Raw genomic sequence first — 57,671 nt, forward strand, 5'->3', positions numbered from 1 at the left:
TGTTTAACAAAAACGCTCAAATTATTTAACACCTTATCTTTCACAATACAGGTTAAAGTTTGCTGTCTATTTTTATCCTTTGCAAACATTAAAATATTCGTATCAACAGTAGCTGTATCAAAAATTTGTGACCCTCCAAAATCAATTAATATTAAAGGATTTGTTTTTTCTGCAAAAAACTTACGTAAGCTCTCTCCGTATCCCGCCCGCATCCACTTGTTTGAAGTTATAAAAGTTAATAATCCTTTTTCTTTCAAAATTCTATGCCCCAACTCGTAAAATAAGCTATAGATATCACCTGTTCGAGCAAAGGTTTCGTATCCTATCTTCTCTAAAGCATCACTAATTGCTCCCATTTTTTGTAGTTGAATATATGGTGGGTTACCAATTATAGCATCAAAGCCTACGAAATCTCCTTCGTCATTTAACACTTCTGGAAATTCAAAACGCCATTCAAAAGCATTTTCATAAATTTTATTGCTCTTAATTTCATGTATAAAATCTTCTGCTTTTTTGATTTTGGCTTCGAGCTCTTTTTTGTCTTTCTGTTGGGCTTTTGTTAAAGCTGTTTCAAATAATTGGTTAGTTCCGTATTTGGTAAAGTGTTCTGCTTTCCATTTTTGCAGAGATTGACTTTCTTTACTGTTTTTATTAATTTCCGTTTTAAAGTCGGTTTTAATCTCATTGATGAGGTTTTCTAACTCCCTTTTTTCTTCTTTGCTTTTTGCATTTCTATAGTTGGAAACAGCATTTTTATAATCATCGATAGAGATTTGCTTCCCTTTTAATGCAACTTTTAAATCACTATCTAAAGCAAACCTACTGATTAACGAGTTCCCGTTTTTAATGTTAATATCAATATTCGGTAGCGTTTCTAATTCTGTTGCATTTTTATAATATGCATTTTTCAATAATTCTATCCATAAACGTAAACGGCATATTTTTACAGAATTTGGATTAATATCTACGCCAAATAAACAGTTCTCAATGATGTGTTGCTTCTCATTAAATAATGTTTCCTGAATGCGCTGGCTTTCTTTATTTTTTGGATTGTATTCAAAAAGATGTCCCTCTTCGTCAGTTACAATCATTTCATCATTTTCAACCTCTACATCATAATATTTTAGCAATTTACCATCCTTATCTTGAAGAATTTTCAAATCACTTTTAATAGCAATTAACTCGTTTAAAGCTGATACCAAAAAATGACCAGAACCAACAGCAGGGTCGCATATTTTTACGCTATTTACAATCTGGTTAGCTTCTTTTTTATCCTCAATTTTATTATATAGTTCATCAAATTCTACACAAGTCCAGCCTTTTATATCATTAAATTTTTGCACTACCGTTTTGCGTAGTGTTTCACGGCACATATACATAGTTATCATTCCTGGGGTAAAGAATGAACCATCTTTGTAGCCATTAATTTTTTCGAAGATTAAGCCGAGAACAGATGCATTAATTAAAGTTTTGTTTTCTTCTTGTATGGCTTCCGAACCCTCACTACTAAAATCGTAAGCATTTAAAAATTCAAAAAGATAGGCTAAAGTGGTTAAACTACCTGTCCGCTTTTTACCTTGCTCATCTTTTAATACAGTAGTTGATAGAACTGGAATGGTTTTATCATCCTTTAAATTACTGATGAAAAGTGTCTGATGTTCGATTTCAGTTGGTTCAAAAAGAGAACTGTTCAAATAAGGAATTTTTTCAAATAACTTTTTTACATCTTCATTTCTGTTTTCATGTTTAACCGCTAATACTTGAAAAAATAAACTATTTAAATCATCATATTCTTTTATCCTATCTAAGTTTAGGAAAGCATAAGATTTATCGCCTTTATGATAAGTTATCAATTGAGCTTCTAGAAGTTTTAAAAACAGAATTCGATTTATCCAAGTAATGTTTAATCCGAGTGCTACATTAAACAAGCGTTCTTGATGGGTTTCGCCATAAATAAATGCCTTACTTAATCTGCTAATTTTATCTAAACTGTCTAGATGAATAATGGTATCTTCTAAAATAGTCCCAGAATGTCGTTGCCCATCTTTATTTCGCTCTATTAAGCGTTTACCACCATCTTTAGTTTCAACTAAGCCGATGATATGCAATAGCTCACTGTAGAAACGTTTATCTAATGTATTACTATCGTTTGTAAACGGCAGTTTAAGTAAATGCTCAGGAGAAAGTAACTTGAATAACGCAATAAGTTTGTTATCATCTTCACTATTATTATTGGTTACAATTTTTTTGTAATCTCTAATATCAAAGTGAGTAAACTCAATTTCGTCTGTTAATCCATCTATAAAAGGCTTTGCTATATTCGAATAAAATAAATCAGTTGTACTTCCAGAAAGCCGATTGTTTTCAAAATCTTCAAACTGCTTAACCAAACTTTTGTTTTCTGCAAATAAGCGTTCGAATGTTTTAGCATTGAAAATGTACCACTCGTTAATATTAGTAATTACAAGGTTCTTAACTTCTAAGTTTTTATGCGTTATCCGCTCTCTTAAATAGTACAGTACTAATTCTTGAAATGCTTTAGTGTTTAACTTAGTTACACTAACCATTTCCGATTTATTGACAGGACTTTTTGCTTCGATAATTACACCTACAGAACTCTTTGCTGCGTTACCATTATGAATTACTAAATCATTTCTGCCTTTAGTATTTATGAAGTTATTTGGCTCATAATATGTTTTCTTCAAAAAATCACTTACGATGTTTTTATGAAACTCCTCGCTTTCCTTATCGTTAATCCTATCTAAAAGCTGAATTAGATTTGCTTTGAAAAGTTCTATATCAGTTCTGTTTGGTTTTACTTTTAAGAATGCTTTGTTAATCGCTTTACGAGGGGTCAGTTCCTTTAATTGCATCTAAGTTTTTTTGAGAGGGTTAAATTACCGTTTTTTGGTTAATATCCTAAACTATTACTTATAGCTTAGCTTTACTAAAGTTTTTTAAATTATGATATTACAAGCTATTTAAAATACGGTTTCCCGTAAAGATGGTAAATTGATTATGATTAATTTAAAACGTTTAAAATTATCTGATATAAAGAATAGCTTTGTAGGCAAGTAATAAGTATTAGAGCTAATAAAAATCAAGACTTTAATGTTGCATTATTTGCTAAACTTTGAGATGCGACATATATTAAAATTATAAGATGGGAGCTAAAGCAACAACTGTAGATGAGCAAATAGCATTATTAAAAGGGCGAGGTATGGTCATAGCTGATGAACCAAAAGCAAAAGAAATTCTGCTCGATATTGGTTATTACAGATTAGGCTTTTATTGGAATTGTTTTGAATGTGATGATAAGCATACATTAACTGCAGGAACAAAGTTTGAAGATGTTGTTTCTTTATATTATTTAGATGTTGATTTAAGGGAGTTGCTTTTAAAATACATTTATCGAATAGAAGTACATTTCCGTACCCAAATAGTTTATTATGTTTCAAATAAATATCAAGATTCTCCAACATGGTTTGTTAATAGCAAAGTAGTAGGAGCAGACTACATCACGAGTTTTGAGAAATTTTATGACGAAAATTTCAAAAAAAATAACAAACCTATTCTAAAACATCACCAAAAATATATAAATGATAAATTTGCTCCTGCTTGGAAGACAATCGAATTTATTCCTTTTGGAGGAAGTTTAAAATTATTTAAAGCTATAAAGGACGAAAGTATAAAGCAAACAATTTGCTCAAGTTATAATTTAAAGAAACTTTATATTTTCCAGAACTTCATGCAAACCTTAATTTATGTTAGAAATATGTGCTCTCATGGGGGCGTACTTTATGACCTGATGCAACCAAAAGGAATATCAAACATACCTGGGAACAAATACAATTTTAGAAATCAGCACTCATTGGATGCTTCAATTAAAGTGATAAGATATCTTCTAGCTCAAATATCTACGAATAGAGAAATTGAAATGGAGTTAAAATTAGATACACTTTTTAAATCTTTTGAAAACAATCCTATGATTAAAAAAGTTATAAATGAAAAGATTGATTACGCGTTATAAAAATATTACTTTGACTTGTTTGTATTAGTCAAATTTGTTTATACTTTTGTAATCAATTAGTGCCCCGCTAGACATTGGCTTTAGTGATGCACTCAAAAAAAAGAATAATAAACCTGGCCATTTGCGTCAGGTTTTTTTATGCTTAATTATAAAAAGAATTTGATTATTCCGTACAAGCACTTACTTTTGACTAAGAAAAAGAAAGGGCAACCGTGCATGGTTACCCTATTCTCAAGTTAGGGGAATTTACAAATAAGTTTAATGAAACAAACTGTATTTCCTACTCTAATGTGATATGTGCCATAAACTTAACACAACCCAACCTCCTTTAAAAGCCCTAATAGGGCTTTTTTTTATTATTACTTTATTTTTCTTTCTGGCTTTGGCTTCATGTACAAAAAATAGTTTGCTTCCCCGTTCAATATCTGCTCCTTTAAAATTTTATTTTTCAATAATATTTGTATTCCATCTTCAACAAGCTCAAACAGTTCTCCGCCAGTTCTCACTTCCCCTAAAATCGAAAGAAATTTCATTATTACTTCGATGTTTGACTTACCTAGGCGAGAGATAGCGAAATGAACCTTTTCTTCACTTGCCTTACATAATCGAAAATCATATACGCCTAAAGTCTCTTGATTAGAGATATAATCAAGAGCATTAACGTTTTTTAATAAAATATCGTTTATAACTAAATCTAAATCAGTAATATCTTTCTGAAGTGAAGCTTTTATCTCCTTTAATTTGACCAAATATTTAATCTCAAAATTCACATGACAATAATACAACAATAATGTTACAATATCAATGTTTGTGTAACAAATTTTAAAAAAATATTAATATTTAATTTTTAGTTACATCTTCGTTACTTTCAGTTTATTAATTTTTCTTGAAATTCTCTTAATTTTTCAGTTCGCTCAGAGCCTATATAGCTTTGCGTTGATTTAATATCCTCATGCCCTATGACATCTCTAATCGTATTGATTGATGCCCCTAAATCATGCATCATTGTGGCGAATGTATGGCGTGCAAAATAAGTACTTATATCAGAGGTAATCCCTAAACTCGTTGCTATCTTTTTTAATTTCATATTTACGGTACTAATGCTAGAACGTATTTTTCTTTGTTCAACATCTTTAGTAGCACCCCATGGTACGACATTAAAAATATAGTTGTTGCCAAGTTTTCTACTCCCGTGAGCATCAATAACAGATTGAATTTTGGGATTTAGAAAAACTCTTATTTGTTTATCTGGAAGTTTTGTAGAAGTCTTTTGACGAATAAAATAAAAAGCATCTCCTTTTATATCCGACCATTTTAATTTAAAGATATCATAGAAATTCATACCATTAGCAACATAAGAGAAAATGAACATATCTCTAGCAAAAATTTCATTAGCATCTGCACATTGGTAATTTACGATAGACATTATTTCTGCATGCTCTAGAGGGCGCTTAGCACTTCTCGATTTAGGAATGATATATTTCCCTTTACCAAATGGATTTTTTGAAATGTGGAGCTCACCTCTTTCTACTAAAGAATTTACTACAGCCTTAATTCTGGTTAAATACATGTTAAGGGTTGTAACAGAATATGTTTTAATCAGCTTATCTTTATTTTTATCGATAATGTAGTTTGTCCCAGTTGCCCATTTCTGAAAAGCTTTCAGATAATCTGGTGTAAGATCTCTTACAAAAAGGCTTTTCGATTTTTTCTGTTCAACATTAAAACGCTCAATCAAATCAGCTGATTGGAAATATAATCTAGAATTTGCAAAATTCTCTTCTTCTTTAAGTGAAGTCGCTTTTTCTCTTATTATATCCAACAGGTTGTTTCTGTCTCCAGTATTTTTAAATCTAGTGGTAAAGGTCTCAAAGTTGAAGACTTCTAAATCTTCAATAATATCATTTGCTTTTTTTAGCAACTCATTCAGTTTACTTTTAGTTTTTTTCTGCTCAGCATCCAATCTAAGACCACTTAAAATTTTTGCATATTCTGGTTCATCAGCACTAAATACTGTTTCAAAAAATTTGCTTTTGCGTTCGTGAGTTATCCTAATTTTGATAGGATATAAATCATTCTTTTTTGAACGTCTTTTGTCGTGGTAGAGGTTACAATTTGCCATAAAATAAACTTACGATTTTAGAATGAAAATGTTTGCAAATTTTAAAAGTGCGCAAACAATTTGCAAACATTTAAGAAATTAGATAAAATTTTGTGAGTTAATAATTATTTTAACTAATTGATAATCAATGTAAAATTGATTTTGTGTGATTTTATGAAATGCCGTAAAAACGAAGATTACGTCTCTACTGATGACATAATTTATTGTTTTTAAATGTGATACAAAGTTACACCATAGCTTTGTGAAACCCAAATAAATGACAGTGCAAGCTGGTTTGTGAATTGTAAAATAGCTGATAAATTAACAACATTATGGAGTAATTTCTTCCTTTATATTTTTAGAAAAGCAATACCTGTGCTGCTTATGTTATTCCAGTCCTGCTGTCCCTACAAGCACCAATAGAAAAAATTGGTGGCTTTTCGTACCATCAGGTTTAAATAACTCCCGATTGAATTTCTATTTCAGCTCATTATGCCAAAATAAAATATTGATTTACAGAAAATTATTTCATAAATTGTTGTAACCAAATAAATAAAATATGAAATCAGTTAAACACCTGCTGGATACCAAACAAGTCCGCATTATTTCCGTTAGTAAAAATATTTCAGTTTTAGATGCATTAAAAGTTATGACGGATAAGAACATTAGTGCTGTTCTTGTTATGGACGAGGCGAAACTTTCGGGAATTTTTACTGAACGGGATTATGCTAGAAAAATCATCCTTCAAGGTAAATCATCTAAAGATACGATGATTGAAGAAGTCATGACACCTAATCCTATTTCCATTACATTAAGCGATACCATCGATAAATGCATGGAAATAATGACTGAAAAGCACATTCGTCACTTACCAATTGTAGAAAATGATGAAGTAAAAGGAATGATTTCTATTGGCGATTTAGTAAAATATATCATTGCCGATCAGAAACAAACCATCTCACAACTAGAGAGCTATATTAGTGGGTAATTAGGCTTTAGGCTTTAGGCTTTAGGCTTTAGGCTTTAGGGAAAACAGATCCAATGCAATACCGTTTCGAAATATTGCAAAATATCAGTGCAATCCCTAAATCTGTGGAATCAACCCGAAGGAAAAGTCAATAAATCTTTCAAGATCTATTTCCAACGCCATTCTCCAGCAATCGTCAATGGTTCTTTTAAATTTTGAGCTTCTAAAAAGGTTCTTAATTCCTCCTCACCTTGTACGCCTACTGGTATTTTGGGTGTATTGGCCAATGCATAAGTTAACATGGCACTATAACGAACAGTATTTTTTAGGCCTTGTTCATCAACAAGTTTAAAGCTGTCGCCATCTGAATGGTAAAACGGACCAGAATTGTTTGGCAATTTTCCACCTGCTCCACCACCTGTAGGTATTCCGGCTAACATAAATGGCTGGTGGTCGCTGTGCAAACCTGCACCTGCGTTAAATAAGTTTTTAAATCCGGTATCAATTTTAACAATATCTGCGCCCCATGCCGTAAATAGCTCCTTCATCTCCGCTCTTGAGGTTGAAAATCCTTTTGGGTCGTTAGTCATATCGTAGTTTAACATAAACTTAACCTGACTAATATTTCCGGCTTTCTTTGCCTGTTCTACATACGCTTTAGAACCTAACAAACCTTGCTCCTCACCCATAAACAAAACAAACTCTACTGTCCGCCTGGTTTTTAAATTTAGTTTTTTAAATGTACGGGCCATATCCATAATTGCGAAAGAACCAATGCCATTGTCTATTGCGCCAGTAGCTAAATCCCAACTATCTAAATGTCCGCCAACAACAATTCTATCGTTTGGTGATTCTGCCCCTTTAAAAGTTGCAACTACGTTTCTGGCTTTAATTAAACCCGAAAAATTAGTCATGCTGATATGCGCAACCCGAGCTTGTGTTTTCAGCCTTTCTTTTAAAGCCATCCCATCTTCTAAGCCAATGCAAACTGCAGGAATTGGTATGAGCTTACCAGTAACCGAAGCCGTACCAGTTAACAAAACACCATCTTTTACTGTATTGATTATAATTACACCAGTAGCCCCATATTTTGTTGCAATGGCTGTTTTCTCTGAGCGATGCAGCGATTTTGTGCCCGCAGCCGAGCCAGGTAAAACACCTAAATAAATCAATGCAATTTTTCCCTTAAACTTATCAGGATTTGATTGGTAATCTGCTTCTAAACCATTGCCAGCATCCACAATACTACCAGTTATATCTGCCTTTACAGGTGAATGCGCTAAAGTAACCGCCTTCATTTTATTAAGTGTGTTTTTATCGGCACCGATTTCTACATTAATGGTTTTCCTTGCCCAACTTTCAACTTCAAAAGGTTGGAATTTAACATCGCAACCATACGATTTTAACAAATCAAAAGCATACTGTTCTGCCTTTGCGCCATTTGCCGAACCCGTTAAACGGTGGCCAATGTTTTCAGTTTCATATTTTAGTGTTTCATAAGCTTTAGAATTTTGTTGTACATCGGTATTTATTTTATTGAAAACATCACCGAAGTTATCTTGAGCTTGAACAAAAAAAGATGTGCAAAGTAATGCAGATGCGAAAAGGTATTTCATGAATAGAAGTTTGGTAATTGATTTAATTGTTGAAAATACGAAATATTAAGCGAGCGCAAGTGCTGTAACGTATATTTTGCTTTGGCATTTTGCAACCGTTAAAAAAATCGAAGGAAAAAATTGGTTTAAACCTGATTGCAGTGAACACGAAATGAAATGGAGTAAAACGGAAAGCAGGACGAGCGATAAAATGAAACACAGGTTTTGCTTTCCAAAAAAACCTTAGAAAATCAGTCGCCTGATACAATTATATTGCTTTATGGACTTTTTTCTTTGGAAAGATTAATGATGCAACCACACTAATTACCAAAATGCTTAAAATAACAATTAATGAATGTTCTGTAGTAAAACCCCATTTCTCTAGGTAAACGTGGGCTAGCATTTTTATACCGATGAAGGTTAATAGAAAAGCTAAACCAGTTTTTAGATAATGAAATTTATGAATGATGTTTACCAACAAGAAAAACATAGAACGCAAACCCATTATGGCAAATATGTTGGAGAAAAATACAATGTATGGGTCTTTAGTTACGGCAAAAATTGCTGGTATAGAATCGACTGCAAATAACAAATCTGTAAATTCCACAATTAGTAAAACTAGAAATAATGGCGTAACCATTCGCTTCGCATTAATTTTTACGAAAAAGTTTTTACCCTCGTATTTTGGATGGATGGCGAAAATTTTCGATGCCCACTTAACAACAGGATGGTTTTCAGGATCGATTTTTTCATCTTCATCTTTACTTAAAAACATTTTTACACCAGTAAACACAAGGAATGCACCGAACACATACAAAATCCAGGCAAATTTGGTTATTAAGGCTGCACCAACAAATATGAAGATGAAACGCATAATAATTGCACCTAATATCCCCCAAAACAACACTCTATGGTAATATTTCTCTTCTACCGCAAAAGCAGAAAATATCAATACTATAACAAATATATTATCAACTGATAGGGCGTATTCGATAACATAACCGGTTAAAAACTCTAACCCTAGGTTTTGCTTGTAAATGGATAAACTTTGTTCAAAGCTGCCGGGAATTAGGCTTATGTGATGCTGGTGTTTTACAACAATTTCTTTGAGGTGTGCGAAATCTTTAATACCATGCAATAAATGACCTTCGGTAATTAGAATAAAATAAAAACCTATGGCAAAGCCAACCATTATCAAGCTCATTACACCAGCTTGTTTCAAACTAACAACATGCTCCTTTTTACTAAAAAGACCTAAATCTAAGGCCAAAATAAGCACAATAAATAACAGAAAACCTATGCTAAAAAGTAACTCGTTGCTCATTATTTTTTACGTTCGGTGGTATATAAAACCAGTTGTTCTAAACCGGTTCTTGCTTCACCTGCTTCAAATTGGTGTAAAATATCAAATGCTTCATTCTGGTATTCCTGCATTTTTTGATTTGCATAAAAAACACCTTCCTTTGCGTTAACAAAATCTATAATTTGCTGAATTTTAGCGGGTTCATCCTGATGGTTTTTAACCAAATTGATAATCCTTTTTCGTTCAGATTTTTCTGCCTTATTTAGCGCATAAATTAATGGTAGCGTTACTTTCTTTTCCTTAATATCAATACCCAATGGCTTTCCAACATCATCTGTCCCGAAATCAAAAGTATCATCCTTTATCTGGAAAGCAATACCAACTTTTTCACCAAATAAGCGCATTTTTTCAATTGTCGCATCATCAGCACCTGCCGATGCAGCACCCGCTGCACAACAAGAGGCGATTAAGGAAGCTGTTTTCTGACGGATAACATCGAAGTATAGATCTTCAGAAATATCCATTTTTCTAACCTTTTCTATTTGCAACAGCTCGCCTTCGCTCATTTGCTTTACTGCTTCAGACACAATTTGTAACAAACGATGTTCATTATTGTTTACCGATAATAATAAACCTTTTGCGAGCAGATAATCGCCAACCAAAACGGCTATTTTATTTTTCCATAAAGCATTGATAGAAAAAAAGCCTCGACGTTCGTAAGCATTATCCACAACATCATCATGCACCAAAGTAGCCGTATGCAGAAGTTCAACCAAAGCTGCACCACGATGTGTTGATTCCGTGATTCCGCCGCAAAGTTTGGCAGCAAAAAACACGAACATAGGCCGCATTTGCTTTCCTTTTTGCTTTACAATATAATGGGTAATCCTATCTAGCAGCGGAGCATCACTGTGCATAGAATCTTTAAAGGTTTTTTCAAACGCTTTAATGTCTGCTGCTATAGGTTTTTTTATCTGTTCGATTCCCGGCATTAAGTCGAAAAATTTTGATTGCAAACTTAGGTTAATTTCCTATAAAAGTTTACATTTAATAAAAACATTGCATTGAAAAAACGGTATAAAATTCTGCTCGGCTTGTCAGTTATAATAATTGGAACATATTTGGCTGGTCCGAAGCCTAAAAAGCCTGTTTATAATGAAGAGCCAATCAAAGTACCGGATATTAAAGAGTTAGATGGTTATGTTAAAACCATAGAAAGCAAATTTAATATAAAACCAGGTAATCAATCGGAAATAGTATGGGCAGATTCAGCTCATAACCAAACAGAATATGCGGTGGTTTATTTGCATGGTTTTCCTGCTTCAAGAATGGAAGGAAACCCCGTTCATATTAATTTAGCTAGAAAGTTGAAGGCAAATTTATACCTGCCACGGCTTGCCGACCATGGTATTGACACCATTGCGCCAATGCAGTATTTTACAGCTGAGCGGCTATGGGAAACCAGTAAGGAAGCACTTGCTATTGGAAAAAAACTAGGTAGAAAAGTGATATTAGTTGGCACATCTACAGGTGGAACGGTTGCCTTAAAACTTGCTTCGGTTTATCCTGAGATTAATGGTTTGATTTTGTTATCGCCAAATGTTGCCATAAATGATAAAAATGCTTGGTTATTAAATGACCCATGGGGATTGCAAATTGCCAGAAGAGTAGTTGGTGGCGACGAACGAAGGGTTTTGGATGCCAGAAGCGACGAATACAAGAAATATTGGTACACCAATTACCGGTTAGAATCTTTAGTACAATTACAAGAATTTATTGAAAGCACCATGTTTAAAACCGTGTTTGAGAAAGTTAAGCAACCCGTTTTAATGCTATACTTTTATAAAAATGAGTTGGAGCAAGATCCTGTGGTGCGTGTAGATGCTATGCTGAAAATGTTTAACGAACTTGGAACCGACCCTGAATTGAAGAAAAAAATGGCCATACCAAATGCTGGGAACCATGTTTTAGGTTCGTATATTACATCTAAAGATTTACCAAGCGTAGAAAAGGCGATTGAAAGTTTTGTTGGAAATACACTTAAAATACCGATGGAGTAGTTAATATTGCATCCATAATTGCATTTTAAATTCCCTATCAATAATGAAATTTTATTTTAAACTCTTTTGCCTTTTATCTTTTATACATCTTAATTCTTCTGCTCAAAAGAAACAAATACCACAACCTTTTAAATTTGCTGAAGTTCAAACCATTAAATCATCAATTCTAAAAGAAAACAGAATACTTAACGTTTACCTGCCAGATGGTTATTCTTCAGATTCATCCAAAACGTATCCCGTTATTTATCTGTTAGATGGTTCTGCGAATGAAGATTTTATTCATGTGGCAGGTTTAGTGCAATTCCTCACCATGATTGATGCCATGCCAAAGTCTATCGTAATAGGCATTGCAAATGTTGATAGAAAAAGAGATTTTACTTTTCCAACAACTGTTGAAGCTGATTTAAAAGACTTCCCGACAACAGGAAAGTCAGCGCAATTTATTTCATTCATTGAGGAAGAGTTACAGCCTTTTATACAGCGTAAATATAAAACCAACTCATCAAAAACAATTATAGGACAATCGTTAGGTGGGTTGCTGGCGACCGAAATATTGCTTAAAAAACCTCAGCTATTTACTAACTATATGATTGTTAGTCCGAGTTTATGGTGGAATAATGAATCGCTTTTAAATGATGCACCTAAGTATTTGGAGAATATTTTAGCAAAAGAGACGAAAGTTTATATAACTGTTGGTACAGAGGGAAAGCGAATGGAAGACGATGCTAAAAAGCTTGCTGAAATTCTATACAATAACCAAAACCTTAACATTAATTTCAACCCAATGCCCGATGAAAATCATTTAACAATTTTACATAATGGCTTGTATAAAGGATTTGGGGTTTTATATCCTAAGAAGACTAAATAAAGCTTATCGTTATTTCTAGGGAAATGGAGAAATTTAATTAGTAAACAATTCTAATCTATTTTTAAAGATCTCTCCATTTCGCTGCGCTTCAGTCGAGATGACGGCGAGTATAGTCATTGCGTCATTTCGAGCGAAGCTGAGAAATTTAAGCAGTAATTAATTCTAATCCATTTCGAAGATCTCTCCATTTCGCTGCGCTTCAGTCGAGATAACGACAAGTATAGCCACCGCGTCATTTCGAGCGAAGCTGAGACATCCTTTAACCTAGAAATATCAAAAATTATTTCAGTTCGCTTGAGTGGAATTGATTGATTTCTAATAACCTAAGTTCGATTATTAATTTTCCTTCACATTATTAATAAGCTGCTTTTTCTAGTTTACGTCACCCTGAATTTATTTCAGGGTCTTATTTGCAGGAAAGATGCTGAAATAAATTCAGCAAGACGTGTCGTATAAGCAATATGGCGATAAAACAACAAAACATTAAGTTTAACAATCGAATTCAAGTTTATAAGTTGCTTTTTCTAGTTTACGTCACCCTGAATTTATTTCAGGGTCTTATTTGCAGGAAAGACGCTGAGATAAATTCAGAAAGACGTGTGGTGTAAGCAATACGGCGATAAAAGAGCAAAATGTTAAGTTTAACAATCGACTTCAGGTTTATAAGCTGCTTTTTTTAGTTTACATCACCCTGAATTTATTTCAGGGTCTTATATGCAAAAAAGATGCTGAATAGATTCAGCAAGACGTGTCGTCCAACTCAGGTTAATAAACGCTAAAAAAAATTTAAAGAATCCTTTGAAAGAAAGAGCATCAAATAAGCTTGATACAACATCCTAAAAATCAAAAATCCTAGCCGACTATATTCTTCACAATTATTTCTGCATGAACACGTGAATTTTCGATGAAAAGTTTGTGTGTATCTAAGCCGCCACAAACAACACCAGCTAAATACAAACCTTTAACATTGGTTTCCATGGTTTCTTCGTTGTAAACCGGGCACAAACTTTCAGGCAGTTCAATACCAAATTTTCGTAGCATAGCAAAATCAGGCTGATAACCAGTCATTGCAATTACAAAATCATTTGGAATTGTAATCAAACCTTCTGGCGTTTTCACATCAACTTCACCTTCTCGGATGGCTACCAATTCAGATTCGAACAATGCTTTAACATCTCTTTCTTTGATTCGATTCTGGATGTCAGGACGAACCCAATATTTAACATGTGGACCAAGTTCTCTACTTCTAATAATCATGGTAACATTTGCACCTTTTCGGTAAGTTTCTAATGCAGCATCAACTCCAGAATTGTTTGCTCCAACCACCACAACATTTTGAAACGCATACAAATGAGGATCCTTGTAGTAATGTGTAACTTTTGGCAAATCTTCACCAGGTACATTCATCAATAAAGGCACATCATAAAACCCGGTTGCTACAATTACACTGTATGCCGTATAATTTGTTTTGGATGTAGTGATTTCGAAAACTTCCTGCTCATTTTTTACTACTTGCTTTACACTTTCAAAAAGATGTATGTTTAAAGCAAATGTCTCTGCAACACGGCGATAATATTCCACCGCTTCATTTCTGTTAGGCTTAGGATTAATAGTTACGAAAGGCAGTCCACCAATTTCTAACTTTTGCGAAGTGGAAAAGAATGTCATAAACACCGGGTAATTAAAAAGGCTGTTTACCAAAGCACCTTTCTCTACGATTACATAGCTTAGGTTAGCCTTTTTGGCTTCGATGGCGCAAGCCATACCTATCGGACCAGCACCAATTATTAATACATCGTAATGATTTTGATTTTCTGACATCATAAATATTTACCACTTTAGCGATCTAAGATCATCTAAGTTTGTTGTATAAAAATCTTTATTCTAATTATAAGTAACAGCCTCTTTATTGAGTGGCAAGAGCAATTTTTCTAATATTAGTTTGCAACCGCCTTAAGATTGCATCGCACCTAGAAATGACGAGAACTAAACCTTCATTGCTTTACTTGGGCAAGCAAAATCGGTGGTTTTTAAACTGGTATTTTTAATTGCAGCGTAACCACCCGCAACGTCGATTACATGCTCTGCACCTCTCGATTTTAAAATTGAAGCGGCAATCATCGAACGATAACCACCTGCACAATGAATGTAATAAGTTTTTTCGGGATCAATTTCACTCGTCCAGTCATTAATAAAATCCAATGGGCGGCTTAATGTAAAATCCAAATGTTCAGATTCATACTCTCCAGGTTTGCGAACATCTAAGGCAATAATATCATTTTCGTTAGCAGCTTTCTCAAAAGCATCTGCAGAAGCAGATTCAATGCTATCTATTTCCTTATCAGCATTAACCCATTTTTCAAAACCACCCTTTAGATAACCAATCGTACTATCATAGCCAACACGGGTTAATCTGGTTATAGTTTCCTGTTCTTTACCTTCGTCGGTTATTAACAGAATTGGTTGTTTTAAATCAGTGATTAAAGCACCAACCCAAGGTGCAAATTGTCCGTTTAAACCTATGTTAATAGCGTTTGGGATAAAGCCTTTCGCAAAAAGCTGAGGATCTCTTGTATCAAGCATAATTGCACCGGTTTGGTTTGCCATATCTTCAAATTCTTGAGCAGATAAAGCAATCATACCCTTTTCAAAAACATCATCAATACTTTCTACACCACCTTTATTTATGGCTGCATTTTTAGCGAAATATTGTGGTGGAGGCAAAATCCCATCTGTAACTTCAGCTATAAACCGTTCTTTAGTTTGCGCTTTTAAAGCATAATTCACTTCCTTCTGATGCCCTAAAGTATCAAAAGTTTCTTTGCTCATACTTTTTCCACAGGCAGAACCCGCACCATGAGCAGGATAAACAATAACGTCATCAGCCAAAGGCTTAATCTTTTCGTTTAAAGAATCGTAAAGCATTCCTGCTAAATCCTCCATAGTAAGTTGCCCTTTTTGTGCTAAATCCGGGCGACCAACATCGCCTATAAAAAGTGTGTCGCCGCTAAAAATACAGTAATCTTTACCTTGTTCGTCAGTTAACAAATAGGTTGTAGATTCTAATGTATGCCCTGGAGTATGTAATGCAGTTATGGTTAATGCACCAATTTTAAATTGTTCACCATCTCTGGCAATGTGCGATTTGAATTCTGTTTTGGCTGTAGGACCATAAATGATTTCAGCACCAGATTTTTCAGCCAAATCAACATGACCTGATACAAAATCTGCATGAAAATGCGTTTCGAAAATATACTTAATTGTGGCACCCGATTTTTCTGCTTTTTTTAAATACGTAGAGACCTCTCTAAGCGGATCTATAATTGCAGCTTCGCCATTACTTTCGATGTAATATGCAGCTTCAGCTAAACAACCTGTATATATCTGTTCTATTTTCATGCTATGAATTTGAGTATTGGGATATAAGATTAGAGATTAAAACCTTTCGTACTAAACCATTTATCCCTAACCTTTACTAGCAAAAATAAGGCTAATTACTCAGAACAAGAATCGCTTATATCATAATTGCAGAAGTTTTACTTTTATCGATATGGGTAATAATGCTAAATCAAGCCATTTCATTAGTCAATTCGCCACGGATAGACTCTTCCATTAAAACTCGACTCTCAGTTACTGGCAAACCTAAACCCATAACAAACATTAATTTAGTTACGGTAGCTTCAAAAGTGAGATCAAAACCACTTAAAACGCCCATTTTTTGCAACTCACGACTGGTTTCATAACGACCTAACTGCACAGAACCCTTTTTGCATTGAGAAATATCAATGATGATTTTACCATTTAAAATGGCTTGGCGCAAACTATCTAAAAACCATTGAGCCGTTGTGGTATTGCCCGAACCAAAGGTTTCTAAAATTATAGCATCTACCTTGGAATCTGTAATGGCTTGAACAGCTTGTGGTGTAATTCCAGGATAAAGTTTTAAAACACCTATGTTCGAATTGAAGTTTGTTCTTAATATTAAGGCTTCATCTGGAGCTGGTAAAATGTAATTTTTATAAAATTGAAGATGAACGCCGGCCTCAGCCAATATTGGGTAATTTGGTGAACGGAAAGCTTCAAACTTTTCGCTATTGTATTTTATAGAACGGTTTCCTCTAAACAATTGCGAATCAAAATATATACAAACCTCTGGCACTAAAGCTTTACCATCTTCTTTTGTAGCTGCAATTTCTAAAGCTGTAATCAGATTTTCTTTAGCATCAGTTCGGATTTCGCCAATGGGCAATTGCGAACCAGTTAAAACAACAGGCTTACTTAAGTTCTCTAGCATAAAACTTAACGCCGATGCCGTAAATGCCATTGTATCAGAACCGTGTAGAATTACAAAACCATCATACAAATCGTAATTTTTATAAACAAGTTCTGCCAACGTTTTCCAAATTTCCGGATCCATGTTTGAGGAATCTAACACCGGATTAAAAGAATGTACATCTAAATGATAATTTAAACGATTTAATTCTGGCACGTTTTCTTTAATCTGCTCAAAGTTGAAAGGAACCAGCATCCCGTTTTCGGGGTCGTTTATCATGCCGATGGTGCCACCGGTATAAATTATTAGAATGTTATTCATTTGGTTTGGTAAAGTTGCTCCCCGCAAAAGAACGTAAAAAGATTCTATTTTAAAGTTGTTTTATTTCGAAATAAAAAGAATTTGGTAATTGGAAAAGCTTAAACACCAAAAACTTTCTTCGAGTTTTCGGTAGTTACCTTCGCAACCTCTTCAACAGAAACATCGTAAATATCTGCTAACTTTTCAGCAACATAAATCAAATAACTGCTTTCGTTGGGTTTGCCTCTAAATGGAACTGGTGCTAAATATGGCGAGTCGGTTTCTAAAACCAGATTAAATAAGGGTATTTGTGATAGAACCGCATCTAGTCCTGCCTTTTTATAAGTAACCACACCACCAATTCCTAAGTAGAAATTTAAAGCAATAGCCTGTTTGGCCTGCGCTTCACTTCCGGTAAAGCAATGAAAAATTCCTCTCAACTTATCATCCTTTTCACTCTCCAAAATTTCAAAAACTTCGTCGAATGCTTCACGGCAATGAATTACGATTGGAAGATTTAAAGCTTTAGCCCAGTTAATTTGTTTACGGAAAGCATCCTGCTGAATAGCTAAAGTGGTTTTATCCCAATATAAATCGATACCAATTTCACCTATTGCATAAATTTTTCTATCAGCAATACTTTTGTAAATGATGTCCAATTGATGCTGATAACCCTCTTTAACATCACATGGATGCAAACCCGCCATAGCAAAACAATTTTCAGGATATTTTTCTACCAAATTGTCTATCATCGCAATGGAAGCCACATCTACATTTGGTAAAAACAATCGATTAACATCATTTTCGAAGCAACGCTGAATCAATGGTTCTTGTTTTTCTGCATCCTGTTCGTAGTATATATGGGTGTGGGTATCAGTAAGAATCATGCGGTAAAGATAGACAAGAAAGGCTAAAGCAGAAAGCCCTGAACATACAAAGCCCCGAAACTTTGCAGTTTCAGGGCTTTACATTTATTTATTATTTTATTTATTGAGCCGGAGTTGGCATCATTGGTTGAGCTGCAACAGGTGCTGCACTTCCTTTTTTAATTGATTTAATCTCGATATCGAAAACCAATGGAGTGAATGGGTTGATTGGACCACCACCATTTTCGCCGTAACCTAATTTAGATGGGATGATGATTTTAACTTTTCCACAAACACCAATTAATTGAACACCTTCGATAAACCCTGGAGCCAATTGATTTAATACCAATGGACGAGCTGTGTATTGAGCCATTGGAGAATGAATCCCTGCTTCTTTAGCAATTTTTTCGTTTGATGTATCGAAAACATTGATTTTACCATCACCTTTTTTATTGGTAAACTGACCTGTATAATCTACCATAACGGTATCAGTTAAAGCAGCTCTTTCTGCATTACCTGGTTTTTCGATGATATATTGTAAGCCCGATGCAGTAGATTTAACTTCTAACTTATTATCATCGATATATTTTTTAATTTTTGAAGCTTCGTTTGCTTTGTTTTTAGCAATTAAACCTTTGTATTCTGATTCGAAAAAATCTCTTTTCTTCTTCTCAAAAGTAGAATCTGCTTCGTTAGCTGTTTTGTGCAATACTTTTTCAATTTTAACCGTAAAAGTTGCATAATTAGTTTTTAAACCTGCAGGTTTAGGTTGTCCGGAATATTTAGCCATCGAATCTAAGTTCAACTTGAATGAAGCACTATCGCCTTCACCTAACATTTTTAAAGCAGAAACTAAATCGCCTTTAAACATTGATTTACTAATTGGAAAAAAAGCAGGACGCTCGTTATCGTAAGTATTTACAAGGGTAGAATCGGCGTTGGTGTTGCTTTCAACTGTTTGAATACCGTTTAATTTAACAAAATCACCTTCTTTGATTTTTTCTTTACCTTCATCTTTAAGGATTTTGTATTGCAAATCTCCTTCACCTTTTTTGTAATTGTTACAAGCAGCTAACCCTAACGTTGCTGCGAATAGAATAATTATTCCTTTTTTCATTATTTATTTATTGATTTTTATCGGTTATGAAGCTTGCTTCGCAGGTTTCATTATTTATTTATTGATTTTTATCGGTTATGAAGCTTGCTTTGCAGGTTTCATTATTTATTTATGCAATTAATTGATTTTTATATTCAGGTAATATCGATTTAAACTCACTTACCACTTCAGTTAATGATTTGTCTGATGCGCCACCAGCTGCATTTCGATGTCCGCCACCACTAAAATATTTTTTACAAATTTCATTTGCCGGAAAATCACCGGTAGAGCGTAAAGAAAGCTTAACTTTATCTGTTCTTTCGATGATTAATGCTGCTAAACGAATGCCATTTATGGATAAAGCATAATTTACGACACCTTCTGTATCGCCAGTTGTGCTATTATATTTTGCAAGTTCATCTTTAGTAACTGTAATGACTGCTGTATTAAATTCGTGTAAAACTTCTAGCTTGTTTGATAAACAGTAGCCAAGAAAGCGTAAACGGTCTTCACTTGCATTATCGTAAACCAACTGATGGATTTTCCAATGTTCTGCACCCAAATCAATTAAATTTGCTGCAATACGATAAACATTTGATGTGGCTAAAGGAAAACGGAAAGATGCAGAATCTGTCATAATACCTGTGTATAAACAGGTTGCAACATCTTTATTTATGCCCTTTTCATCTTCCAACTGGTTTACAATAAAATCGTAAACCAATTGTGCCGCAGCACATGCATTAATATCCCAATGGCGGTAATCATCAAAATCTTCTGGCTCCAAATGATGGTCTATCATTACCTTTTTTGCACTTGAAGCTCTCACCAATTCGCCCAACTCATTAATGCGACTTAACGTATTAAAATCGCAACAGAAAATCAAAGCTGCTTCTTCAACCAACTTAGCTGCTTTTTCTTTTTCATCGGTAAAGATTACAACATCACTATTGTTAGGCATCCAATGTAAAAAAACAGGATAATCGGTGGGTGTAACCACAGTTACGTGATGTCCTTTTTGAATTAAGTATCCATATAAGCCCAAAGATGAGCCCATTGCATCGCCATCAGGTTTATGATGTGTGGTAATTACAATTTTTTGTGGCGTAGCCAGTAAGGACTTTAATTCTGTTAATGTAAGCATAATTTTTGCGATGCAAAGCTAAGTAATTTTACTATTAGTTGCTCTTATTTAATACTTTAATCGTAAAAGGCTAAAACATCATAACATTTGTAAATAAAAAAGGTTAGCCTGCTTACAGACTAACCTCGTTTACATTTTTTAAGCGTTACTAAAATTTATATGCCAAAGTGGTAACAAACTGGCGTGGTGGAATTGGATTTACGCTATAATTCTCATGAACAAAATAGTTCAATTCATTTGTTATGTTGGACAATTTAGCCAATAAAGATAATTTCTTCCAGGTATAACCGGCAGAAAAATCTACTGTAGTAAATCCTGTTAATGGAATAATACCTGTTGAGGAATTGTTTTTTGTTGTGTTCCTTCCACCGTTTCTATCTCCTGTGTAAAAAACGGATGTACCTAACTTCAATCCTTTTACACTACCATCCTGAAAAGTGTAAAATAAAGTCCCATTCGCTGTATTTTTAGTAGTTCCTACAACACGCTCGCCTTCTACAATACCAGTTACAGCTAAAGTAGAGGTGTAACGCATATAGTTATAGCTATAGCCTGCAAGGAAATTTAAACCTCTAACAATTACACCTGATAAATCTATTTCTAAACCGTCACTTGCAGTTGCGCCAGAAAACTCACGTTTTGTTGGGTCGGCAAGGGCTGTTTGGGCAAACTTGTCATTTTTAATTTTATACACGGTTAGGTTTGCAGTGAGTTTCCCTTTAAAGAAATCATTTTTAATACCTGCTTCATATTGGTCGATAATTGATGGGCCCATCGGACCATTTGTTGCAATGTCTATCCCCGTATTTGAGGTAAAGTTATTTGAGTAACTTGCATAAATTGAAGTTGTCGTTAGCGGTTGATAGATTAACCCAAATTTTGGTGAGAAAGCTTTATCTATCTTGTCGGCTGCCGTTCCCTTAGTATCTACACCACTTGCTACTGTGTTGATGGTTGTTGTTGGCGTTTTTTGGAACGACCAACGTACACCGGCCAAAACTTTAAATTGCTCGGTTAAGGAAATTAAATCTTGTACAAAACCGCCCATTCTAAATACTGTTGCATTTGTATTGGTAAGCAAAGTGGTAGTTGGCATATTAAAATTGCTGGGCTTGTTGAAAGATGATGGGTCTAACAAGTTTACACTATCGTAATATGTTGGTGATGTTGTTGGTAAAACGTTTGTTGATGCAAATCCACCAGTTTTAGTTTTAGCCTGATCGGCATCTGCGCCAACCAATAGTGTATGTTTAATACCTACTGTATTAAAATTACCTGTTAGATTAACTTGCTGATTATAGGTAAACTCTTCAATATCAGAACGTGTTAATGCCCTGTTCCACACACCAGCTGCATTGGCCGCTGGTCGCTCGGCTGAAAAATAATCTCTGTTGTAAGATTGCACAGCAGCAATGACATTTAACTTCCAATCATCATTAAATTTATGATTCAAAACTGCCTGTGCTGTAGATGTATTGGTTTTATTGTACGCCCAATTGGTATTTACAAAAACATTCCTACCAAGAGGTGATAGTTTATTGCCAACGGTACCGATACCAAAATCAGGCGTAAAATCGCTCTTTAAATAATCTCCCTGAACGATGATTTCTGTATTATCATTAATTTTATAAAGTAAAGATGGATTTACATAAAATCTTTTCGACTCAACATTATCTCTGTAACTTCCAGCTGATTCATAAGTGCCAATAACTCTGAAAGCAAGTTTATCAGAAATCGGTCCGTAAAAATCCACGATAGGCTTATACAAATCGTAACTACCCACACGCATAGACACTTCACCACCATACTCAAATTTTGGTTTTTTGGTAACCATGTTCACTACTGCACCGCCACTAACACCTCCATATAATAAGGCAGCACTACCTTTTAAAACTTCAACAGATTCTAAAGTACTTGCTTCAGGACTACCTCCAATAGTTGTTCTTGCCCCATTTTTAAACACGTTGTTGGCGCCTAAACTGTAACCCCTAGCATAGAAGTTCTCGCCAACCGATCCTCTATTGGCTCCTAGTGCAACACCATTAATGTTTTTCATTACATCTCCTAAAGTGTTCGCCTGCTGATCTCTGATAACCTGAGCCCCAACAATTTGAACGGATTGCGGTAAATCTTTGGGTGCAATGGCAATCTTCCCTAAGTTTATTGGCCTTTTGTTAGGTGTTTTGTATCCATTTATTGCAACTTCATCCAATTGCGATGAAGATTCTGCAATGGAAAATTCTGTAGTTGCTGTTTCGCCTTCTACTACTGTTATTTCTTTTTCTTGAGCTTTAACACCAACTGCCGAGATTTTAATCACATAGTTTCCAGCTAAAATATTTTTTATAACAAAAGTTCCTGATTCATCTGTTTGCGTGGTTTTGGTTGTGTTTTTTAAACCGACACTCACAAACGCTGCAGGTTTACCATCGCTGGTTTTAACCTGACCACTAACTATTCCAGTTTTATTCTGGGCTACTGCATTTATACTAAAGAGTGCAAAAATTGCTATGAAATTAAAAACGTAAGTAAATTTTTTATACATAATTATTTGGATTGATTCTAAACAGCCGCAAAGATAGGACGGGAAATTAAAAACACAAATTTATTTAGAATTAATTTAAATAAAAATTAAAATGCGTGTTTAAAGCCTTTTAAGGAAGGTTTGAATAGATAAAGTCTTAAAATCTGCTCTTATTAGACCAGAGTTACTCAATTTATATTCTTGCTGATACTGAAATTTAGGCTATTCCTTTTTTGTTATTATTTATTAATCAATTTTCACTAAACACCTACAAGTGATAGAAACCAAAATGCATTAATCCAAGCTTAAGATTTAATAAACCTTTCGCTTTCACCAATTAAAACGTACTTTTGCACAAAATTTGATATTAAAGCACAATGAGCACTAACAGAACTTTTACCATGATTAAGCCAGATGCAGTTGCAAACGGCCACATCGGATCAATCTTAAATGATATCACTAATGCAGGATTCAAAATCATAGCATTAAAATATACTAAACTAACCAACGAAACTGCTGGCGAATTTTACGCAGTTCACGCAGAACGCCCTTTTTATAAAGATTTAGTTAGCTTCATGTCGTCAGGACCAATTGTAGCGGCTATCTTAGAAAAAGATAATGCGATTGAAGATTTCAGAAAATTAATTGGTGCTACTAATCCTGCAGAAGCGGCAGAAGGTACAATCCGCCAGAAATACGCTAAATCTATCGATGCAAATGCAGTTCATGGTTCAGATTCTGATGAAAATGCAGAAATCGAAGGAAACTTTTTCTTCAAAGCTGACGAACGTTTCTAAGTCGACCTAAGATATTAAAATAAAACCTCGATAATTCGGGGTTTTATTGTTTAAAAGAGTTTGTATCTTTCGCTCCATTTATTCAATACCCAAAACCTTAAAAAGTTTAAGACCATCAATATTACATCAATGAAAAAAATTTTCTTTACGATATTTATTTCCAGTATCGCCATTTCATCTTTCGCACAAACAAAGAAGCCAATTGCTAAAAAACCTATAGCTACAGCTAAACCAGCAATTGCACCGTTGGCTTTAAAAACTGCACTAGATTCAGCCAGTTATGCATTTGGTACATCGATAGGTTCGAGTTTAAAAACAACTGGCTTATCAACAATGAATTATGATATACTACTAAAAGGCTTAAAAGACGCTTTTACCGGTAATAAATTGCTATTAAATCAAGAACAGGCTCAAGAATGTATCAGCGCTATTATGGCTAGTGCCAATAAAAGCAAATTCGCATCGCAGATTAATGAGAGCAAAACTTTTTTAGAGCAAAATAAAAAGCGAGCAGGCGTTAAAACTACCGCAAGTGGTTTACAATATGAAGTTTTAACAGCAGGCACAGGTGCAAAACCAACAACCGTTACAGATTCAGTATTGGTACATTACAAAGGAACTTTATTAAACGGAAAGCAGTTTGATAGCTCATACGACCGCGGCGAGCCAATTACATTTATGTTAAATCAGGTAATTAAAGGCTGGACCGAAGGTGTTCAATTAATGAATGCAGGTTCGAAATATAAATTTTTTGTTCCGTACACTTTAGGCTATGGAGAACGTGGTTACGGACCAGACATTCCACCGTACAGCACATTGATATTCGAAATTGAATTATTGAAAGTTAATGGGAAATAGCAATCTGCTAAAACATTATTTCTACTTCTGATGTTAGGTAAAACAAAAATTAACATCATGAAAAGAACATTCCCTTTAGTACTAATTGCATTTCTATGCAGTACCCTTAGCAGTTGTGAACTTATAGGTGGTATATTTAAAGCTGGCGTTTGGTCGGGCGTAATTGTAGTTGTTATTGTTGTAGCCCTGCTAATTTGGATACTTGCAAAAGTATTTGGTGGCGGTAGTAAAGGATAACTGATATCAATATTTAAATAAAGGTTGATGATAAAATCTTCAACCTTTATTTAAAGAAAAACCATTTCAGTAATTACCTGGCTGCCTGCGTGAGCGTTCAGCTTTCGTATAATTCCCTCTCTAACCATTACCAATTCATTTTTTATTACTGATGATTCAATCCTGATGAATAGCTTTTTATCATGGATATAAATCTGCTTCGTTCTGTTGGCAATGGCTGTTCCCATTATTTCTGGCCAAATCGCTAATATTGAAGTTTCATCAAACTTTCGCCTTAAACGATATACATCCAGCATTTTGCTGATGGCGTCTTTTAAAGTTACATCGTTAGGTTTACGCATTTTGAATTTGTCCGTTATTTACTTCAAATAAAGTTACATCAACTTTTATCTCTTTAAAAATTGATTTCACCCTTTCAATTCCTGTATCGGTAATAAAAATCTGCCCGAAATCATGATGCGATACCATTTGCATTAATTTTTGCACCCTGTTATCATCCAGTTTATCAAAAATATCATCTAACAGCAGCAGTGGCTTGAAACCCTTTATTTTAGCAAGGTAGGCATATTGAGCAAGTTTAAGCGCAATTAAAAAAGATTTCTGCTGGCCCTGAGAACCAAATTTCTTCAATGGCATTTCCGTTATTACAAAAGCAAGTTCATCTTTATGAATGCCAGTTGTGGTACGCTCTAAAACTCTGTCCTTCTCTACCGATTTTATTAGTAATTCTTCAAAAGAGGTTTCGCTTAATTGCGACTGGTAGATCAACTCTACAGTTTCATTATTATTGGTGATGTAACTATAATAGTGATTGAAAAGCGGTATAAATTCATCCATAAATGCCTTACGGATAGCGAATATTTTATTCCCAGATTGAATTAGTTGTTCATCCAATATTTGAAGCAAAGTTGCATCGTAGCGTTTAGTTATTGCGATTTGTTTAAGGAAAGCATTTCTATTGGCCAGAATACGGTTGTAGGTAATTAACTGGTCGAGATAATGGGCATCTGTTTGCGAAATCACATTATCAATAAATTTACGCCGCTCTTCACTGCCTTCCATAATTAGATTTACATCGTAAGGCGAAACCATTACAACTGGAAATAAGCCAATATGATCGGCAAGTTTATCGTATTCTTTCTTGTTCCTCTTAAACTGCTTTTTCTGATTTCGTTTTACACCACAGCTAATTTTTTCGTTCTTTAAATTCCGGTCGAAATCACCCTGAATCATAAAAACGTCTTCACCAGTTTTAATTTGCTGCCCATCAATAGGGTTAAAATAACTTTTACATAAGCATAAATAGTGAATGGCATCGAGCATATTGGTTTTTCCCGAACCGTTATTACCTGTAAAAACGTTAACAGTTTCGGAAAAGCTGATGCCGGCATCGCTGTAGTTTTTAAAATTAAGAAGGGTAATGTTTTTTAACCACATAAATATGGTGCAATTTACCGATTTTTTAGCCTTCAAATGCCCAATGTTAAAAATAAAGCTTACATTCATCGCAAGGAAGATAATATTATGGTTGCGCAAAAAATGTTAGAAGGAAATGTTCTTTGGTCTTACGACCATGAACTTACCGAAGGAAGAAATTCTGGTTGGATAAAAAAATTTGCAGGGATGTTTTCATTTTTGAAACCGCTGCACAATCATGAGGGAAATATATTGTTAGCTTCTAATGGCATATATATTACTGGTGATGAAGAATTAGAAGTTCCGCTATCGCATATAGAGGAAGTGTATATGGGTTTTGATGATTTATTTCCAGCATCATCAGCTAAAAATTTTGGTACCTTTTGGCAACCGATCAGAATAAAATCCATCATAAGCCATTCTGAAAGTCAAACCATTTATATGGTAGTTAATTATACAGGAATTTTTAGCGCTAACAAAACCTGGTTTAATACTTTAATAAGCTTGCTTCGATAAGTTTGGCACAACATCTCGATTCGCAATTCATAAATAACTATAGTTTAATTAAATACTTAAAATAAAGGTTGATACTTTGATTGAAAAACGTATTTTTGCAATCTTAAATTTTTTAAACAAACATGTCTACAACAGATACTCAGACAACACAACCTATTAGAAAAGGTTCTTTTTTACAGGAAAATAGTAAAAGCTTGCTATTTATTGCAGGAGCAGTAATTGTTTTAATTGGTGTGTACTTCTGGTACCAAAACGTTTACTTAAAAGATCGTGCTCAAGAGGCTGCAAGTAAAATGTATAAAGCAGAGCAATTAATCGGTGTAGATTCTTTATCTAACAGAGCAATTAAAGGCGAAGGTGGTTACCCAGGTTTAGAGCAAATTGCTAAAGATTACGATAATACAAAATCAGCCAACTTAGCTAATTTATATTTAGGTGGTATTTATTTGCGTAAGGGTGAATACAAACAAGCAATTGATGCATTAAGCAAATACAGTGCTACTGGTAGTCCGGTTGCTGATCCATTAGCTTTAGGTTTGTTAGGTGATGCTTACAGCGAATTAAAAGATTACAAACAAGCTTCTACTTATTATAAAAAAGCTGCAGACAAATCGAGCAAATTTACTTCCCCTATGTTTTTAAAGAAATTAGGTTTGGTAAACGAAAATTTGAAAGATTTTAAAGGTGCGGTTGATGCTTACACTAAGATTAAAACACAGTATCCAGAAAGCCAGGAAGCACAATTGGTTGATGCTTATATTGCAAGAGCACAGGAACAAGTTAAATAACTTCAAAACTAATTATAAATGAAAAGACTATCGAAAGATGGTCTTTTTTTGTTTATATCATAGCCTAATTTACTGGCAATAAGAAGATTATGAGATTAATCAATATTGAGTTAATTACTTACTACCCCCTATTTGTTAAAGGCAGTCATGGTGTGCGCTGGCCCAACAGTTACATAACTTTTTATAAGTTCTACACTTTTATCAATTAACGCAGGAAGTTCTAATTGCTCCTTTTTATCAAATAAGCCGAGTACAAAATCAACTTGACGACCTTTTGGGTAATCGCTACCAATACCGAAACGTAAACGGGCATAGTTCTGTCCGCCACAAACTTCTTCGATACTTTTTAAACCATTGTGGCCTGCACTGCTTCCTTGTAATTTTAACCGCAGCTTTCCTAATGGAAGCGCCAAATCATCTACAATAACTAAAACTTTTTCAGGAGCAATTTTAAGTTCCTTCATCCAGTAATTAACCGCCTTACCACTTAAATTCATAAAAGTTGTAGGTTTAATTACATGAAGTTTTCTGCCCTTAAAACTTACCTCGGAATAGTAAGCGAGGCGAATGTTTTCAAAGCTTCCATCCAAACTTTTCACCAATTCATCGGCAATATCAAAACCAATGTTATGACGAGTGTGAGCATATTCTGGTCCAATATTTCCTAAGCCAACGATAAGATATTTCATGGGCGTAAAGATAAAAGCTTAAAGCGGAAAGAACAAAGGTGAAGGAACAAAGATGAAGATTGAGGTTAAGGTTGAGGCTGAGGTTAAGGTTGAGACTCAGGTTAAGACTGAGGATAAAAGCTAGGTTTAAGATAGATTAGGAAATAGGAGATGAGATTTTTCAACATTCATTTACAACCTCATCTTGGAAATCTAAAAATCCTAAAAATCCTGGTAAAAAGAAAGCGGTGCAAAAATTTGCACCGCTTAATCCTGTAATCAAGGAAATCTAAAAAATCCTAATTATTTTTTACCTTTTGCAGCTTCAGTTTCTGCTTGTTTTAATGCTCTAGACATACCTACAGATACGATTGTATCCTCAGGAGTGTTAGTAATTGCATATTGATCTGCTTTAATATCACGAACGCGAACTAAACCACCAACTTCTAATTTGTCGATGCTAACTTCTACCGATTGAGGCATAGCAGCAGGCAATGCTTTAACACGAAGTTTACGCAATTTCTGAACCATTTTACCACCCATTTTAACACCTGGAGAAGTTCCAGTTAATTTAACAGGGATTTCCATAACGATTTCTTTTTCATCAAATAATTGAAGAAAATCGATATGCATTAAAACATCAGTTAATGGATGAAATTGTGCGTCTTTAACGATTGCTTTAGTTTTTGCACCGTTAACATCTATCTCCACGAAGTTTGCTTCAGCAGTATAAATTACATCTTTTAAATCGGCAATAACTACAGCTAAATGATGTTGTTCTTTGCCACCGTACAATACCGCAGGAACTTTACCTTCGTAACGAAGTTCCTTGGCATCGCGTTTCCCTACGTTCTCTCTTGGAGAACCGCTAATTGCGATTGTTTTCATTTTTATATTTATTTATTAGTAACAAGTATTTAGTATAAAGTATAGAGACCCTAAGTCTTAAACCATTTACCTTATACCTTAAATTTATTTATTAGTAATTAGTATCTAGTAGCGAGCGTCAAGTATCAAGACTTTAAACTTGAAACCATATACCTTCAACCCTAAACCATATACCATCAATCTTAAACCCTAAACCTTAAACAGGTCACTAATCGAGCCATGTTCATTTACATTTGCGATTGCTCTTGCAAATAAACTTGCTGTACTCAGCTGCCTAATTTTAGGACTTTCCATTTTCAAAGGAATAGTATCCGTAACGATCAATTCTGACAAAACAGAATTTTCTACCGTTTCTATTGCTTTACCCGATAAAACTGCATGTGTACAAACTGCTCTAACACTTGCTGCACCATTCTCCATAATCAAAGCTGCTGCTTTAGATAATGTACCTGCTGTGTCGCAAATATCGTCAATCAATACAACATCCTGACCGGTAACGTCACCAATAATCGACATTGATTCGATTTCATTAGCACGTTTACGGCGTTTATCGCATATAATAACTTCTGCATTAAAAAATTTAGCAAAGGTACGAGCCCTGTAAGAACCGCCCATATCTGGCGATGCTATTGTTAAATTTTGTAAGCCTAAGCTTTTAATATAAGGGACAAATATTACAGAACCATCTAAGTGATCTACCGGAATATCAAAAAACCCTTGTATTTGTGCTGCATGCAAATCCATCGTCATAATACGGTGAATGCCTGCAGATTTTAATAAATTGGCAACCAATTTAGCGCCTATTGCAACACGAGGTTTATCTTTTCTATCTTGACGAGCTAAACCATAATAAGGAACTACTGCAGTAATATAATGTGCAGATGCTCTTTTTGCGGCATCAACCATTAGCAAAAGTTCCATTAAATTATCGCTGGGCTGATAAGTAGATTGGATTAAAAAAACATCACATCCACGGATAGATTCATCAAATGAGGGCTGAAACTCACCATCACTAAATTTGTGAATGGTTACATCACCTAATGCTTTACCGTAACTTTCGGCAATTTTAAGTGATAATCCTCTGGAACCTGTTCCAGAAAATAGCTTTACCTGATTAAACTGCAATGGCATGATCCGTGTGTAGTTTACTTTAAAAAAAAATCGGATCATGCATTTTGAAATACACGATCCGATGCTAAATTTTGTTGTCCGACCTGGATTCGAACCAAGACAAACAGTACCAAAAACTGTCGTACTACCCTTATACTATCGGACAAACTACTTATCGAGGATATATCCCCGAAAGGGAATGCAAATGTAGGCAGCATATTTTAAATATGCAAGAGCGATTTTAAAAAAAATTAAAATTTCTTTCTCTTTAAAAAGATTCAAGATTTTTCTATTTCGATGCAACGTTTAGCTTTCAAATACGACTTTATAGCTTAAAACCTATAACCCTTTTAATATCAATTACTAAACTAACTATGACCTATTCAAAAATCAACAACTTAACCGGTTGGCTGTGTTTTTTAATTGCAGCCGTAACCTATATTTTAACATTAGATCAATCTGCAAGTTTTTGGGATTGCGGTGAATTTATAGCTTCTGCTTTCCGTTTGGAAGTTGTTCATCAACCCGGAGCACCATTGGTTTCAATGATTCAACGGGTATTTTCTTCTTTTGCATTCGGCGATAAAACCAAAGTCGCTTATTGTATGAATATTGCTTCTGCCCTTGCAAGTGCAGCTACAATTTTGTTTTTATTCTGGACAATAACTGCCTTGGCAAAAAGAACTATGGTGAAAGTAAAAGAGGAAATGACAAAAGCTAAAACCATAACTATAATCGGCGCAGGCCTTGTTGGTGCTTTAGCATATGCATTTTCTGATAGTTTTTGGTTTTCGGCAGTGGAGGCCGAGGTTTACGCAATGTCATCTTTATGCACAGCAATTGCCTTATGGGCCATTTTAAAATGGGAAGCCCAGGCTGATGAGCCAAGGGCTGACCGATGGCTTGCTTTTGTGGCGTATATTATTGGCTTATCCATCGGGGTACATTTACTAAACCTCTTGGTTATTCCTGCAGTTGTTTTTGTCTACTACTTCCGCAAAACGCCAGAACCAACCAATAAAGGGATTTTAAAAACATTCTTTGTTTCTATTTTTATTTTGGCATTTGTTCAGTTTTGTATTATTCAATATATGGTATCAACCGCAGCATGGTTTGATTATTTCTTTGTAAATACTCTAGGATTGAATTTTGGATCAGGCGTTTTATGCTTTGCTATTATATTAATTGGTGGCTTAACATGGGCAATAAGATATTCTATCCTTCAAAAGAAGCAAACCTTAAATCTTGCTTTAGTATCTACCATGTTAATTATGTTTGGCTACAGTTCCTTTTCGATGTTGATAATCAGAGCAAAGGCAAAACCCAATTTAAATAATACAAACCCCGAAAATGCTTTTACATTTTTAAATTATGTTAACAGGGCGCAATATGGTGAAAGGCCGTTACTTTATGGGCAAAACTATAATGCTGATAAAATCGATATTAAGCAAACAGGAAATCTTTACAGAAAGGGTGAAGTTAAATACGAATCAGCTGGTACTAAATCGGATTATGTTTACGACAAGAAGACGCTTTTACCGAGAATGTACAGTGATAAGCCCGAGCATATTAAGTTTTATAAAGATTGGATGGGTTTTGATGATAGCCACAAGCCAACTTTGCTCGATAATATAAAATACATGTTTTCCTTCCAGGCAGGGCATATGTACATGAGGTATTTTATGTGGAATTTTGTTGGTAGGCAAAATAATCAGGATGGACAGTTAGGCGAAAATGGCGGCGGCTGGTTAAGCGGCATAAAACCTGTAGACGCCATCCGCCTCGGCGATCAGAAAAGCCTCCCTCCTTCGATAGTAGATAATAAAGCTTACAATCGCTTTTTCTTCTTGCCTCTAATTTTGGGTTTAATTGGTGCAGTTTGGCATTTCAAAAGAAATAAAAACCATGCCGCCGTAATCGCTTTACTTTTCTTTTTTACGGGTGTTGCGATTGTACTTTACTTAAACTCAGTACCTATAGAACCGCGTGAAAGAGATTATGCATACGTTGGTTCCTTTTATGCTTTTGCCATCTGGATAGGCTTAAGTGTAATTGGTTTAAAAGAATGGGTATTTAAAAAATTTACGCCGGCTAAGTCAGCAATTTTCGCATCCGCAATCGCCTTATTTGCAGCTCCAATATTAATGGCGAGTCAGGGATGGGATGATCATAACCGTTCAGAAAGTCATTTGGCGAGAGATATTTCCGTTAACTATTTAAAATCTTGTGCGCCCAATGCAATTCTATTTACCTATGGCGATAACGATACTTTTCCGGTTTGGTATGCACAGGAAGTGGAAAATATTCGCCCCGATGTAAGGGTTGTAAATTTGAGTTTATTTACGGCCGACTGGTATATCGATGGTATGAAAAGGAAACAAAATCAATCGGCTCCGCTTCCAATTTCCATGAAACCAGCCCAATATGCCGAAGGCACAAGAGATATAATGTATTACCAGGATTTTAAAATTACCCAAAGCATTGAGCTAAAACAAATTATGGAGGTATTGCTATCAGATAATGATGAAGATAAAATTACACTGCAAGATGGTTCAAAATCGAATATCCTGCCAACGAAAAACTTTAAATTAAGCATTAACTCCAAGGATGTAATAGATACAGGAACAGTTCCGCTTGAAGATGCCGGAAAAATTGCGAGTAGCATGGAATGGACTTATAATTCTGATTATGTTAGTAAAGGCACTTTGGCTTTGCTCGATATCTTAACGCATAACGATTGGAAAAGACCAATATATTTTTCTAGTGCGATGCCTGATGAGCAATATGTAGGTTTAGATAAATATTTATATACTGAAGGCTTAACATTAAGGTTACTTCCTTTAAAACCCGATACCGCCAAAACCGAAATGTATGAAAGATTTAATGTAAAACCTTTTTATAATAATATGATGAATACGTTTAAATGGGGTAACATTAAATATGCTAATCATTTAGACAGGCAATCGGCAGATGATGTAACTATGTTCTCGAACATGTTTAACGGTTTAATTGGCGAATTGCTTAATGAAGGCAAAATTACTGAGGGCAAGGCAGCAGTTAACAAGTATTATGAAGTGATGCCGCTCAAATTTTATAGTATGCGCCATGTGATGAGTTCATTTTACTTTACAGAAAACCTTTATCGTTTAAATGATTTAAACAGGGCAAACGCCTTCATAAATAAATCGGCCGATTATATGAACAAGGAATTAACGCATCTGGCTGATGTTTGTGAAAGTAAAAACCAGCTTTCATCAGAAAGAGAAATACAGGTTTACATGACATACCTTGGCCAAATGGTTAAGCTAACGCAAGCGTATAAGCAGAATGATTTAAGCAGTACACTTGAAAAACAATACAATTTGTTCGCTACTAGATTTAGCCCGTATTTTAGTAGCTAAGCTGATAATTATTCTCAATCGAAACCCGTAAAGTTTGCCAATCCAAGCGCTTTACGGGTTTTATGTCGTTTTAATAATTTCATCCAAACGAAATTAATCTAGATAGCGATGCATCAAACCATTAAAAAATGTAAAAACAATGGGATATTTTCCTTACTTATCGACTATATTAATTAATTTCGGCAGCATTTTTATGCTCAACATCATTTAATATCATTATCAAAAACCAATGAATTATTCAAAAGTTAATAATATAACAGGCTGGGTTTGCTTTCTAATAGCCACAATAACTTACGTTTTAACCTTAGAACCCTCAGTTAGTTTTTGGGATTGCGGCGAGTTTATCGCTTCAGCACTTAAAATGCAGGTCGTTCACCAACCAGGTGCACCACTGTTTTTAATGCTTCAAAGGTTTTTCTCCATTTTTGCTTTTGGCGATGTTACCAAAGTTGCTTATTGGATGAACATTGGCTCTGCACTATCAAGTGCGGCAACAATTTTATTCTTATTCTGGACAATTACTGCATTAGCTAAAAAAACACTAGTTAAGGCTGGGGAAGTATTAACCAATGCTCAATTAATAAGCATAATGGGTGCAGGTGCAGTTGGTGCTTTGGCCTATGCATTTTCTGATAGTTTCTGGTTTTCAGCCGTAGAGTCTGAGGTTTATGCACAATCATCATTATTTACCGCAATTGTTTTTTGGGGAATTTTAAAATGGGAAGCCCATGCCGATGAGCCTAAAGCAGATAGATGGTTATTGTTCATCGCCTACATTATGGGTTTATCTATCGGTATTCACTTATTAAATTTGTTAACCATTCCTGCTATTGCATTCATATATTATTTCAAAAAAACCAACAAACCAACTACATCAGGTATTTTTAAAACACTTTTAGTTGGCATACTAATACTGGGCGTTATACAATATGGAATTATCCAGTATTTAGTTTCATTCGGTGCCTATTTCGATTTATTTTTTGTTAATACTCTAGGTTTAGGCTTCGGAACGGGCGTTTTATTCTTCGCAATTTTAATTATAGGCGCCTTTGTTTGGGCAATCCGTTATTCAATAAAACACCAAAAGAAGTTATTAAACTTAGGCTTAATATCTACGGTATTAATCATTTTTGGTTACGCATCATTTGCTATGATAATTATCAGAGCGAAGGCAGATCCGAATCTAAATAATAGCGCACCTAAAGATGCTTTCTCGTTTTTAAGTTACTTAAACAGAGAGCAATATGGTGATAGACCATTGTTATTTGGTCCGAATTACAACTCGGAAAGAACAGGTGTTTCGGAGGGAAAAACCATCTGGAGAAAAGGAGCCGATAAATATGAAGTTGCTGGCAAAAAGAACGATTATGAGTATGCAGATAATACCTTTTTACCAAGGATGTATAGCGACGACCAGAAACATGCCGATTTTTATAAAGAATGGATGCACCTTGATGATAGTAAAAAACCAAACACCGTAGATAATGTTGGCTTTTTATTCAGCTATCAAATTGGATATATGTACATGCGATATTTCGGCTGGAATTTCGTTGGGCGCCAGAACGATGAGCAAGGACAAGGAAGTGGTTTTGAAGGAACATCCTTAAGCGGTATTAAACCAATTGATGCAGTTTGGCATGGCGATCAAAGTCATTTGCCGCCATCAACAGTTGATAATAAAGCATATAATAGATTCTTTTTCCTTCCTTTAATAATTGGTTTGTTGGGTGCAATCTGGCACTTCGGTCGTAATCAAAAAGATGCAGGTGTTGTGGGATTGTTATTTTTCTTCACAGGTATTGCCATTGTATTGTACCTAAATCAAAAACCCTTAGAACCACGTGAACGTGATTATGCTTATGTAGGTTCATTTTATGCGTTTTCCATTTGGATTGGTCTCGGGGTTTTAGCCATCAAAGAATGGCTGTTTAAAAAACTCACACCTGCTACAGGTGCAGTCGCGGCAACCGTGATTGGTTTGTTCGCAGCACCAGTTATTATGGCTCAACAAGGATGGGATGATCACGACCGTTCGACTAAACTGGTTGCTCATGATATTGCGTACGACTATCTGCAATCATGTGCACCAAACGCCATTTTATTTACTTATGGCGATAATGATACCTATCCGCTTTGGTACATTCAAGAAGTTGAAAAAGTTCGCCCGGATGTTAGGATTGTAAACTTAAGTTTGTTTGATACGGATTGGTATATCAATGGCATGAAGCAAAAACAAAATGATTCAGAACCATTGCCAATTTCAATGAAAGAATCTCAGTTTGTGCAAGGTGAAAGAGATGTAATGCCATATGATGATTATAAAATTGCAGGCAGTGTTGAATTAAAAAACATTGTTGATTTGCTTTTATCGGATAATGCAGATGATAAAGTTGCGATGCAGGATGGAACAAAATCAAATTTCCTACCTACCAAGAACTTTAAATTAACCATTAACCCTCAAGAAGTTATTGGCACAGGTACAGTTCCAGCTGCTGATGCAAATAAAATTGCACCAACAATGGAATGGAAATTTAATAAAGGTTATGTTACTAAAGGTACCTTAGCCATGTTAGATATTTTAGCACACAACAACTGGAAGCGCCCAATTTATTTTGCTTCTACAGTTCCTTCTGAGCAATACAATGGCTTAGATAAGTATTTATATAACGAAGGATTGGCGCTTCGCCTATTGCCGTTAAAAGCAGATACTGCCACTACTGATGAGCGTGAAGAATTATTAAACACTCCTGTTTTGTATAAAAACATTATGGATAAATTTAAGTGGGGAAACATCAAAACGGCAAAATATTTAGATCCACAATCATCTGATGATACTTTTATTTTCACCAACATATTAAGCAGCTTAACGGGTAGTTTAATTAAAGAGGGTAAAATTGAAGAAGCAAAAAAAGTTGCTGATAAATATTATGAAGTTATGCCAGATAAATTTTTTGGCATTCGTACGGTTGTTGTTAAGTATTACATGGCCGAAAACCTTTATAAACTAGGTGAAACCACTAGAGCAAATGATATCTTAATGAAATCTGGAGATTATATACAAAAAGAGCTTACTTACCTGGCTGATATTTCTGCTTCGAAAGGAAGTTTGTCTGGAACTCAAAACGTTCAAACTGGTTTGTATTATTTAGATAGAATGATTAAAACTTCTAAAGCAATGGGTCAGACTAAAGTAAGCAGTCAGCTTGAAAGGCAATTTGCAGGTTTAGAATCAAGATTTTCTGGTTATTTCGGACAACAACAAACACCATAACCGAATTTATTTTATAACAGAAAGCAGCTGCATTAATTTGTAGCTGCTTTTTTTGCTTAAAAACTTGCGAAGGCTTGCGCCCAAAAACTTGCGAAGTCCAAAAGGCCAAAGCGAAGGAAGACTTCGCAAGTTTATTATGCGCTTAATTTCCCTGGTAGACTGACGAAGTTTGCCAACATACAATCCCACCTAAACTTCGTAAGGCTTCTGCGCCCCTATCTAAAGTTCAAAAGTTGAGGCAAAAAAAAATCCTGCTTGATTTAACAAACAGGATTTTAATATTTAAAAAGAATAATTATTCATTCACGACACCCATTGCGCAGAATTTCTCAATTCGTTGCTCGATAAGCTTATCTGTTTTTAATTTACCTAATGAAGCCAAATCTTTAATGATATAATCTTTTAACGTTTGTGCCATCAATTCAGGGTTTTGGTGTGCACCGCCTAATGGTTCAGGAATAATGCCATCGATAAGCTTATTTCCAAACATATCATCAGATGTTAATTTTAAACACTCTGCGGCTTTCTCTTTGAAATCCCAGCTTCTCCATAAAATAGATGAACATGATTCTGGTGAAATAACAGAATACCAGGTATGTGCTAACATGTAAACTTTATCGCCGATACCAATACCTAAAGCTCCTCCAGAAGCACCTTCACCAACGATAACACATATAATTGGAACACGAAGAATAGACATTTCAAGTAAATTTCTGGCAATCGCCTCACCTTGTCCGCGTTCTTCTGCTTCTAAACCCGGGTAAGCACCCATTGTATCAATCAAAGAAATAACAGGTTTGTTAAATTTTTCTGCTAAACGCATTAAGCGTAATGCTTTACGGTAACCCTCAGGGTTAGCCATACCGAAATTATGAAACTGACGTTCCTTTGTATTTTTTCCTTTTTGATGGCCGATAACCATTACCGTTTGACCATTAATGGTTGCAAAACCACCAACAATTGCCTTATCATCTTTAACCGTTCTATCACCATGTAATTCAATAAAATCATCACAAATCATGCTGATGTAATCAAGTGTTTGAGGTCTGTCGGGGTGACGACTCATTTGCACTTTATTCCAACCGGTTAAATTATTGTATAAACTTTGAGTGGTTTCATTTAATTTACCATCAAGTTCTTCTAAAGTAGCAGACATATCTACTTTAGTTTTATCGGCAACTTGTTTAACTTTTTCTATCTGCTGAACTAAATCTGCAATAGGTTTTTCGAAATCGAATGATGTTTTAATTTGCTGCATAATTGGGTTACAAAACTAAGTATTTATTTTTAGTTTGCAGTTAACAGTTTAAAAGTTAAAATGCGAATTGTTAATTCGCAAATGCATTTAATTGTCTTTGATAGTTGATTATAATCCTTAAATCCTGGTTAAAACTTTGCGGATGCACCTGATTTTGGTAATGCCTTCATAATAAAATCTCTAACATGATTATTTGAGGTTTTCAAATCTTCTTTGCGTAGATACATCATGTGCCCGCTTCTGTAACCTTCCCAAGTTAATCTATCTTGTAATTTCCCAGCAGCATCCAATTGCCACATGCTGTATTTTGCATTAAAATAATCACATGCTCCATCATAATACCCCGATTGAACCAAGACGTGCAAAAAAGGGTTTTGCGCCATTGCCTGGCGCAAATTATCACCTGTTTTATCTCCGGAATTATCCCATGGATAAACGGAACCAAACATGTTATATTTTAAATCGGTTTTGTAGTTTAGCTCATTTCTTATATACATATTGATGGCAGGTGTAAAAGAATGCAACCATGATGTTAACTCAGCATTATAATCTGGCGATTCGCCTGCACCCATTTTATCAATCCCCTTGTACCTAGAATCTAACCGCCCAACGGTAAAACCTTTATCTCTCAGCAATTCTTTCCAGAAGAAATCAGTAGGAACGTTCAAATTGTAATCTAAAAATACCTTTTCAGATATTCCGGAATATCGAGCCATTTTAACCGCAATAGCCCGTTTTTTATCAGCACTAAGCATGCTACCTTGGGCAATTGCTGGAATAACCTCATTTATCGTAAAGCTTTCTACCTCTGGCAGCATCGCTGTTAAGTCTTTCGATTGTAAATCAGCAGGCAAAACCTTATGATACCATGCAGTAGCTGCAAAATATGGTAAACGCAAGGCAGCATCAACTGGTCCGCTACGCTCAATACCTAGCTCAGTTGGCGACACCAATACAACACCATTTAGATACATCCATTAGCTATTTTGAAGTTCGAGGGCCAAGCCAGAAACACGGGTTGTTCCATAACTTTCGCCAATTAAAAATTTTGGAGATGCCCAACGATTATTTCGGGTAACAAAAGTGTTTATCCACTCTGCTAGATATTTGATATCGGCCTTTACCCCGAAGAATTTATTTGTTGGAATATCTTTACTAATCGCTCTGGAATATCCTGTATTTACGGGGTCGATATAAACAATATCGGCAACATCCAAGATCGAATATGGGTTTTCTTTATATCCGTAAGGTTGAACAGGATAACCTTCATCATCAATATTTAAAATTACAGGACCTGTGTAAGCAATATGCATCCAAACAGAAGCAGAACCCGGACCACCATTAAACGAAATTACCAATGGTCTTTTATCTCGATTTTGGATATCACTTCTTTCGTAATACGTATAAAACAGACCTGCAATTGGTTTTCCATCTTCATCCCAAACGGGTAAGGTGCCTGTAGTTGCTTTATATGGAACGGCTTTACCATTAATAGTAACATTGTGGTTGGTAATAACTGAACTTTCTACCTTAATTGTGCGCTCATTTCCAGTTGGTTTAGGTTCTTCTTTTATAGTTACCTGTGATGTTGTAGTTGTTTCTTTAGCTGGTGTTTTTCTTGGAGTTTGCTGCGCTGACGTATAAACGGCAGCAAAAATACAGATGGATAGTATAAATTTAAATTTCATAAAGTTTTGGTTTGGTGCCTAAATATCTTACTAAACATGCGCTTATCAAAAAAACATTGAAATTGTTACCATAAAAAAACGGCATTGCGAGGTTGCAATGCCGTTTCAAAATTCCGAGTGTGTTGTCTATTTATCCCACCAAACTCTACCTACTAATTTATCGCCACCTGGAACAGCAGCAGATGCAACTTTATAATTCGCCGCATTTGATACCCCCTCAGCCAATGGATAAGGAAAACGACGTGGTATTGAACCGCCAGTATTGGTATTTGGATATACGATTGGAACTAAAGCAGGTAATCCTGTTCTTCTCCAGTTAGACCATGTTTCGTAAAAATCTAACATCGTGATTGTATGCGCCCAATATTGCATTGAAATCATTTCTAAACCATTTGCCGCTACATAAGGATGAGCGCCTAGATAAACCGCAGCATCGCTTGCATTTACTGCCATGTTTGCATCATATTGAGATAAAAATGTCATTGCCGAGGTTACTCCTGCATTATAATGTGCTGCCGCTGAACCACCAATATTAAAACGTTGTGCGGCTTCGGCCCACATTAACTCAGTTTCTGCATAGGTTAAAATAAAGGTATTACCATCTCTTTTAAGCATTCCTGGGTTTGGTGATGAGTAATCTGTAAAATCAGTATATGAGGCATCTTGACGAACATCTCGACCAGCAATACCGCTCAAATCTTTACCATTCGGCATTCCCTTTTGAACACTTGCAGTTGTAATATAGGCAGGGTTTTGAGCCTTCGTTACATCTGTTAAGTATAATTTTGTAACCGCAACTTTGCTTAATCTTGGGTCGTTGTTGGTTTTTAGATAATTAATGAATGTATTGCTCCAACGGGTGTAAAAGTTTTCCTGCCCACCATCGCCTAACAAAACCTGTGCATTTCTATTTTGCGTAACGCGACCGCCATTTGCATCGTGTTTAAAAAATGCATTATCACCATCACTTGTCATCGTTTTACCAACAGCTTTTGTAATATAGGTTTGCGCAAGTGTTGCATCTGCCTTGGTTAAACGCATCGCCATACGTAACATTAAGCTATTTCCAAAACGTTTCCATTTTGCAACATCACCAGCGAAGATTAAATCACCATTCACAACATCGGCAGAGGCATTTAAAGCTGTTGATGCTTCATCAACCTCTTTCAGCAAATCGGTATAAATGGCTTGTTGCGCATCGTATTTAGGATACAAAATAGAAGAATAATAGCCCTTTCCAGCATCAAAATATGGGATATCGCCATATAAATCCGTTAGCCTTTCAAAAATTAATGCCTTCCAAATTCTGCCCATTTGATACACATTGTTGTATTGCGCTTTACCCCTCGTAAATTCTACTAAATCAACAGCATATTTTACTTGATCGGGATAAGCCTTTTCCCAGTAAGCAGCCGTGTAACCTTCATTAAGCATGTATTTATCACCTGCCCAATAACTTATAACCGATGACATACCCTGCATCATTGTTGCCGAGTAAATTAAATTACCACGCCAGGTTTCGTATGCAAAATCTGTACTGCCTGTATAGGTTAACTGTGCAGTAGATAATAAGTAGTTTGGATTGTATTGTTCCTGACCTACAGATACAGGATCGGTGTTGATTTTTTCGAAGTCTTTAGTACACCCAGATATAAGGATTAAACCTGATAATAAAAGTGGTACGTATAATTTTATGATCGTTTTCATTTTCAATTCGTTTAAAGGATTATAACTTAACACTTAAATTTAAACCGTATGTGCGTACTGGCGGCACACCTCCTAGTTCCATGCCTGGAATTGTAGCATTGTAGCTAGATTCCGGGTCGATGTTATCCGTCTTCTTCATCAAAATGAATAGGTTACGACCAACAAAACTTACATTTAAGCCTTTAATTTTGTTGTTAAACATTTTGGTCGGAAAATTATATCCTAAAATTACTTGTCTGAATTTAATGAAGCTGGCATCTTGTACAAATTGTTTTGAAACATTATTAGCATAAGTGCTGTAGTAATTTGCCGCATTAACACCTAAAGCATCACGATTTTCGAGTGTTGCCTGGTGCAAACCAAACACATAACCATAATAATCAGTTGCGGAGAATATCTTCCCTCCCCATTTACCATCAATTAAAAACGACAGATTAACGCCTTTATAGCTAAATTCGTTATTCCATCCTGCTGCCCATTTATTGTAAGCAGAACCATACGCTTTCAATTCGCCTCTTTGTGGTGCGCCATTGGCATCTTTCACAATATTTCCGTTACCATCATATAAGAAATCATAAGCCATTACCTGGCCAATTGCCATACCTTCCAGATTTTGTAAAAAGCCCACATTACTACGTGAAGTTGCAAGCAGTTGCGATGCAGTACCAGGTGCTAATGTGATAACCTTATTATCATTGTACGATCCGTTAACACTAGAAGTCCAGTTGAAATCTTTGCTTTTGATAACATTACCAGAAATTAAAGCTTCAACACCTTTATTTCTTAATTGGCCAATATTTAAAACGGCACCACTGTAACCGGTAGTTGTAGAGGCCGGAACAGCAAGAATTTCATCACTTGACTTTTTATTGTACCAGGTAACATCCAAATTTACCCTATCTCCAAACAATCGCATTTCAGTACCAATTTCGAGCTCAGTTGCTTTGGAAGCTCTAAGGGATGCATTTGGAATAGATGAGTTAACAATATTCCCAAGTGGAGCGCCATTTACAGACTCGCTACGCAAATTATAATACAGTTGCGTCTGGAATGGTAAAGTTGCCTGCCCTACCATTGCATAACCAGCTCTTAGTTTACCGAAGCTTAAAAATGATGGTTTCCAAAGTTCAGAAAATACAAATGAGCCACTTATTGACGGGTAAACTACATTGAGTTTATTATCCTTGCCTGGTGTAGCGAGGGTAGAAAACCAATCGCTTCGGGCGCTTCCGGTTAAGTATAAAATATCTTTATAAGTTACTTCTAAAGTTCCATAAACAGATTGGGTTTCTTGGTCTGATTGATATACGGAAACAGATTTGCCACCTGTATTACTTAAAGTGTAAATACCAAAAAGCTGAAAAGACGCACCGCTATTATTTGTACCCGAACTTTTGGTTCGGCGATAATTTGCACCCACATTCGGTGTGATAGAGAAATCGTTTATTTTAAACGACTTTCCCATTAAACCATCAACATTGATATCAGAGAATTTGCTAATTTGTTCAGTATATCCACCATCAGCATCATAAGCTGTACCAGATGGCGTTACTGAAACGTAATTATCATTGTAAGAATCTCTTCCTGCTCTTGCCTGCAAAAATAAACCATTATCAAAAGTATATTTAGCGCTGAAAGAACTTAGCAAACGTTCTCTTTTGGTGTTATGAATAAAATCATTGGCTGCAAACCACGGATTGGTTGCATAAGGATTTCCTGTGTTATATGAAAGTTCATTGCCCGTTGGCGTTTTGCCGGGTTGTAAGGTTGCAATATTAACGCTTGTTGGCAAAAATGCGGCATTGTAATTGGCATTGCCAGCACCGTCAGATAGCATTGGCCTGTTTTTAGCTTGCTCTAGAATGTAATTAAAGCGAGCATCAACAACCAGATTTTTAATCGGGTCGAACGTACCAGCTAAAGTGAAGTTTTGTCTATCTAAACCCGAGTTAGGCACTACCGACTTATTTGTTAAATCGCTTCCAGATAAGCGAATTACACCACCAGTAAATGTTTTATTTAAAGCTAGGGTATTTGTCCAACTTCCACCAGTTCTGTAAAAGTCTTCAATGTTATCTTCTTGTGCAGTGTATGGTCTGCTTACACCGTCAAATTGCACAACGTTTGTTCCATCCAATCTTGCTCCCCAACTTGAACTACCTGTAGATGCAGCTGCTAATTGAGTTGCTGGTTTTTGCCCGTTAACGCCTTGTCCATAAACATATTGCCAATTGGTTCTATCCATTACCTGCTCAGCAACATAGTTACTGCTAAACTCTATACTATTTCCTTTTCCACTTTTCGTGGTGATGAGGATAACGCCAGCTTTTGCTCTATTGCCATAAAGAGCAGAAGCTGCTGCTCCTTTAAGTACAGAAATGCTTTCAATATCATCAGGATTTATGTTACTGATTGCATCTCCTAAATCTGGAGCATTATCATATTGTCCGCCGTTATTACCAATACCAATCGTGCTTCCAAAACCAACCGGAGCACTTTCCATCGGAATTCCGTTTACTACATAAAGCGGCTGACTAGATGGGCCTAAGCTAGATACCCCACGGATGGTAACATTGGTTGCTGCACCTGCCCCACCTGATGTACCAGCAATATCTAAACCTGCAACTTTACCTACCAGTGAATTTGTGATGTTGTTTTCGCGAGCCTGAGTTAATGTTTCGCCCCCAATTTGCGTTACCGAATAACCTAGAGCTCTTCTTTCTTTTTTGATACCTAAAGCCGTAACCACAACCTCAGATAACTGTTTACTATCTTCTGCCAATACAATATCTATAGACGTTTGAGCACCTATGGAAACCTCTTTAGTTTGAAAACCAGCATAAGAAACCACCAATACTGCATTTTCTGGAGCGTTTAATGTAAACTTACCATTTACATCGGTCGAAGTTCCGATGGCTGTCCCTTTTACCCTTACGGTTGCGCCAGGCAAAGTTACTCCTTGAGCGTCTTTTACCGTTCCGCTAATGGGTACTTCCTTATTTCTGCTGATAACAATTAAGCCACCATCAGAAACAGAGTACTTTAAATTTGTTCTATTTAATATGGCAGATAAAACATCAGTAACCGGAATATTAGTTACAGTGATGCTTACGTCCTTATTAACAGGAACATAAGACGAGCTATAGACAAAATGATAACTGCTTTGCTGCTCTATAATCTGTAAAACCCTTGCCAATTTTGTTTTCTTCACATCGAGAGAAATTTTTTCCTGAGAAAAAACCGACGCGGAAACATTAAGGCAGGTAATGAAAACCATAATACAGGTTAGTTTCATTAGCATAATGAATTTTAAAAGCGCTCTGTATTTTGGGCGCTCTTGCAGTAAGTAATAATAAATCATATTTTTGTTTTTTTTGGTTGCATAGTTATTTGGCAGCAAGTTGTTTGCGCATAAACTGCCATTAATTAATCAAAGAAGAATTTACGAGGGCGGTGCGCCAACACCGTCCTTTTTTTCTACTTCGAGATGATTACCTGATTTCCTTTTATCTCATATTTAAAATTTTCTACTTTTTGTAATGCAGACAATACCTGATCGATACTTTCGTGACTAAAAGTTGCCGTAAAGCGATATTTTTCAATGTCAGGATCTGTAAATTTGATATCAACACTGTACCATTTCTCCAAAACACTTTTTATATCGTCAAAATTTTGGTCGTATATCTCTATTCGGTTTTGCGTCCACGCGGTTTCTACAATTGTACTGTCTTTAATTAAAGTATAGTGGTTTATAGTAATTTCAGGACGAGCTGCTTCAGGTTTTAACGTTTTTTGTTTAGAAGCAACTGCAATGGTTTTATAAAAAGTAACTTTCTGGCTTGGCTTTAAGGTGATAATACTGCCATTTCCATTAACGGCTTCCATGGTAATTAAGCCTCTTATCAACGTTGCTTCCGATGAAATTTCATCGGGATAAGCTTTTACATTAAAAGCAGTACCTAAAACGTTGATATCAAAATCGCTGGTATGCACTTTAAAGGGTTTGTTTTTGTTATGTGCTACATCAAAATAAGCCTCTCCCTTTAAAATAACCTCACGTTTGGCTTCATTAAAACCTTCTGCAATTGATAAAGAACTTTGTGCATTTAACAACACAATGGAACCATCAGACAATGTAATTTTTTTTCGCTCACCGCCTTTCGTTTTAAAGGTTTGGGCTTGTAATACCCCGCTTGGCTTATTTTGGGAAACATAGCCACGATAGAAAAAACTAATAGAAATAACTACCACTATTGCGGCAGCAACTTTTAACCAGGTGTAGCTTTTACTTAGCTTAGATGTTTTTGCTTCACTATTAAGATTTAGTTTCAATTTATCTAGTTGGGTAAAAACCGACCGCTTATTTCCGCTCAGGATAAAATGCAATCTTTTGGCTTCGGCAATCACATCTGCCTGTTCAGGATGAGCCTTGATATACTTCTCCCAATATTCAATACAAAGCTTGTCGGTTCCTGCGCAATATTGCTGGAAAGTACTGTCGACAAGAAAGTCTTCTGCATTGAATCGACTTCTTTCAATCATTATTATTTGGCTTTTAATTATCAGTGCCCAAAAAGTTTATTTTTTCCTAAAGAAATTTTAACTTTTTTTTAATAAGGCAAATTTATACTCTGAAAATAGCCGAAATCGAAAAATTTAATTTGTGGCTAAAGGTAAAATCAGGCTGATATAGTTTGTTTGTTAGGCGAAGGTTTTTGAAACATCAAATTGTATGTAATTCACCTCACCCTACCAAAGGTTTTGCTTTGGCTACTGCGTGCTATCCCTCTCCTTGAAGAGAGGGATTTGTTGGACAATTATTAAATACCATAGGCTCAAAGTACTTTACTTCGTTTCCCTCTCTTCAAGGAGAGGGATGCACAAACTTATTGACACCTTGTACCTTTCAAAGGGTGAGGTTATAATTGTGTTGCTGCCATGGAATAAAACTAAAATCAATATCTAGAGCCAAGTCAAGATGACGGAAAGATGGAAATCGACTACCAATATTTACGCTTTCAGTTCCTTACGCAAAACCTTCAAGGCGTCGTAAATGGTATTGTATGAAGTTTTTATAGATTGATTGGTTTGTTCGGCAATTTGTTCATAACTCAATCCATCAAAAAATTTTAAATGAATTAGCTGCTTCTGCCTGAAAGTGAGTTTTTCGAGTGCGTTTTTTAGTTGGTGCTTAACCAATTCATCGCTTTGAACTTTCACGATAAATTCTTCGTAGCTCATTTCCATCCAATCGCCATCCGCTCCAGCATTAAAAAGTGCATCGTTAATTTTCTTTTTCCGCTCTAAAATCCGCAGCAGTTTCCTCTTTAAAAAGGTGCGAAGATAGGCTTCAACATTATCAACACGATTGAGTGTTTCATGTTTTTCCCAAATGGTTGTAAAAACAAGGTCGGTTGCTTCGCTGGAAATATCGGCATTTGTGCAAACCCTTATTCCGAAATTAACTAGAGGATAATAAAGTTCTTTGTAGAGATCAAAAAAAGCATCTCTGTCTCCGGCACGTAATCGTTCCCAAAGCAAGTGATGCGATAATTTGTTCTCCATATTTGCAGTTAGTTGTTATGGCAATATTAACTAAAATACATAAGAATATTTCAGGAAAAACTGCCTCCGTTATTTGTATCATTTCAAAAAAACAGAGGCAGAGAATCAGCTACTTTACCTTAAAGCAACTTTACTAAATATATGATATTCGCCCGGCGCCATTGTTGCCGAATAAATATTCGAATTAAGGTTAATTGTATTTCCAACGGCATCTACCAAATTTCCTGATGCGCCAAAATCTACATTAGCAGTTTGATTAGTCACGTCGAAATTCCCAACCACAACTACCGTATTTGAAGCATCAGTAAGTTTAATATATTTTACACCGCCAGTTAAATTATAAGTTGTATTGGTGGTATTAAAAATGGTATTGTTCTTTTTTAACTTGATAAATTTAGCATACGCGTCGTATAAAGCCTTTCTATTTACGTCAGAAAAATAATCCCACTTAATTGGTTTTTCTCCAGTCCTACCGTTAAAATCGATACTGATATCATAACCCAACTCACCAAACTGCCACACCATTTTCGGTCCGGGGATACTGAATAGAAATGCCGCAGCCATTTCATTTCGTCTTAGCGAGGTTGGCAAATTTCCCTTAATCAAATAGCTTCCGGTCATATTTCCAAAGGAAATGTTCTTATAATTTAAACGTTCCTCATCATGACTTTCTCCATAAGTTATCAATCCATCCGATTTATTGAAACCATGTTTAGCGTAAAAACCATAAGAAAAATCTGAACTACCTAACCAGCCCATGGTGGCTTCATTCATGTTATAATTTACGTTATTCCAAAGCATCATGCCATCATCTGCTAAAACTTTTTCTTCTGATTCTTCTGCAAAATGTTCTAAAATCACGTAGAAATTATTGGCATCGATACTCTTAATAAAGCTATTGTATTCTTTCCAGATGGCAACTCTTGTTGCATCATAAAGTCTAAATCCTGCATCATCTGTCGATGTTTTTTGCGTAAATCCTTTTGATAAATCAAAGCGGAAACCATCAATTTTATATTGCTGCATCCAAAATTTCATTACGTTCTTTGCAAAGTATTTTGTTGCTGCGCTTTCGTGATTAAAATCATAACCAACATTAAATGGGTGTTTGGGATCTACATTAAACCAAGGACTATTTCCGGCTGGCTTTGAACCATTAAAATACAATTGAACCATTGGCGACTGACCAAAAGAATGATTTAAAACCATATCCATAATTACAGCAATGCCTTTACCGTGGCACTCATCGATAAAATTTTGCAACGCAGTTTTTGTTCCATAATATTTATCTGCCGCGAAATAAAAAGAAGGGTTATAACCCCAGCTTAAATTCCCTTCAAACTCATTAACCGGCATCAACTCAATTGCATTAATGCCCATGTTTACCAAATAATCTAGCTTTGCTAATGTAGAAGCATAGTTATGTTCGGCGGTAAAATCACGGATTAACAATTCATAAATAACGAGGTTGCTTTTTTCTGGACGAACGAAGCCATTATTTTTCCATGTGTATGTTGGTTGATTTGCTAGCATTGTACTAACAATTCCAGTAGTTTTTCCGGTGGGATAAGCTTTTAGATTTGGATAAGTAGCCGAAGAAATAAAACTATCATTAGCAGGATCTAAAATTTTCTCGCAATACGGATCTGCAACTTTTAAAGTACCATCAACCAAAAATTGATAAGCGTATTCTGTGTTTGGATCTAGATTATCAATTTGAATCCACCATGTATTTCCATCCGCGGTTTTTTTCATTACAGAAGTAGTTGCCGACCAATTATTGAATTCCCCAATTAATGCAACCGAGGTTTTATTAGGTGCGTAAAGGGTTACAATTGCAGATTTACCACCGTTGATAAAAGCAACACCATCTTTTGCACCTGCAGGCAAATCAGTTGTAGGCAATACTGGAGGATCAATCCCAGGTCCTTCTGAAGAGGCTTTTTTGCAGGATGTATTAAATACTGTTACCAGCAGTAATAGGTAAATGATTTTTTTCATCTGGTTAGATTTATTTGGGATTTGGTCACTGCGAACCACCAATCCTGCCTGCCGACAAGATTAGTGCTTCGCAACATAGATTTGATTAAACTGATCTGTTTTCTTCAATACTTAGCTCAGCGGCTAATACTTCATCAGTTTTCTTTGGTTCTTTGATAAATACAAAGCAGATTATTGCCGCTAAAATCATTAGTCCACCGCCAATTTGAACGGCCAATAATCTATCATTATTTAATACGTTGCGCATCAACCAGCCGAAACCGAGTGAAGCCATAATTTCTGGCAATACAATAAAGAAATTAAAAATCCCCATGTAAATACCAATTTTATCTTTTGGTAATGAGCCACTTAACATGGCATAAGGCATGGATAAAATACTTGCCCAGGCAATACCGACACCTGTCATACACAGATACAACATATTTTTATCGTGAACCCATGCTACACTTATTAAGCCAATTGCACCGCAAATTAAACACAAAGCATGCGTTGTTTTACGACCTAAAGCATCGGCGATTTTTGGCAAAACCAAAGCGAAGAGGAAAGTGATAACGCTATAATAAGCTAAAGTTAAACTTCCAAAATCGGCACCTTGCGCATAAACAGGGTCTGCAGCATCTTTACCACCGAAAACATTTACCGCAACTGCAGTTGTATAATAAAACCACATTAAAAATAAACCTGGCCAAGTAAAAAACTGAACCAGAGAAACAATTTGCATTCGTTTTGGCATGTTTCTTAGCGCATGTAAAATTTCACGTGCTCCACCACCAAAACCTTTATTGCTTTCGATAACTTTTTCTTTGAAATCAACATCCTGAGGTGGATATTCTTTCGTAGTAAAAACAGTCCATAATACCGATGCTAGAAAGAAAAATGCACCAATGTAAAATGAAAACTTTACATTTTCAGGGATACTGCCTTGTGCTGCGGTATTGGTTAAATGAAATACATTATTCATTACCCAAGGCAATGAAGATGCGATGCTTCCACCCAAACCAATCATCATACTTTGCATGATAAAACCTCTGTTTACCTGACTATCGGGCAACTTATCAGTAACAAAAGCACGGAAAGGTTCCATTGCGATGTTGCCAAAAACATCTAAAATATAGAGCAAGCCCGCTGCCATCCAAAGTACACTACTATGCGGCATAAAAATTAAAGCAATACTGCTTACAATTGCACCAATTAAAAAGTAAGGTCTTCTTCTACCCCATTTTGGATGCCAGGTTCTATCGCTTAAATAACCTATAATCGGTTGAACCAACAATCCTGTTAATGGAGCTGCCAAAAACAGTAAAGGTATCTGGTCTGGATTGGCGCCAAGGTTTTCGTAAATACGACCCATGTTGGCACGTTGTAAATCCCAACCAAACTGGATTCCGAAAAAACCAACACTCATATTGATGATTTGTGCGAGTGTTAATTTTGGGTTTTCAAATGCTGTTTTTAAGCTCATTATATTTGGTTTTGGTAACCGCAAAGGTCACAAAGTAATAACGCAGAGACCGCAAAGCTATTTATCTATACTTTGTGTCCTTTGCGAAAATCTTTGTGTGCTTTGCGGTTGAAACATTAGTTTAAAATTCTATTACTTGTGCCGAAACCGGAGCAAGTTTTACAGGAATACTTGTACCTGCAGGGATATTTAATTTTTTATCTGTCAGCAAATCGGTAACTGGCGACGAAGATTTCACTTTTAAAATATGATCAGGAATTTCGATGTTTGCTTCTAAATTTTGAGAGCGGTCGAAATTTACCACAACCAATAAACGCTGTTTGCCTGAATAGCGGATAAAAGCATACATGCGATTATTCATGTTACCAGTTTGCGGAACATCATAAATATCGCCATGAATAATGGCATCACTTTGTGTGGTTACCTTTAATAATTGCTGATAATAAGCCCTCAATTTTAGTTGGGTTTCATCTAAGCCTTTTCCATCAAAAGTTCCATTGTTCATCCATCGCTGATGATTTGGAACACCCCAATAATCAAAAATTGTAGTTCGGTTATCATCTCCACCGTAACCTTCTGCACCTTTACCTGGCTCACCAACTTCTTGTCCGAAATAAAGCATAACCGGACCAGAACCCAAAGTTGCTGAAACAACCATAGCTGGTAAAGCCAGTTCTGCACGACCAGCAAAGCCTGCAGATGCAATGCGTTCTTCATCATGATTTTCTAAGAAACGCAACATTTTATTGCCAAAACCAGCACTTTCGGTTTGCCATACATATCGAATCTCTTTTACATCGGCATGTGGTTCATTTCTGATTAACCTTTTCAATCCATCATATAAACCCACTTTATCATACAAGTAATCAAATTTACCTTCATCAAGATATTGCTTGTAAACATGTGGATTATAAGCTTCTCCCAGGAAAATGATATCAGGATTTACTTTTTTAACCTGCGGGATAACCCAATTCCAAAAAGCAATTGGAACCATTTCAGCCATGTCGCAACGGAAACCATCAACACCCTTTTTAGCCCAGAAAATTAAAATGTCTTGCATTTTAGTCCACACCGGTGGTATTGGGTCAAAATATTTTTTTTCTCCGTTTAGATAATCTACACCATAATTTAGTTTGATGGTTTCATACCAATCATCATATTTTGGTTGCGCTACAAATGAATTATTTCCTGTCGCCTTGGCCGGGTTTTCATCAAACTTTCCATCCTGCAAAGCAGAAAGTGGCGTTTGCTTTGGTTCGTGCTGTGGCACTAAAAACTTTTGACCCGGAATGTAATAGAAATCATTTGTCGGACTAAAGCCTTTGGTAACGTCATCGTTTGCACCAAAATCTACAACGCTTTTTGGTTTCGCATAAGAATGATAACCTCGGGCAACGTGGTTAGGCACAAAATCAATTAAAACCTTTAAGTTTTTAGCATGGGTTCTTTTCACCAAATCTTCAAACTCCTTCATCCTGTTTTTAACATCTACAGCTAAATCAGGATTTACATCGTAATAATCGCGGATGGCATAAGGAGAACCGGCTCTACCTTTAACCACATCGGCATCATCAACCTTTATTCCATATTTTGAATAATCGGTTAAACTTGCATGCGCAATTACGCCAGTGTACCAAATGTAGTTTGCATGGAGTTCTTTAATCCCATCCAGAGCTTTATCATTAATATCATTAAACTTACCGGACCCATTTTGCTCAATGGTACCGTAAGGAATGTTTGTGGTATTTTTATTGCCAAATAAACGAGGCAATAATTGGTAAATAACGATTTGCTTATCGTTCATACTTTTACTGTTTTTTTGTGCGAATGATGGTGTCGAAAATAGTAAAAGGAAAGACATAGCTAAAAAAGCTATCGTATTAAGATTGCTTCGTTCCACGCAATGACGAGGTGCCGAGGCATATTCTAATACATCTCCCATTTTACCTTGTCCCGCCACTATCATACCAACTCCGCGTTATTTACTTCAATTTCTGAGTGACCAGCCAATTTATAAATTTGATTTTTGATGCCGATTTCTAAATCAACAGCTGCATTATTTTTTATGCTGATGCCATTTTCTGTAATGTTAACTTTTAATGTTGCTCCTCTAAAACCAATTGTAAACGAAAAAGATTTCCATTTTTCGGGAATAAAAGGACTGAATTGCAGCTTACCATCACGAACACGCATACCTGCAAAACCCTCAACCACACTCATCCAGGTTCCAGCCATAGAAGTGATGTGCAAACCATCTTCGGTATCGTTATTGTAATCGTCCAAATCTAAACGGGCAGTACGTAAATAAAATTCGTAAGCACGAGCTTCATCGTTTAATTTTGCCGCTAAAATGCTATGTACGCAAGGCGATAAAGAACTTTCATGAACGGTACGTGGCTCATAGAAATCAAAATTTCGTTTCAGAGTATCTAAATCATAATCTTCTTCGAAGAAGTACAACCCTTGTAAAACATCGGCCTGTTTGATAAAGCATGAACGTAAAATTCTATCCCAACTCCATTTTTGGTTTATTGGTCGTTCACTTGCAGGTAAATCTTTAACCAAAATTTGCTCTTTATCCAAGTAGCCATCTTGCTGTAAGAATATCCCTAGCTTTTCATCCTGAGGATAGTACATTTTTTCGATGATATCTGCCCAATCTGCAAATTCCTTATCATCAAAATTTAAACTTTTTAACAAACTCGAATACTTTTCTGGTTGTTGGTTTTTAACAATTTCAGCAGCTTCAGTGGCATATTTCATACACCAGGTTGCTAGTAAATTGGTATACCAATTGTTGTTAATATTGTTTTCGTACTCATTCGGACCTGTAACGCCAAGCATCACGTATTGCTGTTTATCGCTACTCCAGTTTACACGTTGTTTCCAGAAACGGGCGATGGCAATTAATACCTCTAAACCATAATCTGATAAATAACTTTCATCTGCAGTGTAACGCACATAATTGTAAATTGCAAAAGCAATTGCGCCATTGCGGTGTATCTCCTCGAAAGTAATTTCCCATTCGTTGTGGCATTCTTCGCCATTCATGGTAACCATTGGGTACAACGCCGCACCATCCTTAAAACCTAGTTTCGCAGCATTTTCAATAGCTTTGCCCAATTGTTTGTGGCGATAAATCAATAAGTTTTTACTTACCTCTTGTGGTGCAGTCGCCAGGTAAAAAGGCACACAATAGGCTTCCGTATCCCAATATGTTGAGCCTCCATATTTTTCGCCTGTGAAACCTTTCGGACCAATATTTAACCTATCATCTTTACCCGTATAGGTTTGAAACAATTGAAAAATATTGAAACGAATAGATTGCTGAGCAGAAACATCACCTTCGATAACGATATCACTTTCTTCCCATTTAGTTGCCCAGGCTTCTGTTTGTTCGTTTAATAAAGTATCGAAACCTTTTGCTGTAGCTTTCGCGATAACAGATTTGGTTTCTTTTAAAAGTTTTTCCTTTGGATAATTTTCTGAGGATAAATTAGCCGCGATTTTAACTAAGGTAATTTCTTCATTTGCTTTAACATCCAAAGAAAACGATTGTCCGACGAATTTTTCTTTACGAACTTCTTCCGGTTTTACTTCTAATTTTTCAGCGTTCTTATAAAGTTCGATGTTGCTTCCCGTACAAACTTCAAATTCAGTTTTCTTGGTTCTTAGTTTGATGTAAGCTTCTGTTCCAGAGATTTCATCAGCAACCATGGTCCAGAATTTTTCGTCGTAGTTGCTATCCTGATTTTTAACATCACCATCAATAAATGGCATTAAAGTTAATTTTCCATCAAAATCTACTGGTGTGATGCTGTAATGTATTGCACCAACCTCATCATCAGCAATGCTACAAAAACGTGTTGATTTTACTTTAACGGTTTTGCCGCTTTTGAGTTTTGCAGTAAAAGTACGCTCCAAAATACCGGCATGCATATTCAATACCCTTTTGAAATCGCTTACTTCTGCCGTTGCTAAATCTAAAACCTCATCGTTAATTTTTACTTCAATACCAACCCAATTTGCAGCATTTAAAACCTTTGCAAAATATTCCGGATAGCCGTTTTTCCACCATCCAACGCGGGTTTTATCTGGATAATATACGCCAGCAACATAATTTCCGGGTAGCGTTTCGCCAGTGTAAGTTTCTTCAAAATTGGCACGTTGCCCCATTCTGCCGTTACCTAAACTGAAAATACTTTCTGAAATTTTATTTAAATGTGGATCAAACCCTTCTTCGATAATGTTCCACTCATCTGCCTTAATGTAATTCTTCATAATTAGTATTGAGTAGTGAGATTTGAGGTTTGAGATTTGACCCTAAACCTTAAACCCTACACCTTAAACCGTTCTTATAACTTTTCTAAATCTTCTATTGTTAATTTGTCTAATCCGCTTACCACCAAATCGGCTTGGGTAAGTACACTTTTTTCGCCTATGCCTATCGCTTTCATGCCTCCACGTTTTGCGGCTTCTACACCGGCTACTGCATCCTCAAAAACCACACATTCATTGGGCTGAAATCCTAAAAGTTCGGCACCTTTCAAAAACACTTCGGGATCTGGTTTTGACTTGGTTACCATATTTCCATCAACTATCTCATCAAAGAAATGAGCGAGCTTGGTACGTTCTAAAATGATACCCGAGTTCTTACTCGCAGAACCTAAGGCCGATTTATAACCTGCCTTTTGGATGGCAGTCAAAAAATCAACCGTTCCAGGTAAAACTTCATCAGGTGTCATTTTGGTAATCATATCTACATACCAGCTATTTTTTAATGTAGCCAGTTCATCTTTTTCACTATCAGTTTTTTCTACACCACCCCAGGCTAAAATTTTATTTAAACTTTCTACCCGACTTACACCTTTTAGCTGCTCGTTTTGTTCTTCGGTAAAATCAAAACCAATAGTGTTAGCTAAGCGTCTCCAGGCTTGGTAATGGTAAACTGCAGTATCTACTAATACGCCATCTAAATCAAAGAGACAAGCTTTAATTGAGGTTGAAGGATGAAGGCTTAGGGTTGAGGGTTCTGGGTGTTTATTTTCTTGCATGGTCTGTATTTGTTATCAAGTATAAAGAACGTAGTGCTTACTTTTGCTTTATTCTTTCAGCTTTATCTTAATTTAATTCTAAAACTAAAGTTGTTCTAGCGGGTACTTTAATTTCTTTGAATGATAAATTCTCTCCTGAAATTACATTTTTTGCGACAGTTATTCCGCTCGTACGTTCAGAAAATCTATCTGTGTTTAAGTTTTTATCTTTATCGGTATTGTTTACAATTACCATAACTGTCCCTTTTGCCGAATCGTTATAACGGAAATAAACATAAATATCATCCTGAGGCACAAACTGCATTAGTTTGCCAGTTTGTAAAGCAGGACTGTTTTTACGGTAATTGGCCAAGGTTTTAACAAAAGTAAAAGCCTCGTTTTCTTTATTGGTTCTACCTTCAGCAATGAATTTATCTTTCTTATCGCCATCCCATCCACCAGGAAAATCTGAACGAATTAAACCATCGGGATTAGAAAAGTTTTTCATCAGTATTTCTGTTCCATAATACATTTCGGGGATGCCACGCATAGTTAATAGTATGGACAAACCCATTTTATACTTATCGAAATCTTCACCAACTACAGAGTAGAAACGACTCATATCATGATTATCCAAAAAGATGCAATTGGTATTTGGATTTTTATAAAGAAAATCATGTGCCAAGGTAGCATACAAGCGATTTATGCCATCTACCCATCCGTTTTTCCCGTTGATACCTTCGTAAATTGCATCTTTTAATGTAGCATCGGTTATTCCTTGTAAGTGTGTATCAAAACCACGGTTAACTGTATTTCCACCGGTAAAAAATGCCTGGTTCGGAACTGCGGTTACTAAGGTTTCGCCAAAAACGGAAAGACGGGGAAATTCAGCCTGCACTTTCAGCGCCCAATCTGCCATGTAAACAGGATCGTTGTAACCGTAAGTATCTAAACGTAAACCATCAATTCCGGCATATTCAATCCACCAGATGTGGTTTTGGGTTAAATAGTTTTGAACAAACGGATTGCGCTGATTTAAATCGGGCATTGATGAAACAAACCAACCGTCTAACATTTGTTTACGATCTGCCTCTGAAGCATGAATATCCATCACCGTTTGATCGCGATAGCTGGTTTGTGTAAATTTTGGCCATTGATTTAGCCAACTTTTCATTGGTAAATCTTTGTAAAACCAATGGTTGGTACCAACATGGTTGTGTACAATATCTTTAATAACCTTCATGCCTTTTGCATGAGCGGTTTCTACATATTTTTTATACAATTCGTTTGTTCCGTAGCGAGGATCTATTTTATAATGATCGGTTACAGCATAACCATGATATGAGGCGTTTGCCATATCGTTCTCCACTTCTGGAGTCATCCAAACGTTGGTTACGCCTAAATCTTTCAGGTAATCTAAATGATTGATTACGCCCTGAATATCGCCACCATGGCGATAGTACATACTATCCCGATTTAATGCAGTTTCAGTTAATCCTTGCACTACATCATTACTTTTATCTCCGTTAGAAAACCTATCGGGCATCAATAAATAGATAAAATCTTTTTGAGTTACGCCCTGAATTCTTTCAGGACTTTTATTGCGGTTTTTTAATTCGTAGGTATAAGAAAATAGCTTTTTGCCATTGGCAGAAAAGTTTATAAGGAATTTACCTGCCTTAGCTGATTTAGATAGTTCCAAATCAATAAACAGATAATTGGGATTTTCAACTTTGTTAACCTTAACCAGTTTTACCCCTGGATAAGATAATGTGACTGTACTCAATGCGATATTCTCGCCATGCACAAGCAATTGTAGTTTTGGGTTGTGCATCTCGGTGAACCAGAACATAGGTTCTACACGTTCTAACTTTTGGGCAAAT

General features: G+C 35.6%; 42 protein-coding genes (1 of these 42 running past the window's edge). 11 read left to right on the forward strand and 31 right to left on the reverse strand.

All coding sequences use genetic code 11. From position 1 onward, the window contains the following. Nucleotides 1–2,873: DUF7149 domain-containing protein (locus D7004_RS17980; protein WP_148042836.1), on the reverse strand; the 2,873-nt coding region annotated here is incomplete at its 3' end. 290 nt (nucleotides 2,874–3,163) lie between these two features. Between D7004_RS17980 and D7004_RS17985 the strand changes: the two genes are divergently transcribed. After that, entirely contained in the window at nucleotides 3,164–4,030 is an 867-nt protein-coding gene (locus D7004_RS17985) for an Abi family protein (protein WP_123207222.1), read from the forward strand. A gap of 359 nt (nucleotides 4,031–4,389) precedes the next feature. Here D7004_RS17985 and D7004_RS17990 read toward each other — a convergent pair whose 3' ends face one another. After that, entirely contained in the window at nucleotides 4,390–4,779 is a 390-nt protein-coding gene (locus tag D7004_RS17990) for a hypothetical protein (protein WP_148042837.1), read from the reverse strand. 119 nt (nucleotides 4,780–4,898) lie between these two features. Further along, a complete protein-coding gene (locus tag D7004_RS17995; protein ID WP_123207224.1) occupies nucleotides 4,899–6,152 on the reverse strand; it encodes a tyrosine-type recombinase/integrase in 1,254 nt (417 codons plus the stop codon). A 538-nt stretch (nucleotides 6,153–6,690) separates the two neighbouring features. Here D7004_RS17995 and D7004_RS18000 point away from each other — a divergent pair. Next, nucleotides 6,691–7,119: a CBS domain-containing protein gene (locus tag D7004_RS18000; RefSeq protein ID WP_123207225.1), complete on the forward strand. Its 429-nt coding sequence runs from the start codon at nucleotides 6,691–6,693 to the stop codon at nucleotides 7,117–7,119. Between the two features lie 146 nt (nucleotides 7,120–7,265). Here D7004_RS18000 and D7004_RS18005 read toward each other — a convergent pair whose 3' ends face one another. From D7004_RS18005 to D7004_RS18015, 3 genes are all read right to left on the reverse strand, one after another. Continuing rightward, nucleotides 7,266–8,714 carry a M28 family peptidase gene (locus D7004_RS18005; RefSeq protein WP_123207226.1) on the reverse strand — a complete coding sequence of 483 codons (1,449 nt, stop codon included), beginning with the start codon at nucleotides 8,712–8,714 and terminating at the stop codon, nucleotides 7,266–7,268. Between the two features lie 247 nt (nucleotides 8,715–8,961). Then, nucleotides 8,962–10,017, reverse strand: coding sequence for a TerC family protein (locus D7004_RS18010; protein WP_123207227.1), 1,056 nt, complete (start codon nucleotides 10,015–10,017; stop codon nucleotides 8,962–8,964). Further along, the gene (locus tag D7004_RS18015) at nucleotides 10,017–10,988 is read right to left on the reverse strand and encodes a polyprenyl synthetase family protein (protein ID WP_123207228.1); all 972 of its coding nucleotides are present in this window, start codon (nucleotides 10,986–10,988) and stop codon (nucleotides 10,017–10,019) included. The genes D7004_RS18010 and D7004_RS18015 overlap by 1 nt, the downstream gene beginning before the upstream one ends. Before the next feature lie 102 nt (nucleotides 10,989–11,090). Between D7004_RS18015 and D7004_RS18020 the strand changes: the two genes are divergently transcribed. Then, complete coding sequence (locus tag D7004_RS18020; RefSeq protein WP_244214371.1) at nucleotides 11,091–12,056, forward strand: alpha/beta hydrolase; 966 nt, start codon at nucleotides 11,091–11,093, stop codon at nucleotides 12,054–12,056. 43 nt (nucleotides 12,057–12,099) lie between these two features. Further along, the gene (locus tag D7004_RS18025) at nucleotides 12,100–12,924 is read left to right on the forward strand and encodes an alpha/beta hydrolase (protein WP_123207230.1); all 825 of its coding nucleotides are present in this window, start codon (nucleotides 12,100–12,102) and stop codon (nucleotides 12,922–12,924) included. Between the two features lie 852 nt (nucleotides 12,925–13,776). Here D7004_RS18025 and D7004_RS18030 read toward each other — a convergent pair. The 7 genes from D7004_RS18030 to D7004_RS18060 all read right to left on the reverse strand — a co-directional run bounded on the left by D7004_RS18030 (nucleotide 13,777) and on the right by D7004_RS18060 (nucleotide 23,145). Next, nucleotides 13,777–14,748 carry a YpdA family putative bacillithiol disulfide reductase gene (locus tag D7004_RS18030; protein WP_123207231.1) on the reverse strand — a complete coding sequence of 324 codons (972 nt, stop codon included), beginning with the start codon at nucleotides 14,746–14,748 and terminating at the stop codon, nucleotides 13,777–13,779. 162 nt (nucleotides 14,749–14,910) lie between these two features. Further along, on the reverse strand, nucleotides 14,911–16,323 hold the full coding sequence (locus D7004_RS18035; protein WP_123207232.1) for an MBL fold metallo-hydrolase: 1,413 nt from the start codon (nucleotides 16,321–16,323) through the stop codon (nucleotides 14,911–14,913). Between the two features lie 169 nt (nucleotides 16,324–16,492). Next, nucleotides 16,493–17,518 (reverse strand): asparaginase, encoded by a 1,026-nt coding sequence (locus D7004_RS18040; RefSeq protein WP_123207233.1) that lies wholly within the window; start codon nucleotides 17,516–17,518, stop codon nucleotides 16,493–16,495. A gap of 98 nt (nucleotides 17,519–17,616) precedes the next feature. Beyond that, the gene (locus tag D7004_RS18045) at nucleotides 17,617–18,384 is read right to left on the reverse strand and encodes a TatD family hydrolase (protein WP_123207234.1); all 768 of its coding nucleotides are present in this window, start codon (nucleotides 18,382–18,384) and stop codon (nucleotides 17,617–17,619) included. Between the two features lie 100 nt (nucleotides 18,385–18,484). Next, nucleotides 18,485–19,480, reverse strand: a complete 996-nt coding sequence (locus tag D7004_RS18050) for an FKBP-type peptidyl-prolyl cis-trans isomerase (protein ID WP_123207235.1) — start codon at nucleotides 19,478–19,480, stop codon at nucleotides 18,485–18,487. 109 nt (nucleotides 19,481–19,589) lie between these two features. Further along, nucleotides 19,590–20,600 (reverse strand): DHH family phosphoesterase, encoded by a 1,011-nt coding sequence (locus D7004_RS18055; RefSeq protein ID WP_123207236.1) that lies wholly within the window; start codon nucleotides 20,598–20,600, stop codon nucleotides 19,590–19,592. 148 nt (nucleotides 20,601–20,748) lie between these two features. Further along, on the reverse strand, nucleotides 20,749–23,145 hold the full coding sequence (locus D7004_RS18060; RefSeq protein WP_123207237.1) for a TonB-dependent receptor: 2,397 nt from the start codon (nucleotides 23,143–23,145) through the stop codon (nucleotides 20,749–20,751). 356 nt (nucleotides 23,146–23,501) lie between these two features. Here D7004_RS18060 and D7004_RS18065 point away from each other — a divergent pair, with 356 nt between their 5' ends. From D7004_RS18065 to D7004_RS18075, 3 genes are all read left to right on the forward strand, one after another. Then, nucleotides 23,502–23,921, forward strand: coding sequence for a nucleoside-diphosphate kinase (locus D7004_RS18065; protein WP_123207238.1), 420 nt, complete (start codon nucleotides 23,502–23,504; stop codon nucleotides 23,919–23,921). A 129-nt stretch (nucleotides 23,922–24,050) separates the two neighbouring features. Further along, nucleotides 24,051–24,779, forward strand: a complete 729-nt coding sequence (locus D7004_RS18070) for an FKBP-type peptidyl-prolyl cis-trans isomerase (RefSeq protein WP_123207239.1) — start codon at nucleotides 24,051–24,053, stop codon at nucleotides 24,777–24,779. A 57-nt stretch (nucleotides 24,780–24,836) separates the two neighbouring features. Next, nucleotides 24,837–25,016 carry a hypothetical protein gene (locus tag D7004_RS18075; protein WP_208646881.1) on the forward strand — a complete coding sequence of 60 codons (180 nt, stop codon included), beginning with the start codon at nucleotides 24,837–24,839 and terminating at the stop codon, nucleotides 25,014–25,016. A 50-nt stretch (nucleotides 25,017–25,066) separates the two neighbouring features. On the opposite strand, the gene D7004_RS18080 is transcribed toward D7004_RS18075, so the two are convergent. Then, on the reverse strand, nucleotides 25,067–25,357 hold the full coding sequence (locus tag D7004_RS18080; RefSeq protein WP_123207240.1) for a DUF721 domain-containing protein: 291 nt from the start codon (nucleotides 25,355–25,357) through the stop codon (nucleotides 25,067–25,069). After that, complete coding sequence (gene recF, locus D7004_RS18085; RefSeq protein WP_123207241.1) at nucleotides 25,350–26,453, reverse strand: DNA replication/repair protein RecF; 1,104 nt, start codon at nucleotides 26,451–26,453, stop codon at nucleotides 25,350–25,352. Before recF ends, D7004_RS18080 begins: the two co-directional genes overlap by 8 nt. 36 nt (nucleotides 26,454–26,489) lie before the next feature. Between recF and D7004_RS18090 the strand changes: the two genes are divergently transcribed. Both D7004_RS18090 and D7004_RS18095 read left to right on the forward strand, forming a co-directional pair. After that, complete coding sequence (locus tag D7004_RS18090) at nucleotides 26,490–26,948, forward strand: hypothetical protein (protein ID WP_123207242.1); 459 nt, start codon at nucleotides 26,490–26,492, stop codon at nucleotides 26,946–26,948. Nucleotides 26,949–27,070: 122 nt separating this feature from the next. Further along, nucleotides 27,071–27,736, forward strand: coding sequence for a tetratricopeptide repeat protein (locus D7004_RS18095; RefSeq protein ID WP_123207243.1), 666 nt, complete (start codon nucleotides 27,071–27,073; stop codon nucleotides 27,734–27,736). Nucleotides 27,737–27,864: 128 nt separating this feature from the next. Here D7004_RS18095 and pth read toward each other — a convergent pair whose 3' ends face one another. From pth to D7004_RS18110, 3 genes are all read right to left on the reverse strand, one after another. Beyond that, entirely contained in the window at nucleotides 27,865–28,425 is a 561-nt protein-coding gene (gene pth / locus D7004_RS18100) for an aminoacyl-tRNA hydrolase (RefSeq protein WP_123207244.1), read from the reverse strand. A 282-nt stretch (nucleotides 28,426–28,707) separates the two neighbouring features. Continuing rightward, the gene (locus D7004_RS18105; protein ID WP_123207245.1) at nucleotides 28,708–29,292 is read right to left on the reverse strand and encodes a 50S ribosomal protein L25/general stress protein Ctc; all 585 of its coding nucleotides are present in this window, start codon (nucleotides 29,290–29,292) and stop codon (nucleotides 28,708–28,710) included. Nucleotides 29,293–29,481: 189 nt separating this feature from the next. Then, nucleotides 29,482–30,423, reverse strand: coding sequence for a ribose-phosphate pyrophosphokinase (locus tag D7004_RS18110; protein ID WP_123207246.1), 942 nt, complete (start codon nucleotides 30,421–30,423; stop codon nucleotides 29,482–29,484). Nucleotides 30,424–30,776: 353 nt separating this feature from the next. On the opposite strand from D7004_RS18110, the gene D7004_RS18125 reads away from it, so the two are divergent. Then, nucleotides 30,777–33,803, forward strand: coding sequence for a glycosyltransferase family 117 protein (locus D7004_RS18125; protein ID WP_123207247.1), 3,027 nt, complete (start codon nucleotides 30,777–30,779; stop codon nucleotides 33,801–33,803). Between the two features lie 229 nt (nucleotides 33,804–34,032). Beyond that, nucleotides 34,033–37,074, forward strand: coding sequence for a glycosyltransferase family 117 protein (locus tag D7004_RS18130; RefSeq protein ID WP_123207248.1), 3,042 nt, complete (start codon nucleotides 34,033–34,035; stop codon nucleotides 37,072–37,074). Between the two features lie 295 nt (nucleotides 37,075–37,369). Here D7004_RS18130 and D7004_RS18135 read toward each other — a convergent pair whose 3' ends face one another. From D7004_RS18135 to D7004_RS18190, 13 genes are all read right to left on the reverse strand, one after another. Next, the gene (locus D7004_RS18135; RefSeq protein ID WP_123207249.1) at nucleotides 37,370–38,332 is read right to left on the reverse strand and encodes an acetyl-CoA carboxylase carboxyltransferase subunit alpha; all 963 of its coding nucleotides are present in this window, start codon (nucleotides 38,330–38,332) and stop codon (nucleotides 37,370–37,372) included. Between the two features lie 128 nt (nucleotides 38,333–38,460). Then, on the reverse strand, nucleotides 38,461–39,306 hold the full coding sequence (locus tag D7004_RS21080) for a hypothetical protein (RefSeq protein ID WP_244214372.1): 846 nt from the start codon (nucleotides 39,304–39,306) through the stop codon (nucleotides 38,461–38,463). A gap of 3 nt (nucleotides 39,307–39,309) precedes the next feature. After that, nucleotides 39,310–40,020: a S10 family serine carboxypeptidase-like protein gene (locus D7004_RS21085; protein ID WP_244214373.1), complete on the reverse strand. Its 711-nt coding sequence runs from the start codon at nucleotides 40,018–40,020 to the stop codon at nucleotides 39,310–39,312. 126 nt (nucleotides 40,021–40,146) lie between these two features. Continuing rightward, nucleotides 40,147–41,727, reverse strand: a complete 1,581-nt coding sequence (locus tag D7004_RS18145) for a SusD/RagB family nutrient-binding outer membrane lipoprotein (RefSeq protein WP_123207440.1) — start codon at nucleotides 41,725–41,727, stop codon at nucleotides 40,147–40,149. A 19-nt stretch (nucleotides 41,728–41,746) separates the two neighbouring features. Further along, nucleotides 41,747–45,088 carry a SusC/RagA family TonB-linked outer membrane protein gene (locus D7004_RS18150; protein WP_123207441.1) on the reverse strand — a complete coding sequence of 1,114 codons (3,342 nt, stop codon included), beginning with the start codon at nucleotides 45,086–45,088 and terminating at the stop codon, nucleotides 41,747–41,749. 116 nt (nucleotides 45,089–45,204) lie between these two features. Further along, a complete protein-coding gene (locus D7004_RS18155) occupies nucleotides 45,205–46,269 on the reverse strand; it encodes a FecR family protein (RefSeq protein ID WP_123207250.1) in 1,065 nt (354 codons plus the stop codon). A gap of 468 nt (nucleotides 46,270–46,737) precedes the next feature. Next, complete coding sequence (locus tag D7004_RS18160) at nucleotides 46,738–47,292, reverse strand: RNA polymerase sigma factor (protein WP_123207251.1); 555 nt, start codon at nucleotides 47,290–47,292, stop codon at nucleotides 46,738–46,740. Between the two features lie 114 nt (nucleotides 47,293–47,406). Next, nucleotides 47,407–49,293: an alpha-amylase family glycosyl hydrolase gene (locus D7004_RS18165; RefSeq protein WP_123207252.1), complete on the reverse strand. Its 1,887-nt coding sequence runs from the start codon at nucleotides 49,291–49,293 to the stop codon at nucleotides 47,407–47,409. An 85-nt stretch (nucleotides 49,294–49,378) separates the two neighbouring features. After that, entirely contained in the window at nucleotides 49,379–50,755 is a 1,377-nt protein-coding gene (locus tag D7004_RS18170; RefSeq protein ID WP_123207253.1) for an MFS transporter, read from the reverse strand. A 121-nt stretch (nucleotides 50,756–50,876) separates the two neighbouring features. Next, a complete protein-coding gene (locus D7004_RS18175; protein ID WP_123207254.1) occupies nucleotides 50,877–52,721 on the reverse strand; it encodes an alpha-amylase family glycosyl hydrolase in 1,845 nt (614 codons plus the stop codon). Continuing rightward, nucleotides 52,718–55,036, reverse strand: coding sequence for a glycoside hydrolase family 65 protein (locus D7004_RS18180; protein ID WP_123207255.1), 2,319 nt, complete (start codon nucleotides 55,034–55,036; stop codon nucleotides 52,718–52,720). Before D7004_RS18180 ends, D7004_RS18175 begins: the two co-directional genes overlap by 4 nt. Before the next feature lie 74 nt (nucleotides 55,037–55,110). After that, nucleotides 55,111–55,809, reverse strand: a complete 699-nt coding sequence (gene pgmB, locus D7004_RS18185; protein WP_123207256.1) for a beta-phosphoglucomutase — start codon at nucleotides 55,807–55,809, stop codon at nucleotides 55,111–55,113. Nucleotides 55,810–55,876: 67 nt separating this feature from the next. Continuing rightward, nucleotides 55,877–57,671, reverse strand: the 3' portion of a protein-coding gene (locus D7004_RS18190; RefSeq protein WP_123207257.1) for a glycoside hydrolase family 13 protein. It continues 50 nt past the right edge of the window; the window shows 1,795 of its 1,845 coding nt (coding positions 51–1,845); its start codon lies off the right edge, out of view; its stop codon occupies nucleotides 55,877–55,879.

It is taken from the genome of Pedobacter jejuensis, from assembly GCF_003725795.1.
GTDB lineage: Bacteria > Bacteroidota > Bacteroidia > Sphingobacteriales > Sphingobacteriaceae > Pedobacter > Pedobacter jejuensis.

Excerpts from the sequence above, each read along its gene's own strand:
- D7004_RS17985 (WP_123207222.1), top strand. The coding sequence starts at position 3,164 with ATGGGAGCTAAAGCAACAACTGTAGATGAGCAAATAGCATTATTAAAA.
- D7004_RS17995 (WP_123207224.1), bottom strand. The coding sequence starts at position 6,152 with ATGGCAAATTGTAACCTCTACCACGACAAAAGACGTTCAAAAAAGAAT.
- D7004_RS18000 (WP_123207225.1), top strand. The coding sequence starts at position 6,691 with ATGAAATCAGTTAAACACCTGCTGGATACCAAACAAGTCCGCATTATT.
- D7004_RS18005 (WP_123207226.1), bottom strand. The coding sequence starts at position 8,714 with ATGAAATACCTTTTCGCATCTGCATTACTTTGCACATCTTTTTTTGTT.
- D7004_RS18010 (WP_123207227.1), bottom strand. The coding sequence starts at position 10,017 with ATGAGCAACGAGTTACTTTTTAGCATAGGTTTTCTGTTATTTATTGTG.
- D7004_RS18015 (WP_123207228.1), bottom strand. The coding sequence starts at position 10,988 with ATGCCGGGAATCGAACAGATAAAAAAACCTATAGCAGCAGACATTAAA.
- D7004_RS18025 (WP_123207230.1), top strand. The coding sequence starts at position 12,100 with ATGAAATTTTATTTTAAACTCTTTTGCCTTTTATCTTTTATACATCTT.
- D7004_RS18030 (WP_123207231.1), bottom strand. The coding sequence starts at position 14,748 with ATGATGTCAGAAAATCAAAATCATTACGATGTATTAATAATTGGTGCT.
- D7004_RS18035 (WP_123207232.1), bottom strand. The coding sequence starts at position 16,323 with ATGAAAATAGAACAGATATATACAGGTTGTTTAGCTGAAGCTGCATAT.
- D7004_RS18040 (WP_123207233.1), bottom strand. The coding sequence starts at position 17,518 with ATGAATAACATTCTAATAATTTATACCGGTGGCACCATCGGCATGATA.
- D7004_RS18045 (WP_123207234.1), bottom strand. The coding sequence starts at position 18,384 with ATGATTCTTACTGATACCCACACCCATATATACTACGAACAGGATGCA.
- D7004_RS18050 (WP_123207235.1), bottom strand. The coding sequence starts at position 19,480 with ATGAAAAAAGGAATAATTATTCTATTCGCAGCAACGTTAGGGTTAGCT.
- D7004_RS18055 (WP_123207236.1), bottom strand. The coding sequence starts at position 20,600 with ATGCTTACATTAACAGAATTAAAGTCCTTACTGGCTACGCCACAAAAA.
- D7004_RS18060 (WP_123207237.1), bottom strand. The coding sequence starts at position 23,145 with ATGTATAAAAAATTTACTTACGTTTTTAATTTCATAGCAATTTTTGCA.
- D7004_RS18065 (WP_123207238.1), top strand. The coding sequence starts at position 23,502 with ATGAGCACTAACAGAACTTTTACCATGATTAAGCCAGATGCAGTTGCA.
- D7004_RS18070 (WP_123207239.1), top strand. The coding sequence starts at position 24,051 with ATGAAAAAAATTTTCTTTACGATATTTATTTCCAGTATCGCCATTTCA.
- D7004_RS18075 (WP_208646881.1), top strand. The coding sequence starts at position 24,837 with ATGAAAAGAACATTCCCTTTAGTACTAATTGCATTTCTATGCAGTACC.
- D7004_RS18080 (WP_123207240.1), bottom strand. The coding sequence starts at position 25,357 with ATGCGTAAACCTAACGATGTAACTTTAAAAGACGCCATCAGCAAAATG.
- recF (WP_123207241.1), bottom strand. The coding sequence starts at position 26,453 with ATGTGGTTAAAAAACATTACCCTTCTTAATTTTAAAAACTACAGCGAT.
- D7004_RS18090 (WP_123207242.1), top strand. The coding sequence starts at position 26,490 with ATGCCCAATGTTAAAAATAAAGCTTACATTCATCGCAAGGAAGATAAT.
- D7004_RS18095 (WP_123207243.1), top strand. The coding sequence starts at position 27,071 with ATGTCTACAACAGATACTCAGACAACACAACCTATTAGAAAAGGTTCT.
- pth (WP_123207244.1), bottom strand. The coding sequence starts at position 28,425 with ATGAAATATCTTATCGTTGGCTTAGGAAATATTGGACCAGAATATGCT.
- D7004_RS18105 (WP_123207245.1), bottom strand. The coding sequence starts at position 29,292 with ATGAAAACAATCGCAATTAGCGGTTCTCCAAGAGAGAACGTAGGGAAA.
- D7004_RS18110 (WP_123207246.1), bottom strand. The coding sequence starts at position 30,423 with ATGCCATTGCAGTTTAATCAGGTAAAGCTATTTTCTGGAACAGGTTCC.
- D7004_RS18125 (WP_123207247.1), top strand. The coding sequence starts at position 30,777 with ATGACCTATTCAAAAATCAACAACTTAACCGGTTGGCTGTGTTTTTTA.
- D7004_RS18130 (WP_123207248.1), top strand. The coding sequence starts at position 34,033 with ATGAATTATTCAAAAGTTAATAATATAACAGGCTGGGTTTGCTTTCTA.
- D7004_RS18135 (WP_123207249.1), bottom strand. The coding sequence starts at position 38,332 with ATGCAGCAAATTAAAACATCATTCGATTTCGAAAAACCTATTGCAGAT.
- D7004_RS21080 (WP_244214372.1), bottom strand. The coding sequence starts at position 39,306 with ATGTATCTAAATGGTGTTGTATTGGTGTCGCCAACTGAGCTAGGTATT.
- D7004_RS21085 (WP_244214373.1), bottom strand. The coding sequence starts at position 40,020 with ATGAAATTTAAATTTATACTATCCATCTGTATTTTTGCTGCCGTTTAT.
- D7004_RS18145 (WP_123207440.1), bottom strand. The coding sequence starts at position 41,727 with ATGAAAACGATCATAAAATTATACGTACCACTTTTATTATCAGGTTTA.
- D7004_RS18150 (WP_123207441.1), bottom strand. The coding sequence starts at position 45,088 with ATGATTTATTATTACTTACTGCAAGAGCGCCCAAAATACAGAGCGCTT.
- D7004_RS18155 (WP_123207250.1), bottom strand. The coding sequence starts at position 46,269 with ATGATTGAAAGAAGTCGATTCAATGCAGAAGACTTTCTTGTCGACAGT.
- D7004_RS18160 (WP_123207251.1), bottom strand. The coding sequence starts at position 47,292 with ATGGAGAACAAATTATCGCATCACTTGCTTTGGGAACGATTACGTGCC.
- D7004_RS18165 (WP_123207252.1), bottom strand. The coding sequence starts at position 49,293 with ATGAAAAAAATCATTTACCTATTACTGCTGGTAACAGTATTTAATACA.
- D7004_RS18170 (WP_123207253.1), bottom strand. The coding sequence starts at position 50,755 with ATGAGCTTAAAAACAGCATTTGAAAACCCAAAATTAACACTCGCACAA.
- D7004_RS18175 (WP_123207254.1), bottom strand. The coding sequence starts at position 52,721 with ATGATAGTGGCGGGACAAGGTAAAATGGGAGATGTATTAGAATATGCC.
- D7004_RS18180 (WP_123207255.1), bottom strand. The coding sequence starts at position 55,036 with ATGAAGAATTACATTAAGGCAGATGAGTGGAACATTATCGAAGAAGGG.
- pgmB (WP_123207256.1), bottom strand. The coding sequence starts at position 55,809 with ATGCAAGAAAATAAACACCCAGAACCCTCAACCCTAAGCCTTCATCCT.